This window comes from Geobacillus sp. BMUD, assembly GCF_013096845.1.
Taxonomy (GTDB): Bacteria; Bacillota; Bacilli; order Bacillales; family Anoxybacillaceae; genus Geobacillus; species Geobacillus vulcani.
This window is the reverse complement of sequence record NZ_SDLA01000008.1, coordinates 57,542-111,954: the sequence shown is the minus strand read 5'-3', so window position 1 is coordinate 111,954 and position 54,413 is coordinate 57,542. Positions and strand designations below refer to the sequence as shown.

The window sequence follows — 54,413 nt, the reverse complement described above, 5'->3', positions numbered from 1 at the left end:
CTGGGGCGGAAGCGGCCTACCGCCACGGCGGGCCGTGGTTGGATGCCTTGCTCGATTACTTGCGGCAAAACATTGACACGACAGTTGCCTATTTGGCGGAACACTTGCCGCTGCTTCGCCCGGTCCGGCCACAGGCGACGTATCTTGTCTGGATCGACTGCCGCGGCCTTGGCCTGCCCGAGGCGGAGCTGAAGAAGCGTCTTTTGGAAAAAGGAAAACTCGCCGTCGAGTTCGGCAGCAAATTCGGCCAGGAAGGAGCCGGCTTCATCCGCTTGAATATCGCCTGCCCGCGCCCGACGCTCGAGGAAGGACTGCGGCGGCTGGCGACGTCGCTGCGCTAACATCGAAGAGAGCCCTTGCACCAAAAAGCGCGGCCAAGCGGATGGTGAAAGAGAAAAGAAGCAGCGCCAGGCCCGTTGCTCCGTTTCGCCATCCGGATGAACGCAGGAAGCCCAACGATCATTCCGTGCCGTTTTCTGTTTCGCCGACCATGTGAAGCAGAAGCCGTGCATCCGCCGCTTTCCCCCTTCGTCACGTGAAGCGCTGCCCCAACAATGCGAAACAGGGGCCCGCACGCGAGCCCCTGTTTCATGACGGCTTGATTTCCCCGCAAGCGATCCGCCCGCCGGCGTCTCCCGCCGGCTGGGTCATGCCGTCGTCTTTCTTGGCGTGAATGACAATCGACGTTCCGTCTTTTGTGAGCAACGAGCCTTTCTCTCCTTCTTTCAGCGTCACGTGGGGCGCCATCAGCTCGACGTTGACCGTGCCGTCATCGTTCACAATAATATTCGGCAAATCGCCGGCATGCGCTCCTTCCGGGTGGAGAAGACCGTGCTTTTTCCCATCCGGATTGTAATGACCGCCGGCCGACTGAAAATCAGGCGGTTTGCAGCTGCCGTTTTCATGGATGTGAATGGCATGCTCCCCCGGTGGGAGGCCTTCTAGGTCAAGCTTCAGCCGCACCCCTTCCGCCTGTTCGGTCAACTCGATCGTGCCGATCGAATCGCCGTCCGCATTGATCATCTCCACCTTCCGGCTCGTCGCATCCTCTTGGCCGCAGCCGGACAGCACGAGCGCCGCCGCGAACACCACACCGTACGTTTTTCGCAATACGAACCCCCTCCAGCATCACTTGTTATCCGCCAGTATTGCCGGAGGGGGGCTTGTTTATACTTCGGGCGGCTCCTTCCGTTCCTCTCGTTTTCCAAGCAGCTGTTCTTCGAGCCGCTTCGCTTCCCTTTCCTGCCGCCGGGAGATGACGATGATGAGCCGCATCGTGAACACCGCCATCAAGAAAAAGACGGCAAACGAAATTGCCGCGGGGATGTATTCACGTTTGTCTTCCGGGAAGTATAAAAACAAATTCAACACCAATGGCCACATGGCGAAAACAACCTTTCTGCCGCAAAATTGTCCATTTCCATTATAGCACAAAAAAGCCGCTGCCAACGCAGCCGGCTATAGAGCGAATTTTTTCCGCAGCTGGGTGAAATCGACCCGTTCCCCGATTGTCGGCGGTTTCGTTTTCGCCAAATATTTTTTATCGTTTTCCACCAGGCGGAAAATCGTGTAGGCCGTAAACGCGTCATCGAGCGCACAATGGGCTTTTCCGACTCCTTCGTTTCCGTACTCCTGCACCGCCTTGCGCAGGGCGGTTTGATTTTTGTTGCCGAAAAACCGTTTGTATTCCATCGCCAAATCACGGTGCTCGCCCGTGAAGGGGAATTCCACTTGCGCCGATTGGCAGTTTTCCCGGAGCACTTTCATGTCCATGCCCCCCCACGTGATGACGGTCGTCGGGCGCTCGCGGTCATATTGCCGAAGCAAAGAAACCAACTCATAAAAACTCATGCCGCGGTCGATTTGTTCTTGGGTGATGTTGAGAAACGACTTGCACCGATCGGTGAGCTGCGGAAAGCGGAGCGGCTTCACATAGGAAGAAAATTGGCCGATGATCTGATCGTCCACGACCGCGACAAGGCCGACTTCAATGATTTCTGGGCAAAACCCGGCCGGGTTCGTTTTCGTTTCCGGCATCGTAAATTCGAAATCGAGGAACAAATATTGCGGACTGTCCATTTTTCTCCCTCCTTTCCGGATGCGGCTTCGATCCGTCCTTACTATTATTATATCATGCGGGAGCAGTTGTTTATTTCTTTTTTCAGAAAATGGCGAAAAAGAGGCGAATGACGGAGGAAGCGACGGGCGCTTTGCAGAAAGAGAAAGAGGCGTTCGGGAGCGGGCCGCCCTTGCTGTTTTTTTCTTTCCGCGTCTATGATATGATGAATGAAAGGGGGCTGAGGTGATGGAAAATGTCGTCATCCATCAAATTGTCACGTTGATTTTCACCGAAGACCAACTGCGGGCATACTGGCAAAAGCAGGAATCATCCGTTCCGTTTGAGGACTTGACGGACGCGCAATATATGAAACTGGCCGAAGACATGCTCGCCCACTCCTCGCACAGCCAGCTTGAGCAGCATTTGATCGGCCGCGGGTGGCGTACAAAAGAAGAGACCGAGGGGAAAGTGATCGCCGAAGATGAATCGCGCGAAACGATCCATGTGGAAATCATCGATACCGATGCACCGGCTGAACCGTCGCGGCCAATGCTGATGGATCGGATGCGTGAAATCGCCTGCCCGCATTGCTCCTTTGCCTTTTATGTGCACAACGCCACCAGCCAGCGCTGCGACTGGACATGCCCGGCGTGCGGGAGCCGTTTTCACAGCTTGACGCCGTAACTGGAAGGGAGGAGAGCCGATGGACCATTCTGCCGCACACGTGTCAAACGTTCCGTATTATTTTGCCATTGCCGTTTTCTTGGTTACATACGCCATCATTATCTCGGAAAAAATCCACCGCGCCGTCATCGCCCTGCTCGGCGCCGCGCTCATGGTCGTTTTTGGCATCGTCGATACGGAGAAGGCGTTCACCCATCACATTGAATGGGGGACGATCACGTTATTGATCGGGATGATGATCTTAGTCGGCATCACAAGCAAATCTGGTTTTTTTCAATACATGGCCATTAAAGCGGCCAAGCTTGCCAAAGGCAGCCCGGTCCGCATTTTAGTGATGCTTTCGCTGTTGACGGGACTGCTGTCGGCGTTTTTGGACAACGTCACCACCGTCCTGCTCGTCGTGCCGGTGACGTTTTCGATTACGCGGATGCTTCACGTCAACCCGGTGCCGTACTTAATCTCCGAAGTGCTGTTGTCGAACATCGGCGGCACGGCGACCTTGATCGGCGACCCGCCGAACATTATGATCGGTTCGGCGAACAAGCATCTCGATTTCAACGCCTTTTTGTTCAACCTAACACCGATCGTCGTGTTGATCGCCATCGTCACGGTCGCGCTGCTCGCGTTCGTTTACCGCAAGCAGCTGCAAACCGATCCAGCGTTGATTCAAAAGCTGATGGAACTTCGCGATGCCGACTACATTCAAGATGCGAAGCTGATGCGCAAATCGGTCGCCGTTCTCGGACTGACGATCCTTGGCTTTATCCTTCATTCCGCCATTCATGTCGATGCGGCGGTCATCGCCATGGCGGGAGCGGTCGTGCTCATGCTCATCGCCGTGCCGGAGCATGAAATCGAGGACGTTTTTCATTCCATCGAATGGGGGACGATTTTCTTTTTCGCCGGCCTGTTCGTCTTGGTCGGCGGGCTCGTGGACATCGGCCTCATTAAAGCGCTGGCGGAAAAAACGCTCGATGTCACCGGCGGCGATATTTCCACGGCCGCCTATTTCATCCTTTGGCTGTCCGGCATCGCTTCAGCGACGATCGATAATATTCCGTTTGTGGCGACGATGATCCCGCTCATTCAAGATATGGCTGTCGGCATGGGCTTATCCCCGGACTCCCCGCAGATCGACGTGCTTTGGTGGGCCTTGTCACTCGGCGCCTGCCTCGGCGGAAACGGAACGCTCATCGGCGCCTCAGCCAACGTCATTGTCGCCGGCATCGCTTCGCGCGAAGGGCATGGATTTACGTACATGGACTTTTTGAAAATCGGGGCGCCGCTCACGCTCATTGCCTTGCTTTTGTCGCACGGCTATTTGTGGCTGCGCTATTTATAACAAACGGAAGGAGCGAAATCGAAATGATGATTTCGCTCCTTTTTTGATGTTCGCACATATCGTAATATCGATTCCATTTTTGGAAAGGAGGCTCAAGCGGCCATGTTCGCTTATTTCCCGCGGATGCCGGCCGGCCCGTATCCACCGATCGACCCAGCGCTCTTTTCCCAGTCCGCCGCCACGGCGCAGACGCTGATGAACGATGCCGCCGCTGTTTTAAAAAAACTGGCCGAATCGCGCTCGTTTGCCGCCTCGGTCATGTCGGCCGCCCAAGAAGGAAAAACGGATGAAGTGAAGCGCCTGATCCGTTCGCTTGGCATCCGCTCGCAAACCGAGGTGTATTTCAATCCCGACGGCATCCGCCTGACGCTCTCGCCGCCGCCCGGCGCGTTCCCGTGCTGCCAGCTTGTTGTCGGCTTGCGCTGGAATGTGTTTCCGCCCTTTAGCGGGTAAACCTTCCCCCAATGAGTGGCAATGACTTCTTCACCAACACGGCGAGCGATGGCCATCTTTTTTCTCGCCATCGCCCGTCGTTCGTCCTCTCTTAGACACCCATACTTTCGTCCATCCGCGCTCCCGCCTTCACGCATTGCCGTTTTCATCCATGGGCTGCCGTTCGCCAATTTCGGCCGGAGTGCGCAAATCGTAGCCATCATCATTTTTGCTCGTATGGATGATGTCTTCGTTCGCTCCGATTTTGCTCGCCCGCTTCAGCTCCTCATCCGGCACAAACCGCTCCATCGCGATCCCCCTTTCGTTTCTTGCGTCCTTGTCGGCTTTGATTCGTTTTTCGCGACAGCTTAGAGGGGCAGTGATTTCGTACAACATACTGCTATTCCATCGGTTTCTCAGTTCGAGAAGCCTGGCGAAATCAGCGTTCTTTTTTTGGCGAAATGCCGCTGAGTTGCTCGTGGCAGCCGTTTTTCACCGGCCTTTTCGGGCAGCCCTTTTGCTTAGCATGCCCCGCCGCTCATCCCATCATTCCCGGAAAAAGAGGATTGACAGCCTAGCGGTTGTTCGGTACGATTTTGTTAACGAACAAAAAAAGGGGGTTTACATATGAGCGAACAACGCACTTTGCTTCGACCGATTGACATGACGCTCGCCGCCATGTTCGTCGCCTTGATGGCGATCGGGGCGAACATTACGTCATGGGCGCCGTTTCTTGTCGTTGGCGGTGTTCCCATTACACTGCAAACGTTTTTTTGTGTGCTCGCCGGTGCCGTATTAGGGCGGCGGCTCGGGGCGGTGGCGATGATCGTCTACATGCTCGTCGGCCTCGCGGGCGTTCCAGTGTTTGCGAAATTCAGCGGCGGATTGTCAATGATTTTCCAACCGACGTTTGGCTTCATTCTTTCGTTTATCGTTGCCGCTTATGCGACCGGATGGGTCATCAACCGCAGCCCGCAGCCGGCATCCGCCGCCCGCTTTGTCACCGCGGCGCTCATCGGCATGGTCATCAACTATGTCATCGGCACGAACTGGATGTACATGGCTTACAAACTATGGGCGGAAGCGCCGGCAGGACTTTCATACGGAATGGTGTGGAGTTGGATGCTCGCACCGTTGCCAAAAGACATTCTCCTGTCGATCGTCGCTGGCCTGATCGCTCCAAAGCTTTGCCGGGCGATTCAACGCTCCTCAGCAGCCGGCCGCCCGGCCGCCTAAATGCGAAAGCGCGCCTGTTGATCAAAACAGGCGCGCTTTTTGTTTGGAAACCCTCGATCATGGATTAGAAGAATAAACGAAGGATCTGGTACACAAACCCAGCAATCAACGCTGACACTGGCAAGGTGATGATCCATGTCAGCACAATGCGGCGAGCGACGCCCCATTTGACGCCTTTCACCCGTTGGGCGGCGCCGACCCCCATGATGGCCGAGGAAATGACGTGCGTCGTGCTGACCGGCAAGTGGAACATCGTCGCTGAAAGAATAACGAGTGCGGACGACAAATCAGCCGCCGCTCCGTTGATCGGACGAATTTTCATAATTTTTCCGCCGACCGTTTTAATGATCTTCCACCCACCAACAGCCGTTCCCAATCCCATGGCCAAGGCGGCAGAAATGCGCACCCATTCAGGAATGTCAGTCGTCGCGTGGTATCCGCCGGCGATTAACGCCATCGTAATGATCCCCATCGCTTTTTGAGCGTCGTTTGTTCCATGCGTATACGCCTGAAACGCCGCCGTCACAATTTGAAACATCCGAAAGCCCCTCGTCGTGCTGTATAAGTTGGCGTTTTTAAAGATAAAACGAAAAATGCTCATAATGATAAAGCCGACCCCTAACGCCAAAAAAGGGGAAAGAATGAGTGATTGTAAAATTTTCAAAAACCCGCCATAATTCAAAATCCCAACCCCAGCCGCGGAAATCGCCGCCCCGGCGACCGAACCGATGATCGCGTGCGAAGAGCTGCTCGGAATGCCGTAATACCACGTGATCAAGTTCCAGGCAATGGCTGATGTCAACGCCGCTAAAATAATGAGCGGCCCATTTTCTAGCGCAAATGGATCGACAATGTCTTTCGTAATCGTTTTCGCGACGCCGGTAAAGGTGAGCGCGCCGATAAAGTTCATCGTCGCCGCCAACACAATCGCTTGACGCGGCGTAAGCGCCCTTGTCGACACCGACGTGGCAATGGCGTTGGCCGTATCATGAAAACCGTTGATAAAGTCAAACGCCAATGCAAAAATGACGATGCATATCGTTAAAATCAGGATCGTATCCATAAAAACAACGTCCCCTTTTTATGCGTTGCGCATGATAATCGTCTCTAACGTATTGGCGACATCTTCACAACTGTCGGCAATCTCTTCCAACATTTCGTAAAGCTCTTTGTATTGAATAATTTTAATCGGGTCTTTTTGCGTCACAAATAAGTTTTTGATCGACGCGCGCAAAATTTCGTCGCACTTCGTTTCATAGTCCTTGATTTTAATGGCATGTTGGCGCATATCGAGCAATTTTTTGTTCGCAAGCAGTTCGAGGGCATGAACAATTTCGATCGTGCTTTGATAAATATAGTCAAAAAATTTCACCATATGTTCATCGATGTCCGTGAACGAAAACATTTCAAACCGTGCCGAACATTGCTCAAACCCATCAAGCACATCATCCATTTTCATCGCCAACTGGTGGATGTCTTCCCGCTCGATCGGCGTAATGAACGTTTTGTTCAATTGAACGACCAGTTCATGGATGAATGAATCGCCCTTTCGCTCATACTCTTTCATGACGCGGGCAAATTCTTTCAAGTCGCTTACGCTTTGAATTTTATACTCGACAAAATATTGGGCCGCTTCCTTCACATTTTCCGAAATCGTAAACAACATGTCGAAGAAAACGTCCTTTTTCGGTGAAAAAATCATATCGGACACCCTCCATTTGCGAAATCAAAATCACCGCTACTTATTGTAACAATTTAAAATCCATTTACAATACAAAAAGAGAAAATTTACAATACATTTACACGAACTTTACATTTTGTTCGCTTTTCCTGCTAATGTACTATATAGCGTGCCAAACAAAAGCGGACGCTATGCAACGTCCGCCCCGGCTCGTTCCGCGGCCGCCGCCCGGGCGGCGAACGGCGCGGTTCCTTTACTCGCCTTGGCCAAACCGTTCGATAAACGCCGTGAGCGTGCGCACCATCACTCCCGTCGCCCCAGCCGGACCGAGGTCGCCGTCTTTCTTCGTCGTCGCCGTGCCGGCGATATCCAAATGCACCCACGGCGTGTCTTCGGCAAATTCGCCGATGAACGCCCCGCCCATAATGGCGTGGCCTTCCCGCCCCGGGGAATTGTTCAAGTCGGCGATTTTGCTGCTTCGCACCCGCTCGCGGTCATGTTCGGTGATCGGCAGCCGCCAAATGAACTCCCCGGTTTCCATCGACGCTTCAAGCAATTGCTCAAACAGTTCCTCATTGTTCGTCATCGCCCCTGTTTTGTCCGTGCCTAGGGCGACGATCACCCCGCCCGTCAACGTGGCGACATCGATGATGTAATTCGCTCCGCATTGTTTCGCATACGTCACCGCATCGGCCAAAATGAGCCGCCCTTCGGCATCCGTGTTTCGGACTTCAATCGTTTTTCCGGACAGCGACGTAATGACATCGTCTGGCTTGAACGCCTCACCACTGATCATATTGTCGGTCGCCGGAATGACGGCGAGCACGTTTTGTTCCGGCCGCAGTTCGCCGATGGCTTCCATCGCTCCGAGCACCGCTGCCGCGCCGGCCATGTCCGTTTTCATGTCAACCATGCTGTCGCGCGGCTTCAAACAATAGCCGCCCGTATCGAACGTCACCCCTTTGCCGACGAGGGCGATCACGTCTTCCCATTGCTCTTTTCCTTGGTATTTTAAGACGATGAGTTTTGGCGGCTGTTTCGAGCCTTGGTTGACGGCGAGAAGCGCCCCCATGCCGAGCCGCTCCATGTCTTCTTTTTCCAAAATTTCATAATCAAAATCGTATCGGTTCGCGAGTTTCACAGCATAATCAGCCAAGTCCGACGCCGTCAACAAATTCCCCGGCGTATTGACGAGCGTGCGCGCCGAATTCGTCGCCTTCCCGTACACCGAGCCGACAAACAAGCTCGCCTCCATGTCCGCCGCTTCAGCTGCCGTGTAGACGATGAGCGATTCGAGCTGGTAGTCGGGTTCTGACTTTTTCTGCTTATACCCAGGGAATTCATACGTCGCCAACTCATATGCTTCCGCCAAGGCGTGCGCCGCTTCGTTTCCATCGACAGCCTCGGTCGTAAACGTGTCGAGCACGACCGCCGCTTTCGTCCGCTTCGCCTGCTTCAATGTACGAAACAGCTTGCCGAACACCTCACGCAACTGCACAAACGTCAACTCTTCTTTTTTGCCAAGGCCGACGAAGTAGAGCCGCTTCGCTCCCGTCGGCAAAAATGGATGAACGGCGGCGATGCGCCCCCGCTTAGCGGAAATATCCCCCTCTTTCTTCAGCTCGGACAACTTCCCACCAAGCCGAGCGTCGTATTCGCCGGCAAGACCGCTCCATGAATTTGCCCCTTCAAACAAACCGATGACAAGCGCTTCATCCCGTTCCTCCACCGACGGCAATGGTTTGACGGCAAACATCGTCTTATCCCTTTCCATGGTGATTCATTCCAACCTTCATTATAGCGAAACAAAGCCGTTTCTTCGACTATCTAAATTTCTCTCCTTGCGTTTACTCAAAAAACATTCATGAGCAAGCCTTGCTCCCCACCTTGGCATGAAAATGACGGATCAAGGCAGCGCATTTTCACAAAAAAGTCCCATGGGCAGCGTTTTGCCCTCCACCCGGGGATGAAAATGACCGCTTGCCGACGGGATTTTCACAAAAAAGGCCCATGGGCAACGGTTTGCCCTCCAGCCGGGGATGAAAACCACCGCTCGCCGGCGCGGGATTTTCACGAAAAAAATCAACGAAAACAGACAGGAAATCACGCGAGGCAAGGCGAATCCGTAATCATCACGATGATGGAGAAAGGACCGACGCTGATGAGAATCGTTTCCCTTTGTCCAAGCAACACCGAACTGCTCGCCTATCTCGGCCGCCTTGACGATGTCGTCGCCGTCGACGACTCGTCCGACTGGCCGCCGGAAGTGAAGCGGCTGCCGAAAGTCGGACCGGATTTGCGCATTGATATGGATCAAGTCGAGGCGCTCAAACCGGATCTCGTCGTCGCATCCCTGAGCGTGCCCGGCATGGAGCGCAACGTCGAGGAGCTCAAACGGCGCGGACTCCCGCATCTCGTGTTGGCACCGAATTCGCTCAATGACATTGCCAACGATCTTCTTCGGCTCGGCGAGGCGCTTGGCGAAACGAAAAAAGCGGCCGAACTCGTCCGCCGCTATGATGACGTGCTCGATTGGCACCGCGAGCGGGCCGCATCGGCCGAACCGGCCCGCCTCTATTGGGAATGGTGGCCGCGGCCGATCTTCACCCCGGGCGGCGCCAATTGGTTGAGCGAACTAAGCGAGCTCGCCGGTGGGCGCAACATTTTCGCTGACTATCCTCAAGCAAGCGTCCGACCGGAATGGGACGACGTTCTCACCCGCAATCCGTCGCACATCTTGCTCGTTTGGGTCGGCGTGCAGACAAAAAAAATGAGCCCGAAGGCCGTCATGGTGCGCCCGAACGCCCAACAGGCCGAGGCGGTCCGCACCGGGAACATTCACCTTCTCGAAGAAGCGCTCTATTGCCGTCCGTCTCCGCGCCTCTTGGTCGGGTTAAAAAAATTGGCGCCGCTTTTGCATCCGGCGCTGTTCCCTCCCGCTGACGACAGCGATCCGCTCCTTTGTGGCTGACGGGCGGGAGCCCTCTTTCAACTTTTCGATTCCAAATACTGTTGACGAAACACTTGCATCGTTTCATCTTCGTTCAGCCGCTTCAATTCTTCCTCTGACAATGTGCCATCGCCTTTTTGCACGATATAGACGTTGACTTTTCGTTTTCCCCAATATTTATATACATCTTCGACGGTTTCATAGTATAAGTCGATGCGATGGCCTTTGATCGCCCCGCCTTTGTCAGCAACGACGCCGAACCCGTATCCGGGGATGAACAAAATGGTGCCGATCGGAAATACGGACAAATCCGCGGCAATCGTCGAATACAGGTCGCGTTTGACGCGGACGCCGGAATACGTGATGCCGTACTCAGGATGATCGGGCGTTTTCCCGGTCGATTCAATGCCGGCCGTATAGCCGGTGGCGACCACTTCAACGGAGGGATATTTTGACCAGTCAAAATGATCCTCAAGCCGCGGAACAGATCGGCCTCCGTTTTTCGCGAGTTCTTTCATTCCCCAAATGGGCTGATGATCCATCGATAAAGCGCTCGGAAAGGGATGGAGAACCGTCCTGGCATCAACCCCGGAAATGGACTCGAATGTCGCAAAAAGCGCCGCCAAAAACAGCAGCGTCATCGCAGTTCGGCGCACGAATTGCCTAAACCCATTCAATGCTCTCAACTCCTCTCACACCTCTATTTATCTCCAGCCAAAATCGAAATATTCATTGCGAATAAGACAAAAAACGAAAAAACCGTCCACGAACAGCCTCATGACCAAACCCAATCACAAAGCTTGTGCATTTTGCCCCAAACATATGCGAACTAGCGTTGGAATCCGCCGCACAACTCATCAGCTCTGTTCATAAAAAACATTCATGAGCAAGCCTTGCTCCCCATTCTGGCATGAAAAGACTGATCAAGGCGGCACATTTTCACAGAAAGTTCCATGGGCAGCGATCTGCCCTCCACCCGGGGATGAAAATCATCGCTCGCCGGTGCTGGATTTTCACGAAAAAAAAACGCCCCTGCCCAAGGCAGAGACGCTCTAAAACATTTGATACCCTTTCGCCCGCAGCGTGCGAATCGCCCATCCGGCGCAAAGAGCGCCGACAAAGCCGCTTGACAAAATCAACAGATCGGCCGCCGCCAGCGAAGTGATTTTCCGCCCAAGCGCAGCGAACGCCTCGGACGGTGCGGTGAAATAACGCGTCAACGGCACATCATCAATAATGAAAACCGCAATCAACGGAAAACAGACCGCAAGAATCCATGTCATGCGCAAAATCATGTTCAGCAAAAACCCAATGCCGAAAAACAAGACGAAAAACAACACCATTGAAATCAACACGACTGGCAAACTCATCTGCATCCGCCCTTCACCTCCCGTACACCCGTTTTCAGTGTACTGAATGGGCGGACGACCGTCAATGTTCGCTTTTCTCTTGGTGATCGCCTGATTGGTTCCAAACGGTGTTTCATGTCCTCAGACGAACGTCAATGTTCGTCATCCTCTTCCTGTTCGCTGCCCGTTCCTTGGCAGCTGTAGCACGTTTCCGATCCGCCCAAGAGCAGCTGAACATATCCGTGCCCCTCACAGTACGGGCAGTCGTTCATTGTCAATGTTTTTGTCATCGATGTTCCCCTCCGTTTCTTTTTTGTTAATATATCAAAATTTTCTGTAAAAACAAACAGCGATTCTCCCCGATTTTCGCTTGTGTAAGCGGATACATCTTTCGATCGCTTTTGTTTTCTTGACTATTCTTTCAATTTCGATGATTCAAAGTAAAGGCGGTATTTTGTATAGCCAAACGGATCGCCGGGATTGAGTCCGTCATGCAGGGAAAGGGAAACAGGCGGCTCGAGCGCCAACAAATAGCGAAGCAAGCCTGATGTGTCCGGGTCATTCTGGAGCGCCGTTTTGCTTAAAAATGCGGCGGCATAGAGCTCATCCGTCTGCACGACGATATCGCGCGAAAGCGGGCGCAACAGGAAAATCGCCATATTGTCGCTGATCTCCCCAGCGATGACGCCGGTGCGCAAGCCAAGAAGCGCGACTGGTTCGGCATCGATCCCCGTTTCCTCCTTCACTTCCCGAACGGCCGCTTCATCAAGCATTTCCCCCGGCTGGACGAACCCGGCTGGCAGCGACCATTTGCCTTTTAGCCCGCTGTATTTTTTCTTGACGACAAGCCACTCGCCATGTTCATTGATGACCAGTCCCGCCGCCGCAATCCAAACGTTTCCTCGTTTGTTGTCCATCGTCCTCATCCTTTTCTCCCTAATCGTTATGCACTGTTTGTATTTCGACAATCGAGCGGGGGATCCCTGTTTCTTTGCCATACAAAAAGCTCCCGCCATCACGGGAGCTTTCTCGATCAATTAGAAAAATTTAAATTTTCCTTTTTTCATCACAAGCGACGAACCGCCGATCAAATACAGGGCGCGGTTGTCAATCACTTTTTTCATGAAGCTCGCTTTGGTGCCCCACAGCTTTTTACCGAACACGACACCGATGGCATCATCATGGCCGAGCGAGCAAACCGTTCCTTTAATATCCGGCTTAAACGGCTCCAGCTCCCCTTGCCCACGGATGAGCACCGCCAAGTTTTTCGCGCACAGCTGGCCTTCTTGCATAGCGATTTGCGCCGTCGGCGGATACGGGCGGTTCGTTTCTTCATCAATCACGAGTGAACAGTCGCCGACGACGAAAATGTCTTCATAACCCGGGACACGCAAGTACGGATCCACTTTAATGCGCGCCCGCGCCGCTTCAAATCCAGACTCCTCAATGACGCGGCTGCCGCGCACGCCAGCGGCCCAAATGACGGTGCCGGCTTTAATTTCCTCGACATCATCCCCTTTGGCGACAATGATGCCATTCGGCGTGCATTCCTTAATCGCCGTACCGATTCGAAACTCGACTCCTTTGCGCTCAAGCTGGCTGACCGCGTACTCGACGAGCTCCGGATCAAAGCCCGGCAACGCCGTCGGCGCCGCCTCCACACAAATGATGCGCACTTTGTGCGGGTCGATGTCATACTCCCGGCACAGCTCCGGCATCCGGTTGGCGAGCTCGCCTAAAAATTCAATGCCGGTAAACCCCGCCCCACCGACGACGATCGTCAGCCGCTCCTCTTTCTTTTCCTCTTCCGCACTGTATGTGGCAAATTGATACTCGATATGCTCGCGGATTTGCCGCGCTGCGTCGACGTTCGCGATCGAAAACGCGTATTCCTTCAACCCTTTGATGCCGAACGTCTCTGACTCAAACCCAAGGGCGATGACAAGGTAATCGTATGCCAGCTCGCCGTTTTCAAGCAGTACTTTCTTTTCGTTTGGAATGATTTTCGTCACCGTATCTTGGATGAACTTCACTTTGTTTCGGTCGATGACATCGCGGATCGGATAGCGGACGCGGTCATGGTGCAGCGTCCCGGCCGACGCCTCGTGAAGCCATGTCGTCTCATAATGGTAATCGTTCTTGTTTACAAGCGTAATGTTCGCTTCGTTCACGCCGATGAGCTTTTGCAGGCGGACAGTCGTCATCAACCCGCCATAGCCAGCGCCTAAAATAACAACATTTGGTTTTTTCACTTGAATCACTTCCACCCTTTTTCATTTTTTCTCGTTCATTTGTTATAGCTTTTGCGGCCGCCCCCGTTTTTATTGAGCGAAGTTTGTGAAATAATTCACGTTAATCGCCAAAAAAATGTTGAGGGACTGTCACAAAACATTAACAATCTCTCCACAAAACATATTAGTCCTTTTTCTTCCCCATTTCAAGCTTTTTTCGACCGATTCGGCTGAAAAATTCCCCATCATAACAGCGCCTGTTTATGGTAAAATAAACGTGTCATGCCATATTGTACGGGGAGGGATGTCGGTGAAAGAAGATCGCACCATGTATGATGTCACGATCATCGGCGGCGGGCCGACTGGGATGTTTGCCGCGTTTTACGGCGGCTTGCGGCAAATGAAAGTGAAAATAATCGAAAGCCTTCCGCAGCTTGGAGGACAGCTGGCCGCGTTATATCCGGAAAAATACATATATGATGTCGCCGGATTTCCAAAAGTGCGCGCCCAAGAGCTTGTCAATCAGCTGAAAGAGCAGATGGGCCTATTTTCGCCGACCGTCTGCCTGAACGAGTCGGTCGACGCGCTCGAAAAGCAGGAGGACGGAACGTTCAAGCTCGTCACGAACAAGCAAATCCATTATTCGAAAACGGTCATCATCACCGCCGGAAACGGCGCGTTTCAGCCACGGCGGCTCGAAATCGAAAGCGCTTCCCGCTATGAAGGAAAAAACTTGCATTACTTCATCAACGACTTGGAACAGTTTTCCGGAAAGCGCGTGCTCGTCTGCGGCGGCGGCGACTCGGCTGTTGACTGGTCACTCATGCTCGAACCGATCGCCGCGAGCGTCACGATCGTGCATCGCCGCGACAAATTCCGCGCTCACGAGCATAGCGTCGAGCAGCTCATGAAATCGCGCGTGCACGTGAAAACGCCGTTTGTCCCCGTTGAGCTCGTCGGCGATGAACAAGCCATCCGTCAAGTCGTCCTTGAGCATGTGAAAGAGGGAACGAAAGAAACGATCGACGTCGACGCCGTCATTGTCAATTACGGCTTTATTTCTTCGCTCGGCCCGATCAAAAACTGGGGGCTTGCCATCGACAAAAATGCGATCAAAGTCAACTCGCGAATGGAAACGAACATCCCCGGCGTGTATGCAGCGGGCGACATTTGCACGTACGACGGAAAAATCAAGCTGATCGCCTGCGGCTTTGGCGAGGCGCCGATCGCCATCAGCAGCGCGAAAACGTACATCGATCCGACGGCGCGGATGCAGCCGGCGCACTCAACATCGCTGTTTTAATGGCGCTCCGTCGGGGGAAGCAGGCGGAAGCGAAGGCGCGCACGGCATTTCGTCTTAGCGCCGCATGACTTTGGCCCGGGCGCCGCATCCCGCCTGATCGCAACCATTCGTTTGGCGCGCCTCGCCCACACCAGTTTTTCAAGCAAAAGGCGCCCCCGCTTTGTTGGGGCGCCATGCTCGTGTTTCATCCCTCTCTCTCCAGCGAAACCGCCTCGCCGTCATCATTCCCCACCTTGGTCTTCGCCCATTCCTCCCGCTCTCTCTCGAGCAGCTTCACCTGCCGGCGCAGGCTGAACAAACGCACCCAGCCGAGCATGCCAACGACAAGGCCGCCAAGGACGGCTGAACCGAAAATGACGATAATGAGCGGCAAGCGGGTTTCCCCGACTAAATAATGGATCGTCACCTGCTCGACATTCGCCACCGCCAGCAACGCAACAAGAAGCGCCAAGACAAGCGCCAAGATGACATTGATTTGTCCTTTCATCGTTTCTCCCCCTTTGGCGCTCCCGAAAAGGCCGATGTTGGAGTGCGGCCGTTTTCACCGATTTCACGGGGGGAACGCCCCCCTTCCCATTTCGTCGGTCGGTGCACCCCCGCGTTTTCAACCATCCTTGCGGCCAAATTCGGCCTTCTCAAGAGCCCGACGACCACGAAGGCTGTTTGCCTCTGCCGGGCGGATGGACGCCGACCCGCTGCCCGCTTAACATTGTTCCGGCGTGCCGGCGTTCGTCGCTGTGCGGAACGATGAGCCGCAGCCGCACGTCGCAATAGCGTTCGGATTGTTGATCGTAAACCCACCGCCAAGCAAAGACTGCTTGTAATCGATGATCGTGCCGCGTAAAATCGGCGCGCTGTCGCGGTCGACCAAAATTTTGATGCCGTGCTGCTCAAATTCGATGTCATCCTCGCGCCGCTCATGGTCAAAGCCCATGCCGTACGAAAGCCCGCTGCAACCGCCGCCATGGACGCCGACCCGCAAGTACGCCCCCTCTTCTTCCTGCTCTTTCATCATATCCTTGATTTGAAACGCTGCCGCTTCGGTCAGCGTAATGACTGCTTCCGCCATTCCTAATCCCTCCTTTAACGGTTGACACTGGCCAAACCACTTGGCCGTTTTTCGACAGGTTCGCCCGCTTTCACCCGACGACTCGGATGGCGCGAATCCCCTTGAATGGTTTCCGTCTTACTTCATAGTATACCGTCTTTGCCTTTCGATGCTCAACCGTTCCGCCCGCCTCGGTAGTAATAAACGCCGGTGCACACCGTCTCTGCCGGACCGGTCATGCGCACGCGCCCGTCATACTCCCATACAATTGTTAAATCTCCGCCGGCCAAATGAACGACCGTTTCCTCCCCGCGAGCCGTTTTGCCGTTTAGCACGGAGGCGACGACTGCCGCACACGCCCCGGTTCCGCACGCCTGCGTCACGCCGGAGCCGCGCTCCCAGACGCGAAAATGAAGCTCGCGCTCGTTCACCACTTCGACAAATTCGACGTTCACCCCTTCTGGAAAGCGCGGATCTTTTTCGACGAGCGGACCAAGCGTCGTCACCGGCGCTTTTTGGATGTCATCGACGTAAAAGATCACATGCGGGTTGCCCATGGACACCGCCGTAATTTCATATTCACCCCCAGCGATGGAAAACGGCTCGGCGACGACTCGCTCCGCTTTTGGTCCAACCATCGGAATGGCGCTGCGCTCAAGACGCGGCTCGCCCATATCGACCGTCACGCTTGTCACTTCGCCATCTGCCACTACAACATGGGCTTCGACCAGCCCGGAAAGCGTTTCAATCAAAAAGGTGCGGTCGCGAACGATGCCGTGCTCGTACGCGTATTTCGCCACGCAACGCAAGCCGTTGCCGCAGTTTTTCCCTTCCGAGCCGTCGCTATTAAAAATGCGCATTTTGACTGGCGCTTTCTCCGATGGGCAAATGAGAATCAAGCCGTCGGAGCCGATGCCCGTGTGAACGTCGGCGACGCTGCGGGCGATCGCCGGCAGCTCCTCCTCGGGCAATGTTTCCCGGAACAGATCAACGTATATGTAGTTATTACCCAATCCATGCATTTTCGTAAACGAAAACGAGCGCACATGACTCCCTCCTAACCATTTTTTGCGCTTCGTATGTATAATAGCGGCATCTCCTGGGCACAATGGGAATATCCCCCGTTTTTTCATAATACATTGAAGAGGATGCCGCATCGCGGACATCCTCCTTTTTTTCGCTAAAACATTGGATTTTCCTCGAGATGCCGGTAAATATTTTCCACAAGCTGCTCAGGCGTTTCCCCGCTGACAAACTCGCCGTTGACGAGCGCAAACGGCGTTTCCGCGCAGCGGGTGCAATAGCTTAAGCAGCTGTATTCGATAATGTCCAAGTTCGGGTCTTTTTCGAGCAGTTCCATCGCTTTGTGCGACCCGCTCGCTAAGTTGCTGATGCAAAATTCGATGATGGGCAATATCATGTGCGATTCACCTTCCTGCTTCCCATCGTAGCGGTTTTCGGGCGCGGCGTCAACGAACATGCTCGTTCGATCGAGGGAGCGGAAAAATGATTGTTCTTTTGTCACAATTTCGTTATACTTTTCTATGGTATTGTCGGCTTTAGAAATTCGACAAAAGGGGATTTTTCATGATGAGACAACTTGTATTGCTTGGCGGAGGATACGGCAATATGCGCATTTTGCAGCGCATCCTCCCGGACGGATTGCCAAACGACATTCATATTCTCCTCATCGACCGCGTTCCGTATCATTGTCTAAAAACGGAATATTACGCGTTGGCCGCGGGGACGGTCAGCGACCATCACATCCGCGTCCCGTTTCCGGAACATCCGCAGCTGACGTACCAATTCGGCGAAGTCGTCTCCATTGATCTCGACAAGCAGCTCGTCCATTTAAAGGATGGGAGCAACGTCCGCTACGACGACGTCGTGATCGGGCTGGGCTGCGAAGACAAATACCATGGGGTGCCTGGCGCCGAAGCGCATACGTACAGCATCCAGTCGATCGACAAAGCGCGGGCCGCTTACGAAGCGTTGAACAACTTGCCGCCGAAAGCGACGGTCGGCATCGTCGGCGCGGGATTGAGCGGCGTCGAACTGGCCAGCGAACTGGCCGAGAGCCGCCCGGACTTGCACATTAAACTCTTTGACCGCGGTGAGCGCATTTTGCCGATGTTTCCGAAACGGTTGAGCGATTATGTAGAAGGCTGGTTCGTTGAACACAAGGTGGAAATCGTCCGCAACTCCAACGTAACGAAAGTCGAATCTGGCGTCTTGTACAACCACGACGAACCGGTGGAATGCGATGTCATTGTCTGGACGGCCGGCATTCAACCCAACCGAGTCGTCCGCGAGCTGAATGTCGAAAAGGACAAGCAAGGCCGCGTCGTGCTGACGAAGCGACATCACATCCCCGGCTATGAAAACGCCTACGTCGTCGGCGACTGTGCAAGCCTGCCGCACTCGCCAAGCGCCCAACTTGCCGAAGCGCAAGCCGAGCAAATCGTCCAAGTGCTGCAAAAACGGTGGAACGGCGAAGAACCGCCGAGCGAATTCCCGCCGATCAAATTAAAAGGCATTCTCGGTTCGCTCGGCAAAAAGCACGGCTTCGGCCTGCTCGCCGACCGCCCACTCACCGGCCGGGTGCCGCGTTTGTTGAAATCAGGCATTTTGTGGATGTATAAGCACCACCATGGGTACTGACAGCACGACTGGCCTTTATTCAGCGAAAAAGGCGGAGTTCATTCCGCCTTTTTCCCTTCCGGCGCCGACGGTTGATACCCGAATTTTTCCATTTCTGCACAAATCGCCTTGAGCCGCGGGTTGCCTTCGGCGACGACATTGCCTTCGATCACCACGACCGGATACACCCAATCTTCTTCGACAATCGTCTGCGCGAGCTCCCGCTTCTCCTCGTCATCGGCCGGCGGCGCAAAAATGTCGACGTACGTCATCACAAACGGCTGACCGGGATACTTGCGGCGCAGCGCGGCCTCGAGCCACTCGTACGTTTCTTTCGACGACGGCAACTGCACGCATGCCGGGCAAATGACGTCGGCCCCGTACACACAAATTTCAACCGGCTTGAATGTCATCGTTGTCACCCTTTGCAAAAGCAAAATTTATCATTAGATTTTTTTTGTCACCATGATTATAATAAAAACTAAGGAAAGGAGTCGATGGAAATGACGGATCAAGAAATCAAAGAACAAGTGCAAGAAGTTTTAGATAAACTGCGTCCATTCCTGCTTCGCGACGGCGGCGACTGCGAACTCGTCGATGTCGAAGACGGCGTAGTCAAACTTCGCCTCCTCGGCGCGTGCGGCAGCTGCCCGAGCTCGACGATTACGCTCAAAGCCGGAATTGAGCGCGCTTTGTTTGAAGAAGTGCCGGGCGTCGTCGAAGTGGAACAAGTGTTTTAATTATGAAAAATCCGAACAGCGGCCGCTGTTCGGATTTTTTTATCGCCAGCGGGGCGGCGAGCCGACGGGAAGGCTGGTGATGGGCAGCCACAACCCGCCTTGATCGGGCGCTTCTCCGTTTTTGTTTCTTTGCTAAGTTGTGCAAGGAAAACCGTCATATCTTTCACCCGCTCCCAAGCGCGGCGGCGAAACGGCCAAGCCGCTGAACGGACTTCTGTTCGCGCCGGCGCCCCAACAAGGTTCAAGCTTCAAGCGCCAGTTTGTAGACGCGGCTGCCGCGCGGCTCGACGGAAAGACGCGCGATTTCGCACGCCGGAAAATGCGGGTGCAGCCGGCGCGCGAGCCGCTCTCCTTGGCCTGGTTCGGCAAAGACGAGCACCGTCGGCCCCGCTCCGCTCAGCGCCGCGCCGATCGCCCCGTATTCCTCAGCGAGCGCCTCGGCCCGCTCGAGTTCTGGAACGAGCGGTTTTCGGTACGGCTGGTGGAACAAATCAGCCGCCATCATCCGGCCGGCCAGCTTCCAGTTTTTTGTAAGCAACGCGGCGACAAGAACGTTGCTGACGGCGCTCGCCTCGACAGCGCGCTCTCTCGGCCATTGCTCCGGCAGCTGTCCGCGCGCCTTTTTCGTTTCTAGTTCATACTCCGGAATAATAGCGACAAGCTCCACATCCAATTGTGGAATATGGACGACATCGACGCCCGAACCGCGGCAGCAGCCGATGACCAGCCCCCCGTACAACGAGGCGCCGACATTGTCCGGGTGGCCTTCATAGCGAGCGGCCAGCTCCATCTTTTGTTCGCGCGACAACTGAAGCCCAAGCAGCGCGTCGGCGAGCTCAATGCCGGCGACGACCGCCGCCGCGCTGCTCCCGAGCCCGCGCGTAAACGGAATGTCGCTGGACACTTCCACCGAGCAGCTCGGCAGCCGGCGGCCGTAAACATCCGCCGTCTCCGCCGCCACTTGATACACCAAATTGTCCGTCCCGCGCGGAATGCCGCTCACTTCCGCCGTTTTCGGCGCAAACGACCATGCATCCGCCAAGCGGACGTCAAGCGTCAAATAGCGATTGATCGCGAGCCCGATCGAGTCAAACCCAGGCCCTAAGTTCGCCGTGCTTCCCGGGACGACGATCTTCAACATCTCGTCTTCTTTCATGCCCGGACAACCCCTTGCAAATGCTCCAAGACAACTTGTTCATCGTTCGGCAGCACGATCGGTTCGATCGCCGCGGTCTCCAAGGCGATGGCCGGGTCTTTCAATCCGTTGCCAGTGAGAACCGCGACGACGAGGCTGCCGCGTTCGATTTCGTTCCGCTCGCGCTGTTTGATGACCCCGGCGATCGCCGCGCATGACGCCGGCTCGGCGAACACGCCTTCCGTCCGGGCGAGCCGCTTGTAGGCGGCCAAAATGTCCGCATCGCTCACTTCATCGATTTTCCCGCGCGACTCGTTCGCCGCTTCGACCGCTTTTTCCCAGCTCGCCGGGTTGCCGATGCGAATCGCCGTCGCCACCGTCTCCGGCTGTTCAATCACTTGATTGCGGACGATCGCCGCCGCTCCTTCCGCTTCAAAGCCGCGCATTTGCGGCAAGCCCGTCCCTTTCGCTTCATGGTACTCCTTAAACCCTTTCCAATAAGCGGTGATGTTGCCGGCGTTGCCGACCGGAATCGCGAGCACGTCCGGGGCGCGCCCAAGCTGATCGCATACTTCAAACGCCGCCGTTTTTTGCCCTTCGATCCGGTACGGGTTGACCGAGTTGACGAGCGTAATCGGCGCCGTTTCGCTCAGCCGGCGCACCATGTTGAGCGCCTCATCAAAGTTGCCGTCAATGGCAAAAATGTCTGCGCCATACATCGCCGCTTGCGCCAACTTGCCGAGGGCGATCTTTCCGTTCGGCACGACGACGAGGCAACGCATGCCGGCGCGCGCCGCATAGGCGGCCGCTGAAGCGGACGTGTTGCCGGTGGAGGCGCAAATGATCGTATGGCTTCCTTCCTCTTTCGCCTTCGCCACCGCCATCACCATGCCGCGGTCTTTAAACGAACCAGTCGGGTTCGCCCCTTCGACCTTGACGTAAAGCGTAATCCCAAGCTCTTCCGACAGCCGCGGCAGCGGGATGAGCGGCGTATTCCCTTCGCAAAGCGACAGCCTCGGCGTCGCCGCCGTGAGCGGCAAAAAATCGCCGTAGGCGTCAAGCAGCCCTTTCCATGTCATGGCCGTTTCTCCCCTTCCACCCGATACGAGCTTTGCACCCGTTCGACGATCTCCAAATCGCCGAGCTGCTGCAAAATGTCTTGGTAGTCTTGCTGCGAGGCATCATGCGTGACGATGACGATTTCCGCCAAGCCGTCTTCTTTCAGCGGCAGCTGCAAAATTTTCTCAAAGCTCACCCCGCGCTCGGAAAACAGCGTCGTAATTTTGGCAAACGCGCCGACCTGGTCTTTGACGTGAATACGCAAAAAGTATTTCGAGAAAATCTCCGCCGGCGTCTTCAACTGTTTTTCATATTGCGGCGCGACAGCATAGCGGCCGTTGACGCCAAGGCGCATGTTTTTCATCACCGCGACCAAGTCGGAGACAACCGCCGTCGCCGTCGGCAAGCTGCCGGCGCCCGGCCCATAAAACATCGTCTCCCCGACCGCTTCGCCGTATACATACACCGCATTGTATTCGTTGTGCACGGACGCCAACGGATGCGAATCCGGCAAAAACGTCGGCTGAACGCTCACCTCGACCTTCTGCCCGTCGCGCTGGGCGATGCCGATCAATTTCATCGTGTAGCCGAGCCGCTTCCCATAGTTTAAATCTTCTTCCGTCACGTGGGTGATGCCTTTCACTTGCACATCGTCCAAGTCGATGTCCATGGAAAAGCCAAGGCGGGCCAAAATCGCCATTTTCCGCGCCGCATCCAGCCCTTCGACGTCTGACGTCGGATCGGCTTCCGCGAACCCGAGCGCCTGCGCTTCCGCGAGCGCCGCTTCATAGGAGGCGCCGTTTTGCGCCATGTTCGTCAAAATGTAGTTCGTCGTCCCGTTCACAATGCCCATGAGCTTCGTAATCCGGTCCGACGCCAAACCATCGACCAAGCTGCGCAAAATCGGAATGCCGCCGGCGACGCTCGCTTCATAAAACAAATCGCATTGATGCTCCGCCGCCACCCGAAGCAACTCTGAACCGTAGACCGCCATGACGTCTTTGTTCGCGGTCACGACATGCTTTCCTTGGCGCAGCGCCCGCAGCAGCAGCTCTTTTGTCTCCTCAATGCCGCCCATCACTTCGATGATGACATCAACATCCGGATCGTCGATCACCTCGGCGGCGCTCGTTGTCAGCAGCGCCGGATCGACCTGGACATCGCGCGGTTTCTGTACATCCCGGACAAGAATTTTTTTCACCTTCACTGGGCACCCGACTTGATGCATCAATTTTTCTTGGTGATTTTCAATAATTTTGACCACGCCGCTTCCAACGGTTCCTAATCCTAACAAGCCAACCAAAATCGGTTTTTCCATCTTCCCCGCCCCTTCTGTTTACACACAGTAGACATTTGTATTTTTATAGTAGACATTATAAAAGACGATCGGCCATTTGGCAACGAAAACTTTTGCACCGAACGATGTGCCCGCGCCCACCGCCGCCGCGGAAAACCTTACGCCGGCCGATTCACCGGCGTCAACGGCGGCCTTCCTTCAAGCACGGCAAGGATGTTGTCGCGCGCCAACGTCATCATCGCCCGCCGCGTTTCGTACGTGGCGCTGCCGATATGCGGCAAGGCGACGACATTCGGCAGCGCCACGAGCGGGTGATCGGCCGCAACCGGCTCGTGTTCAAACACATCCAATCCCGCCGCGGCGATCTCCCCTTGAACGAGCGCCTCATACAGCGCCTGTTCATCGACGACCGCGCCGCGCGCCGCGTTAATGAAAATCGCCGACTTCTTCATTTGCCGAAACGCCTCGCGGTTGAACAAATGGTGCGTCTCGGGCGTGAGCGGCGTCAAACAGACGACAAAATCGCTCTCCGAAAGCAAATCAGCAAACGGCCGATAGACGGCGCCAAGCTTCTCTTCCGCCTCCGGACGTCGGGAGCGGTTGTAATACAAAATGTTCATGTCAAACCCTTTCGCCCGCTTCGCCACCGCCTGGCCGATGTTTCCCATGCCGACGATGCCGATCGTTTTATGATGGACATCGGCGCCGGCGAGCAAAAACGGGCTCCAGCTTTTCCATTTCCCTTCCTTCAAAAATTCAGCCGCTTCCACGAGGCGGCGGGCGGTGGCCAATAAAAGCGCAAACGTCAAATCGGCCGTCGTATCGGTCAACACGCCCGGCGTGTTGCACACGACAATGCCGCGCTTCGTCGCCACCGGAACATCGATGTTGTCATACCCCACTCCCATGTTGGCAACGATTTTGAGCGCCGAACCAGCGGACAAGACGGCTTCATCAATCGGATCGGACACCATCGGCAAGATGGCCGTCGCCCGCTTGGCCTTTTCCACAAGCACATCGTGCGGCACGGCCACGTCCTCATGCGGCCACATGTCGACCTCGGCGGTGGACAAAAGCGGCTCGACCACGTCCTCGGGCAATTTCCGCGTAATGAATATGTACGGCTTCGTCATGATGCAGCCCCTCACTTTTTTTTTCTAAATCTTATCACAACTTTAGACGAAAAAAAACGGAAAGTTGTCCGTGGATGTCATCGACAGGGAAGCGGGCGTTTGTTCGTTTTGGCCAAAAAAAGCGGGAAGTTGTCTTCCCTTACGTTACGCCGGCGGCAGCCACTCGACTGCCGGCAGGCGAATGTGGCTCGAGATGCCAGCGATCTTGGCAAACGCGGCCAAAAATCGTTCATATTCATGCGATCGATCGAGCAGGCGCCGCAGCTCTCCCTCCCGCCTTGACCGTTCGCTCTCGTCCGCAGCGATATAGTACGCCTCGACACATTCAAAATATGAAAGTGGAAACAACAACCTTCCGTAAACGAGCCGCCAAGCAAACGGCGACAGCCGCGCCGCATGTTCATACTCTTGAAAAAACTGACGCACCGCCCGCTGGCAACCAAGTCCGCTCTTTTCGTATAAATGGCGCACCCATTCTGCCAAATCCCGGGCGCAATGGTCATACACCCAATCGGTCGGCAGCTTCGCTTCGATCCCCCCAACCCACTCCGCCTTGGGGAGACGCTCATGGCAAAACGCCGCGTAATCGATGCGTCCCGGTTCTTCGTCAATCTCCGTATCCGCCACGTATTGCACCGCGTTTTCCGCCAAGCCTAAATAATACGGGAACGATTCGATAAACAGACAATCAAACGGCGACGACGGCCCGGAAGCGAGCTTGCTCGACCAAAACGCCTCCATTTGGTCGATCCGCTTCGCCCACAGCTCCCGCCACTGGCCGATGCGCCGGCAGGCGATGATCGGCCATGGACATGTTCTCCCGCATTCATGCATCACCGCCAGTTCCCTTCCGAGCGAACGAAAGCGAGCCGCCGGAAGCGGAGCGCGAACGAGCACCAACGGCTGTCCATGATAGGGGGCGATATACGTTCCGGACGTCGTTTTGACCAGCTCTCCGACTCCGTCCACTCCTTTTGCCCGCAAATAGCGGCTCATTTGCTGGCGTTCTTCCATCTCGGCTTCGTTCCGTCCATCAGCGGGAACGAGCAAAAAACGCCCTTCTTTATGCCAAAACGCTGTATGCCTCCCTCTTCGCTCCACCCGCTCGACGCGCATGCCGTACTGTTCACGCACCCATTCTTCCATCGCTAAGCCTCCTTATGTGCCGAAACGATCCATCCCGCCCATTCCGCTCCGTCGTCTCCCCCATCGATGCCCCCGATTCCGCCCCAGCGCGAAACAGGGCCGTGCGGGGCCGGCAACCATACAGCCGCGGAAAAAGGGGCTATTTTTTATATATGCGCGCAGGCGCCAAAAAAGCCGGTGAGCATTTTTCTTTATATGACGGACTGATTTATGAGATGATACATATATATAGAAAACGACTTTCTAAAAAGAAACAGGTGAAACCCATGAGCATGAACAATCTCGAACAAACCGCCCGCCGTTGGCTGGAAGAACGCGGAGTGACCGTGGAAAAAATCGCAGAGCTCGTTTATTATTTGCAATCAAAATATCATCCCGATTTAACGATGGACGAGTGCATCGAAAACGTCAACCGCGTCATTTCCAAGCGTGAAGTGCAAAACGCAATTTTAACCGGCATCCAATTGGATAAACTGGCGGAAGACGGCCGGCTCGATGAGCCGCTGCAGTCGATCATCCGCCGTGATGAAGGGCTGTATGGCGTCGACGAAATTTTGGCGCTGTCGATCGTCAACGTATACGGGTCGATCGGGTTTACGAACTATGGATACATCGATAAGCAAAAACCGGGCATTTTACAATATTTAAATGATAAATCGACCGGCAAATGCAACACGTTTTTGGACGACATCGTCGGCGCCATCGCCGCGGCGGCGTCAAGCCGCCTGGCGCATCGGGCCGCCAACGCGGAATAACGCCGACGCCGCCTATGCGCGCTCTCCGTCCGCACAGACAACATGAAACGCCGCCTTGCCTTTTTTGGCAAAGCGGCGTTGTTTATAAGCGTTCAAGCCATTCCAAAAGCGAATCGGCCGTATACGTCGGCTGCCGTTCATAGCGGGCGAGCATGTCTTTTGTCGTAACGCCCGTATGGACTAAAAGCGTATCGATGCCGGCATTCATGCCGGCTAAAATATCCGTTTCATAATAGTCGCCGATCATCAGCACCTCCTCCTTCGGGACGCCGAGCACTTTAAGCGCCTGCTCCATAATGATTTTTTCCGGCTTGCCGATAAACGTCGGCTGCACCTGCGTCGATACGGCGACAACCGACGTCAGCGCCCCGTTGCCCGGAAGCAATCCGCGCTCCGTCGGCAAGGCGATGTCGCCGTTGGTGGAGATGAACATCGCTCCATTTCGAACCGCAAGACAAGCGACAGCGAACTTTTCATATGTAATTTGCCGGTCAATGCCGATGACAACAACATCCGCCTCTTCCCCGGCAAAGCGGAATCCTTTCGCCGCCAAGGCGGTTTGGAGCCCTTCTTCACCGATCATATACACAGAAGCATCCGGTTTTTTTTCAAAAATATAATTCGCCGTCGCTTGGCTTGTCGTAAACACATGCTTCTCCTCGGCCGGCACGCCGAACGAACGCAGTTTTTCCGCCACTTGCGCCGGTGTGCGCGACGAATTGTTCGTGACAAACAAATACGGAATGCCGCGGCGGTGCAGCTCGTTGACAAACGTCCGCGCCTCAGCGATGCATTCCGCGCCGCGGTACATCGTTCCGTCCAAATCGATGAGGTAGCCGTTGTATCGTTTCAATGCATTCGCTCCCCTTTCCCGCCATCAATTGCGAAACGCCGACACCGGGCCAAGCTCGCTTTCAAGGTAAGCGCGCACCGCCTTCGGATACGCTTCAAGCGCCGGCAAATGTTCGTTCAGATCAGCGAGCAATTTCGCATGATCGACGCGTGCATATTCGTGCACAAGCATTTTCCGATGGGCGATGAACGCTTTCAATCGGTCGGCATCCGCAGTTGAAATCACTCGTTCATCCGCCAAAATGTCGATGATGTCGTTGTAGCTTCCCGGGTCGCGCATAATGAACCCGTCGATCATGGCGTTGCCGACGTCCAACACCGCCTCGATGACGACATGAGCGATCCGCTCGAGCGCCAATTGCCGGAGCGGTTCGTCCCAACGTTCTTCCGCCTTGTAGAGAGCCATCATTTGTTCCATGTAGCTGAGCGTTTCTTCCAGCTTTTTGCGATCAACAAAATACATCCGTCATCCTCCTCGTTCCTTTGTGCGATTTGCCTTCTCCCGTTTTCACCGACCATCTGTTATGATGAACGTAGACGGACGAATAAGGGGGCTTGAAGATGAGTGAACGGTTCTACTTATACGATGACACCGTCGAAGCGGCCGTCCGCTTCGTCAGCTTTGTCGGCGAGCGGCAGCGGTTTGATTTGGCGCTCATCGAAACGGATCGTTTTTACGGAAAGTGGCTTGTGCTCGACTTGCAAGGCAACCGCTTTGCCATTCTCGGGCGCGACGATTTAGAGGAGCCAGGCTATATCGAGCACGCTTATCAGCTTCATGAACAAGATGCCAACGATTTGCGCGCTTTTTTAGAGGAATATCTCTCATAACCTTCCTCGGTTTCGGGCATCTTATGAAACAACCCACGAGCGAAGGAAGGTGAGACGAATGGCGGAACGGGAAACATACGCCGATTTTTCCGCCGTTGAGAAACAGCGCCATTTCTTGACCGCTGAAGAGTTCCCAGAAGGGCCGTACGGCTCGCCGCGCCGCGATGACGCGCCGGTCGAAAACAAAAGCACGCCTTGGCAAGAAGGACAGCGGTATTACAGCGCCTTCAACTACGAGTTCAAATCGTTCCACCAAAACATTCCAAGGCGCGACCCAGCCGCCCACCCGCCGCACGATGATCCGCGCAGCAGCGAACAGTTTCCGTACAATGAAACGGAAGAGCAGCCTTGACATTCAGCAGGGCAGCGAAAGAAACCGAGCAGCCGCCCAGCCTATGGCGGCTGCCGTGTTTGCCGTCTCGCCATGCGGCAGCGATGAGGAATGTCGCGCCGTCTTTTGTCTGTCCGCGAGTCATCTTCCCGCCTTGCGAGCCCTTCGCCGCACAGCGGTTTCTTGCTCCCGCCTCTTCTCCCGCGCCGCCGCGGTCCGCTGGCGCGGTTATCGTTTCACCTTGCGCAACACAAAGTACGCGCAGCCGAAATTGCAATATTCATACAAATATTCCGACAACGTGCTGATTTTCGTATCGTACGTCGCTTTTTGGTTATGGTCATCAAAAAAACCGCGCAGGCGGAGCTGGTTGTACCCCCAGTCCCCAACGATGTAGTCGTACTTCGCCAAAATGTCCGCGTATCGGGCGCGAAAGGCTTCTTCATTAAAGGCGTTTTTCACATTTTCCACCAGCTCGTAACAATGATTGTTAATGCAAATCACTGTTCTCACCTCGCCTTTCCACTTCCATCATAAACGATGCATCGCACCCAATCAATTACTGTCATCAAACGAACCTCCCGGTGCCACCCTAAAAGCGAAGGGGGTGCTGACGATGAGACAACCATGGCTGGCCGTTGCGTTCGGGACGGCCCTCGCCCTCGCCGGCTGCGCGCAGACGGCTCAGGACGAAAACACCGACATTTACAAGCGGAGCGGCAACACGATCAATGTCACCGACCGCAACGAGCTGTACAATGAAAACGGGGTGCCCAACGGCGATGACACGCCGATGAATAACTTCGGCTACGTTCGCCATCAAAAAAGCCCGATCCTCGGCGATGCAAACGGCTATAACGACATGCCGTCCTTCAACCGCGAGAAAGCAGCGGATTTGATCAGCAAATTGTGCACCCAGCTGCCGGGCGTGAAAGACGTCGCCACACTCGTCACGGATGAGGAAGTGCTCGTCGTGTATGACGCGGACACGAGCAACCGGCAGCAAACGGCCGATCAAGTGAAAAAAACGGCGCTTTCCGTCGTTCCCCGCTACTACCATGTGTATGTCGCCGACAATCCACAGCTGATGAAGGACATCGAGCGCTTCGGGCGCCTTGATTCGAACACGCGCAACATCGATCAAATTCTCGATGCCACGATTCAGCGGATGTTGAAATATCCACAAGGAAAAAAACTGAGCGACGGGGAAAATGAAAACGGCGAAATGATCAACGAAACCAACGATGAACTGGACCGCGATTTCCGCGACGGCACGCCGCGGGCGACAAAAGCGGAACGCTGAGGAAAAGAAACGGTCTGCCTTCGTTATGAAAGGCATGACCGTTTCTTCGCGTTCATCTGGCCGGAATGATGCTTTCAGCCGCTGAAACAACGCTTGCTTTTGCGCCGTTCGTTGGATGTTACGCTTTCAACTGCCGCGCTTTCGCCGCTTCATTCACCTGCTCGTCAGCATGGTACGAGGAGCGGACGAGCGGACCGGCTTCACAATGGCTGAACCCTTTGCTTAACGCGATTTCTTTCAGCTCTTGAAACTCGTCCGGGTGGTAATATTTCATGACCTTCAAATGTTTTTTCGTCGGCTGCAAATACTGGCCGATCGTCAAAATATCGACATGGTTGGCGCGCAAGTCATCCATCGCTTCAATGATTTCCTCTTTCGTTTCCCCAAGGCCGACCATGATGCTCGACTTCGTCGGAATGTCCGGCTGCAGTTCTTTCGCGCGCCGCAAAAACTCAAGCGAGCGCTCGTACGTCGCCCGCGCGCGCACTCTTGGCGTCAGGCGGCGCACCGTTTCAATGTTATGGTTCAAAATATCCGGGCGGGCGTCCATCAAAATTTTTAAGTTTTCATACACCCCGCCCATATCCGACGGCAGCACCTCGATCGTCGTGAACGGATTTTTCCGGCGGATGGCGCGCACCGTTTCGGCGAATACGGCCGCTCCGCCGTCTTTCAAGTCATCGCGGGCGACAGCGGTGACGACGACGTGCTTTAAGTTCATGATGCGAACCGATTCCGCGACGCGTTCCGGCTCCTGCCAATCGAGCTCCGTCGGCAGCCCGGTTTTGACGGCGCAAAAGCGGCACGCGCGCGTGCAGACGTTGCCTAAAATCATAAACGTCGCCGTCCGCCGAACCGCCCAGCATTCGTGAATGTTCGGACACTTCGCCTCTTCGCACACGGTATGTAAACGGTTTTCCCGCATGAGCTTCTTCAACCCGACATAATGCTCATTCGTATTCAGCTTAATTTTCAACCAGTCCGGCTTGCGGACATGTTCTTCTTTTGTCGCCATCGTTCTCACTCCACTTGTCGAGGATTGTTCATTTTTCATTATAAATGAAAAGCGCGGAAAAACAAAAAGAAATCGCCCAGCCAAGCGAGTTTCCTCCTTTTTACATTTATGAAACGGGCGTTTCTCTCCAAACTAAACAGTAGGAAACGGGCGGAAAGGGGGAATACGCGTGCATCGATGGCTTGCCGCCATATCAGCGGCAGCGGTGCTGTGGATCGCCGCTGGAGCGGCTTCCGCGGCAGAACAGGAAGAGGCGGTGTATGAAAAGCGAATGGAGCTGTACAAAAAAGCGGAAGCCGTCTCCTTGATTCCATGGTACTACTTCGCCGCCATTGACCAGTATGAGCGAAATATCCGGCACGTGCGCCGCGATTTGCCCAAACCGACCGGCGTTCTCGGCATTTACATCAGGCCGGACATATGGGCTGGGCCGCTGAACAAAAACCCGCACGATACGAATCCGTTCACCATCTCCCAGTTCGGCGGCCTTGGCGTGGACGGTGACGGCGACGGCCATGCGCGGGCGGATGATGATGACGACGTCATCATGGCCATAGCCCGCTATTTGCAGACGTACGGCATCGACCATCGCCAGATCAAAATCGCGCTTTGGAACTATTACCAACGCGCCAAGACGGTCGACCTGATTTTAGGAAAAGTAAAAATTTATAAAAAGTATCAGACATTGAAATTGGACAACCATGTGTTTCCACTTCCGTTGCGGGCGAATTACAGCTACCGCGATACGTGGGGGGATGCGCGCGGCTGGGGCGGGCGGCGCATTCATGAAGGAACCGACATTTTCGCCGGCTACGGGGTTCCGGTCCGCTCGACGTGCTACGGCATCGTCGAATTGAAAGGCTGGAACAAATACGGCGGCTGGCGCGTCGGCATTCGCGACATCAACAACACGTACCATTACTTCGCCCATTTGAACGGCTTCGCCGCCGATCTTCGCGAGGGACAAATCGTCGAACCGGGAACGATCATCGGCTCGGTCGGCAGCTCCGGCTACGGCCCGCCCGGCACGGCGGGGAAATTTCCGCCCCACCTTCACTACGGCATGTACAAAGACAACGGCTACACCGAATGGGCGTTTGACCCGTATCCGCACCTAAAAGCGTGGGAGCGGGCGGAGCGGCAACAACAACGGCGCCGCTAGAAAAGCCAAGTGAGCTGTTTTCCGTCAGGCGGCGAGGAGCGATTGAACGAGTTTGGGGATCGGCTCAACCCGAAAAACGGTTCAACGCCGCATATCATTTCACGCGTCTATGCCGCCATAAGAAAAGGGGCTGATCCAAAACGCGAGTGCGTTTTGGATCAGCCTTAAGACCGAACAACCGCCTGCTTCACAGACCCGTATATGGGCCTGGAAGCGGCGTGGTTCGGTCGCCCGACAGTCGATCAAATACTCGGTAAAAACTCCAAATGGCATCTATACAGCCGCTGCAAATACAGGGCTCCTTCTTCCTCTGCCCACTGATTTCAAAGCATTCGGACCGCCTTGCATACATCCCCGTCTTCCTCTGCGGGCCGCTCTCAATGCCCGCCCAAATACGCCTGCTTCACTTGTTCACTCGCCTGCAGCTCAGCCGCCGTTCCCGACAAGACGACGCGGCCCGATTCGAGGACATAGGCGCGATCGGCGATCGAGAGGGCCATATGGGCGTTTTGCTCGACAAGCAAAATCGTCGTCCCTGACTCATTGATTTCCTGAATGATGCGAAAAATCGTCTTGACAAGCAGCGGTGCGAGCCCCATCGACGGTTCGTCAAGCAAAAGCAGCTTTGGACGAGCCATGAGCGCGCGGCCGATGGCAAGCATTTGCTGCTCGCCGCCCGAGAGCGTGCCGGCCAATTGCTTGCGCCGCTCCTCAAGGCGGGGAAACAGCTGAAAGACTTTGGCAAAATCTTGTTGAATGCCGTCTTTGTCTTTGCGCAAAAACGCACCGAGCTCCAAGTTTTCCTCGACCGTCATGTTGGCAAACACCCGCCGCCCTTCCGGCACATGGGAAATGCCTTGCTTCACGATCCACTGCGCCGCCTTGCCGGCGATCGAGGCCCCTTCGTAGACGATGTCGCCGTTTTTCGGCTTCAACAGCCCGGAGATGGTTTTCAGCAGCGTCGTTTTGCCGGCGCCGTTTGCGCCGATCAGCGTGACGATTTCACCTTTGTTCACCTCAAGCGACACACCTTTTAAGGCATGAATGTTGCCGTAAAACACATCGATTCCATCTACTTTCAACACGTCACGACACCTCCTCGCCAAGGTAAGCCTCGATCACTTTCGGGTTGCTGCGCACTTGTTCCGGCGTGCCTTCGGCGATCAGCTGGCCGTGATCCAACACGTAAATGCGCTCGCATATGCCCATCACAAGCGACATGTCATGCTCAATCAACAAAATCGTCAAGGCAAACCGTTCGCGAATGAACGCGATCAACTTCATCAATTCTTTCGTCTCTTGCGGGTTCATGCCAGCGGCCGGCTCGTCAAGCAAAAGCACCTTCGGCTGCGCCGCCAGCGCCCGGGCGATCTCGAGCCGCCGCTGCTGGCCGTACGGCAAGTTTTTCGCCTTCTCATGCATGACGCCGTCAAGCTGGAAAATTTTTAAGAACTCGACCGCCTTCTCTTCCATTTCCTGTTCGCCGCGGAAATGGGAGGGGAGACGGAGAATGGAGCTCAGCATCGAATGGCGGGCGTGCGCATGGTAAGCGACTTTCACGTTATCCAAAACCGACAGCTCGCCAAACAGGCGAATGTTTTGAAACGTGCGGCTGATCCCTTGGCGTGTAATTTTATACGGCGGCAGGCCGTTCAACGTCTCGCCGTCAAGCAGAATCCGCCCTTCCGTCGGCACATACACGCCCGTCAACAAGTTAAACAGCGTCGTTTTTCCTGCGCCGTTCGGGCCGATGAGCCCGATGAGCTCCCCTTGATACAGCTCCATCGTTACACCAGAGAGCGCCTTCAGCCCGCCAAACTGGATGCCGACGTTTTCCGCCTTAAGCAACGGTGTTTTTGCCGCCATGGTTCATTCCTCCCTGCGCTGCCTTCCGCCATTTGAAGAGCGAAGATAGTTCTTTCGTCCCCATCAGCCCGGTTGGACGGTACAGCATCACCAAAATCAGCACGATGCTGTAAATGATCATCCGTGTTTCCGGATAGTTTTGCAAGAACGTCGAAACGATCGTCAGCAACACCGCCGCGACCACGGCTCCGGATAGGCTGCCGAGCCCGCCGAGCACGACGAAAATCAAAATGTCAAACGATTTTAAAAAGCCGAAGTTCGACGGCTGGATGATGTAAAAGTGATGCGCGTACAGCGCCCCGGCGATGCCGGCGAAAAACGAACCGATCGCGAACGCCGCCACTTTGTAATACGTCGTGTTGATCCCCATGGCATCGGCGGCGATTTCATCCTCGCGAATCGAGATGCACGCCCGTCCGTGCGTCGAGTTCGTGAAGTTGGCGATCACCAAAATCGTGACAAACAGGCAGGCGAACACCCACGGCCATGTCGTCATATGCGTCACCGTCATGCCGCTCGCCCCGCCGACGTAATCGATGTTCAAGAGCGCGATGCGGACAATTTCGCCAAACCCAAGCGTGGCGATCGCCAAGTAGTCCCCTTTTAAGCGCAAGCTCGGCACGCCGATGATGAGTCCGGCGAGCATCGCCGCCACCCCGGCGGTCAAGACGCCGACCGCAAACGGCAGCTGCAACTTCATCGTCATGACGGCTGAAGCGTAAGCGCCGACGGCGAAAAAGCCGGCATGTCCAATCGAAAACTGCCCGGTGATGCCGATGATCAAGTGAAGGCTCGCGGCCAGCATGACATTGATCGCCATGAAAAAGAGGGTGTTCACATAAAACACATTGAGCGTCCCGCTTGCAATCAACCACTCGACAACAGCGAAAAAGGCGAAGGCCAGTATGACGGAAACCCAAAATCCACGAGTCCGCTTCCAAGTTGCCATTGTCCCCTACCATCCTTTACACTTTTTCTCGTACGTTCTTGCCAAACAATCCGGCCGGCCGGAAAATGAGAATGAGAATTAAAATGACAAACGCCACTCCGTCGCGCCAGAGCGAGTAGCCGAGCCCGCTGACGAGCGATTCAATGACGCCAAGCAACAGCCCTCCGACCATCGCCCCGGGAATGATGCCGATTCCGCCCAACACTGCGGCGACAAACGCTTTCAAACCGGGAAGAATGCCCATCAATGGCTCGATTTTTGTATAATAAATGCCAAAAATGACGCCGGCCGCCCCCGCGAGCGCCGAACCAATGGCGAACGTGGCCGAAATCGTGTTGTCGACGTTGATTCCCATCAACCGGGCCGCTTCCGCATCATGGGAAACAGCGCGCATCGCTTTCCCGATTTTTGTCCGGTGAACGATGAACTGAAGAAGGATCATCAAAACGAGGGACGTGCCGAGGATGAACAGCGACTGGCTGCTGATGACAACCCCAAACAACTCCAAATTCCGGTCCGGCAGCAGCGTGCTCGGATACGCTTCCGGCTGAGCCCCGCGCAAATAAATCGTGACGTACTCAATGAGCAGCGAAACGCCGATCGCTGTAATGAGCACCGCAATGCGCGCCGCATGGCGCAATGGCTTGTACGCAATCCGCTCGATGATCATCCCAAGCACGGCGCAAGATGCCATCGCCAGCAAAAGCGCCGGAAAGAAGCCAACGCCAAGCATCGTCACGGCATAAAATCCGACGAATGAACCGACCATAAAGACGTCGCCATGGGCGAAATTGATGAGCCGAACGATGCCGTACACCATCGTATAGCCAAGAGCGATGAGCGCATAAATGCTGCCTAGAGAAATGCCGTTCACGAGCTGTTGAATGAGTTCCATGATTGCACGCTCCTTAACGCAAACTCGTTTCTTGCCCAAAAGAAAGGCCGGACAGGGGGGCGTCCCCTAGGGTGCGCCCCCTCCCCGCCCCGATAGGCTCATTACGGATTGACTTTTGTTTTAAACTGTTGTTGACCGTCTTTGTATTCCAAAATGGCCGCCGATTTGACCGGGTCATGGTTTTCGTTGAGCGTCAGCGTGCCGGAGACGAGCTGCAAATCTTTCGTTTTCGCCAACGCGTCTTTAATTTTCACTGGATCGGCGCTGCCGGCCCGTTTGATCGCATCCGCCAGGAAGTAGGCCGTATCATAACCAAGCGCGTTGAACGCATCCGGCGCTTTGTTGTATTTCGCTTTGAAGGCTTTTACAAACTCTTGGATTTTCGGATCCGGGTCGCCCGACGAATAATGGTTCGTGATGTACGTGTTGTTCAAGGCATCTTTGCCTGCGATCTCGACCAGCTTCGGCGAATCCCAGCCGTCGCCGCCCATGATCGGCACGTTCAAGCCAAGCTCGCGCGCCTGCTTGACGATGAGGCCGACTTCTTCATAATAGCCCGGCAAGAAAATGAATTCCGGATTCGCCGATTTAATGCGCGTCAGCGTCGCACGGAAATCAGTGTCTTTCGCGACATACGCTTCCTCCGCAACGATTTTGCCGCCGCCTTGGGTGAACGCGTCTTTAAACGAAGCGGCCAGCCCTTTCGAATAGTCGCTCGAGCTGTCGATCAACACCGCCGCGTTTTTCACTTTCAGTTCGTTCAACGCAAATTTGGCCGCCACCGTTCCTTGGAACGGGTCGATGAAGCACGTCCGGAAAACGAACTCATTTACTTTGCCGTCTTTGTTCGTGATCGTTGGGTTCGTGCCCGTCGGCGTAATGAGCGGCACTTTATTGTCGTTGGCGACTTGCACTTGGGCAAGCGTGTTCGTGCTCGTCGCCGAGCCGATGATGGCGACGACTTTATCTTGGCTGATCAACTTGATCGCGCCGTTCGTCGCTTCGGCCGCTTCCGATTTGTTGTCGACTTTCACCAACTCCAGCTTTTTGCCGTTGATTCCTTCTTTGTTGATTTCCTCAAGCGCCAAGTCAAGCCCTTCAGCGATCGACTGGCCGTACGAAGCGACCCCGCCCGACAGCTCGAGGTTGGCGCCGATTTTAATCACATCGCCGCCCCCGCCTCCACCGCCATTCCCGCCTGAAGAACTGCCGCCTTGCTGGTTGCCGCCGCAGCCGGCCATGAGACCTGCCGTCAGCATCAATGAGAAAAAGACACCTGCTACTCTTTTTTTCTTCATTTCTTGTTCCCCCCATTGTTCGAAATGTTCTGTCACACCAGAGCGCACGCCTTTCTCGGCAGGCCATATCGGCAAAGTGCGCCTGCCGCCTTATGCGCTCATCCGCTGCGCCGGACAGCGCAGCGAAAGGGATCCCATGCCTTTCTTCCGATGCCGAACCAACCATTCCCCCTCTCAAACTGCTATGTAAATAATAAAACTATTTTCAATTTAATATAATATTACAAAATTTGCGGAGGCCCGTCTAGTTCTTTTCTATTTGAAAAACAAAAAAGCTGTTTCCTCTTGACAAACGTCAGAGAAACAGCCAAAGCCCTTCACCGGACAGAACGCTTTTTTTGCATAACATTTCCATGTTTCTGTCAAAACCATTCCCGACGGCTAACGCGGGCATCCGTCAACCTAACAGAACTATATATGCAACGAAGAAGGTGAACAGATCCTTGACGGAAAAGCGGTTTGTCCATTTTCGACTGTCGAAGGCAAGCCGCAGGCTTGCCTCCGTCACGCCAAGGCGTGACGGAAGGCCGAACAACCGCCTGCTTCACAGACCCGTATATGGGCCTGGAAGCAGCTTGGTTCGGTCGCCTGACAGTCGATCCAATCCTCAGTAAAAACTCCAAATGGAAACGCTTCAAATGGCATCGATATAGACAACGAGAGGAGGAAAGGGTATTCTTCCCCCACTTACTCATTGGGCTTCGCCCTTCCCATTCGTTGAAGTGGGGGTCTCCTGCGCTAATCATGATGAAAAATGAGGCTCAATTTGAAAAACCTTATAAACTCCGCTCTTCTCTCGAATCAAGAACGATCGATTTAGGAAAATGACGGCCGCCGGATTTCTAGAGGCACGCATGGACAGCCTTTCCCGCTACCTCTTCGGAAGCTGGATGGACGGGCCGACTTGACCGCCGTTTTTGTTGTAAAATTGCGGCACTTCTCCCGGAATAAAGCGCATCACAACGGGAATATCCGTTGTTACATTGGAAATTTTCGAGGCAAAAGGAATGACGACTTGGATGTCGACTGATACATGAATGTCAATTTCAATAAAAAAACTGTTAATATCATAGGCTCGAATTTCTTTCGTGACTTCCGAGTTGACGTTGCCGACGATCTGAAACTGCACCGGAATGCGCGGGCCGAGGTTGGCCAAGAGTACATTATCCGTGATTTGTCCAAGCGGAATGTAATAAATGATGCCACGGCTGTTTCCCGTTCCGGATTCGACTTCGGGAAGAACCATCCGTTCAATCCGTCCTTCTGTCGCCGCCTTTAAGCTTTCCATCACATGATCATCCGTCTCCGATAAGATGCGGTTGATCACCGCGGTGTCAAAATCAACTGACACAATTTTGCCGCTTTCGTCCTTCTGAACCGTGACCAGCTGTCGAAATTCAGGGTTGTCTTTTTGAAACTGCTGCTCAATGGCGTTATTGATCACCAAGTTGGCAATCCGCTTTGTTTCTGTTTCGGCAATTTCCATGAGCACCGGCTTGATGCCCTTATTGACAATCCAAAGGCTTACCGCCGTCGAGAACATAAAAAAAACGAACGTCAATAAAAACACATAGCGGAACGGGAGCGGCCCTCTCCGCACGAATCGGGGGCGCAACAAAATGAAAATCCCTCCTTTACAAGCTATATGTATGCTTGCAAGGAGGGAGAATTTCACCGCATTTTCAACAGCGCGTCTTTTCCTTTCATTCCCTGTTCAATGCCGAGCTCCAAAGCGGCGACTGTCACCGATTCCAGCGGCGCCTCGAGCAACTGTTCAATCGTGCGCACCCCGACCGCCCGCCCGGCGATAATGCCGCGGTCGCGCAATTTTTCATTCAACAGCGCCACATCGAGCGCCCCGCACATAATGTACCCTTTTTCACTCGCCACCGCCAACAAATTCGTTTTCGGCAGCTGGACGGACACCGCAATAAACGGATGCCCATCAATGATGATCGGCTTGACTTCCACCATCGCCGCAGTCACACTCCTTTCCATACTCCAATGTATGAAGCATGGAAAAAGAAGTGCCTGCCTACCGGGCCAATTTCCAGGCAAGAAGATCGCGCAAAAACTCCGGCATGTAATACGTTTTCTCCGCCGCCCGCCGAATTTGCGGATAAAAATGGCCGATCGCAAACATATCGGTCGTCGCCACCTCATACGTACGCTCCGGATCAAGCGGTTCACCGTTGATCCTAATGCCGCGGATATGCCATTGGCCGTCCTCCTCGAGTTCGGTCTCGATGTCCACGCCGTCGTACACCATTTCCCCCATCACTTCGCCGCGAAAGCCGAACCCTTTAAACCGCAAATGCTTCATCCGCTCCGTATTCGCCTCGATCATAATTTCTTTGAGCTCCGCCCCGCGCAGCTTCACTTTGCACGGGTTAAGCGGATGCGGGCAAATACGGTGCAAATCTTTTTTTGTCACCGGCCCTTTCGACAGCGGCTCAAGCAGCACGCCGGCGTTGACCATGCCGATGTCCGCCTGGCACCATTCCCGCAAGGCGGAAGCAAGCACATGCGCGAGCGGCGACGGAGCAAACCAGTTGATCGGCAAATCCTCTTCGAGTTCGGCGACCCGTTCCGCCTCAAGCTGCGCCAAGCTTTCCTGCTCGAGGCGGCGAAGACGGCGCTCCACCTCTTCCGAGCGCGGCAGCGCCGCGACATCGACGACCGCCGCCGACGTCCGCGCCAAGCGCCCATCTTCAACCTCGAGCTTGACGACGCCGACGTACTGTCCATATTTTCCAGCCGCGCAAAGGAGCGCCCCGTTGACTTGTTTCCCTTCCGGAAACAGATGATGGGTGTGGGCGCCTAAAATGACATTGATGCCCGGAATCTCAGCGGCCATTTTTTCATCATCATGCACGCCGAGATGGGACAAGACAACGACGCAGTCCGCCTGCGGCTTCACCTCCGCCACCGCCGCCCGCAGCGTCTCAAACGGCGAAGCAACGGTCCAGCCGAGCGACTCGTAAAAATGCCGAAACGGAGCGGTCGCGCCGACGACCCCGATGCGAAACGTCTCTGTCGCCGGGATGACGGCATACGGCAGCGCCCACGGCGGCCGCGCGCCGTCGCGGCGAAACAAATTGGCGACGACAACCGGAAACCGCGCCCGCTCGTAGAGCGAATCGAGTTCGCTGTAATCCAAGGTGATCCCTTCGTTGTTGCCGATCGTCACCGCATCATAGCCAAGATCGTTCAACAAGTCCACATTCGCCTTCCCCCGCGTCGCTTCGGTAATCGGGTGCACGCGGTCGAGAAAATCGCCGACATCAAACAAAAGCATCGCCTCGTTGCGCGCGCGATGCTCCCTTCTGCGTTCCGACAAAAAGCGGGCGATTTGCGGCCAATGTTCAAAATGGCTGTGGACGTCGTTGGTGTGATAAAGATAGACGATTTGCTTCAATGCTCCCCCTCCTCCACTACGCCAGACTTTCCCATACAAGCCGAACCCCAAGCAGCACGAGCACGACCCGAAGCACGACGACAAGCGTTCGGCTCGGCATCCGCTTGTTGATCCATGCCCCCGTCTTCGCGCCGATCCACACGCCGGGGATGAGGGTGAGGACAAACGTCCATTTCACATTGCCCATCGTCACATGCGTCAGCGAACCGACGAGTGAAGACAAAAAAATCATCAACATCGATGTGGCGACCGCCACATGGGGCGGAAAACGAAAGAGCACGATCATCGCTGGAACCATCAACGAGCCGCCGCCAATGCCAAACAGCCCGCCGAAAAAGCCGACGACAAAGGCGATGGCAACCGCCGCCAGCGGTTGGTAGCGGTAAACAGAAACGTCCCCGTTCCGGTCGGTGTACGTGCGGACGACTTTCCGCCGCCACCATGGCGCCGGCTGCGCCTGTTCCACCGCTGTTCGTTCGGCCCCATGTTCTTTCGCCGCCGCCGTCTCTGCCGCCGAGCGTTTTGTTTTCTTTTGGCTCAGCGACAAAAAGAGCGACATGGCGATTAAAAACAGCCCAAAGTACAACGAAAAATGCGCCACGCTCAGCGTATTGTTCACCCAGGCGCCGACGACCGCCCCCGGGACGCTGCCGAGACTAAACAGCAGCCCGCTTCGATAATCGACCATTTGGTCTTTCATGTACGACAACGTGGACGATAGCCCGTTGAAAATAATGACGACCAACGACGTGCCGACCGCGACTTGCGGCGTCACCGCCGACAGCCAGCCGAGCGCGCCGAAAAACAAAAGCGCCGGCACGATGATCACCCCGCCGCCAAGGCCGGCCAAACTGCCGACCGTTCCGGCCATAAAGCCAATCAATGCAAGCAACGCATAAGACATCTCCCCGTCTCCCCCATCTCATCGCTTCAAAATAAATCGAGCTGCCGCGGCGCAAGGCCTGCATATTCAATACCGAGCAGGTCGATCAGCTGCTTCGCATTATCGGCGGCATCGCCGCCGGAGTTGTTGTTAAACAGCACATAAATGTTGTCCGTCTTCGCCTCGAGCGCCCGGATGCGATCTGCCCATTCGCGCAGCTCGCGCTCATTGTAGCGGTATAAATAACGGACGGCCCGCCAGTTCTCGCCGGCCGTCGCCTTGTTCCAGCCGTGCACGTTGCGGCCGTGCAGGCGGATCAGCGTCTTTTCGCGATTAGTCGGATGCAAAACGGTCGGCACCGACCCTTCCCCCGCCTGCGGCTCGTCGCAAATGCTGTGAATCCACCCTTCCTCTTCCATAAAGCGAAGCGTCTTTTCGCGAAAGCGCGGCGAAAACCATGATTGGTGCCGAAATTCAAGCGCCGCCGGCACTTCCCCCATCCGCGCCTTCACCCAGCGCAAGTACGCGACATGCTCGCGCCGGCAGTCAAACCACGGCGGAAACTGAAACAGCACCATCGCCAATTTTCCCGCTTCTTGAAACGGCGCGATCGATTCCAAAAACGCGGCAACCATCTCTTCCTTGTTTTCATATGGAATCGGGCCGCGCTCATGTCCGGTCATCCCTTGATAGGCCTTCACGATAAACTGAAACGACGGCGGCGTCTCGCGAATCCATTTTTCCACGTTCGCACGCGGCTGAATGGCGTAAAAATACGAATCGACCTCCACCGTCGGAAAATGCGCCGCATATTCCGGCAATTTATCTTTCGCCGCCAAACCGGGCGGATAGAGGCTGTCATGATCGCCCCAGCCGGTCAGTCCGATGTAAATCATGGCCATCACCAATTCACTCCATTTCCAACTATCTTCACTATACCACAAGTGCGACTGCCTTAAAATCAAAACGCCTGCTGTCCATGCGGCCGACACTGGCGGGCGAGGCGTTGGAGTTTGTCCAGCCGTGCCAAGAGAAAAACCATGATTGAAATGAGTCCAAAACTGCTCTACAATGGTATTCGCAAAAAATTCTAACAATATCATAACTGGAAAGGCGGCGATCCCCATTGATCCATCTCTATTCATTCATGATGTTGTCTATTTTTTTGATTGTGCTGCCGGGGCCCGATACGGCGATTGTTACAAAAAACACTATTTCGGTCGGGAAAATCGGCGGATTGAAAACCGCTTTTGGAGTTTGTTGCGCCCTTTTTATCCATACCGCTGCGGCGGCTTTAGGGCTTTCAGCCGTCATTATGCAATCTGCCCTGCTGTTTTCGATCCTGAAGTATGTGGGTGCTGTGTACTTAACGTATTTAGGTGTTAAGGCATTATATGGAGTCATGAAAAAAGGGGAAGCCCTAGGTGTAGAAACGGACATCAAAGGCGGAGGACAACATACTGCCTGCTTCAAGCAAGGGTTTCTGACCGATTTCTTAAATCCGAAAGTGGCGGCCTTTTTCTTAACCTTTTTGCCGCAATTCGTAGCACCGGGCTCGCACTCCTTTGTTCCGTTTCTCATGATGGGGGCGGCTTATACGGCGATGACCGCTATATGGTTTTTGTTTTACATTTCCTTCGTCCATTGTATTAGCGATTTCATGAAGCGGCCGAAAACGAAGAAATGGATCGAAGGAATCACGGGCGCGGTGATGATCGGGTTTGGCATCAAATTGGCGCTTGAAAAAGTCCAGCGCTAAACAGGAAGACGGAGCGCGGCGGAACAGAGCTGCTTGGCATGTGAAATCAATGACAGGGGAGCGCCCAAAAAAGAGCGCTCCCCTAAAGACATGAATCCCCCTTGAAGGAGTGAAGTGGCCGGCAACACGGCAGCAACTTATTAGAGGGGCGGCCTTAACGTTTCCGGATATGCCATTCATCCAATTATTGAAAAGAATAAGCACGGCCGCTCCCCATTTTGTCATAATTGTGGATGTTTTGTGGGTGAAGCGCCCGCAAACGAACGCTCCATCCTTGATTCATCAAGCTTACCCAATGCTTCCTTCCATTTCGAACTTGATCAAGCGGTTCATCTCGACGGCGTATTCCATCGGCAGCTCGCGAGTGAACGGCTCGATGAAGCCCATGACGATCATTTCTGTCGCTTCCTGCTCGGAAATGCCGCGGCTCATCAAGTAGAACAGCTGCTCTTCCGACACTTTCGACACTTTCGCTTCGTGCTCAAGCGAGATGTTGTCATTTAAAATTTCGTTGTACGGAATCGTATCCGATGTCGACTGGTTGTCAAGAATGAGCGTGTCGCATTCGATGTTCGAGCGCGAACCGGACGCTTTGCGGCCGAAATGGACCATGCCGCGGTACGTGACTTTTCCGCCTTGTTTCGAGATCGACTTCGAGACGATCGTCGAAGACGTATTCGGCGCCAAGTGGATCATTTTCGCCCCGGCGTCTTGGTGCTGCCCTTTGCCGGCGATGGCGATCGACAGCGTCAAGCCGCGCGCCCCTTCGCCTTTTAAAATGACGGCCGGGTATTTCATCGTCAGCTTTGAGCCGATGTTGCCGTCGATCCATTCCATCGTCGCGTTTTCTTCGCAGACGGCGCGCTTCGTCACCAAGTTGAAAACGTTGTTCGCCCAGTTTTGGATCGTCGTGTAGCGGCAGTACGCGCCTTTTTTGACGATGATTTCCACGACCGCGCTATGGAGCGAGTTCGTCGTGTAAATCGGCGCGGTGCAGCCTTCGACGTAATGGACGTGCGCCCCTTCATCGACGATGATGAGCGTCCGCTCAAACTGCCCCATGTTTTCCGAATTGATGCGGAAGTACGCCTGCAACGGCGTATCGACTTTGACGCCTTTCGGAACGTAAATGAACGAACCGCCCGACCAGACGGCCGAGTTCAAAGCGGCAAATTTGTTATCGGTCGGCGGCACGACTTTGGCGAAATACTCACGGAACAAGTCTTCGTTTTCTTTCAGCGCCGAGTCGGTGTCTTTAAAGATGACGCCGAGTTTTTCCAAATCCTCTTTCATGTTATGGTAGACGACTTCTGATTCGTATTGTGCGGAAACGCCGGCCAAATATTTTTGTTCCGCCTCTGGAATACCGAGCTTATCGAACGTCGCTTTGATCTCCGCCGGCACTTCATCCCATGAACGGCCCGATTTTTCCGTCGGCTTGACGTAGTAGGTGATTTCGTCAAAATCCAAGCTCGACAGGTCGCCGCCCCATTGCGGCATCGGTTTGCTGTAGAAGATGTCGAGCGCTTTTAAGCGGAACTCGAGCATCCATTGCGGCTCGTTTTTCATCCGCGAAATTTCTTCGACGACTTCGCGCGTCAGGCCGCGCTGGGCGCGGAAGACGGAGACGTCCTTGTCGACGAAGCCGTACTTGTATTCACCGATTTCCGGGGCTTTTTTCGCCATCTCGGTTCACCTTCCTTCATGTTCATGATTGTGCAGCCCTTTTTCGAGCGCTTTCCACGCCAACGTCGCGCATTTGATGCGGGCGGGAAATTTGGAAACGCCTTGGAGCGCCTCGATGTCGCCAAGGTCAACGGAATCGTCGTACTCTTTGCCTTGGATCATGTCGGAGAAAATGTGGGCGAGCCGAAGCGCCTCCTCCACCGTTTTTCCTTTGATCGCCTGCGTCATCATCGACGCCGACGACATCGAAATCGAACAGCCTTCCCCTTCAAACTTGACGTCGGCGACTCTTCCGTCTTCCACTTTCATTGTCAAGTGGATGCGGTCGCCGCACGTCGGGTTGTTCATGTTGACATCGACGTTCGTGCCCTCAAGCACCCCGCGGTTGCGCGGGTTTTTATAATGATCCATAATGACTTGGCGGTAAAGCTGGTCCAACGGATGGTTAGAAGACATGGCTGAAGTACTCCTTCGCTTTCTGTAATGCGGCGATGAACCGGTCGATTTCCTCTTTGGTGTTGTACAGATAGAAGCTCGCCCGGGCGGTCGCCGTCACGTCAAGCCACTTCATGAGCGGCTGGGCGCAATGGTGGCCAGCGCGGATGGCGATGCCTTCGGCGTCCAAAACGGTCGCCACATCGTGCGGATGCACACCGTCGATGTTAAACGTCACCAGCCCCGCCCGCTCCTTCGGTCCGTAGACGGTGACGCCTTCGATATCCGCCATTCGTTCAAGCGCGTATTGCGCCAGTTCATGCTCATGGGCGGCAATCGCGTCCAAGCCGACTTGCTCGAGGAAATCGATCGCCGCGCCAAGGCCGATGGCGCCGGCGATGATCGGCGTGCCGCCTTCAAATTTCCACGGCAGCTCTTTCCACGTCGAGTCGTACAGCTCGACAAAATCGATCATTTCACCGCCGAATTCCACCGGTTCCATCTGCTCAAGCCATTTCTTTTTGCCATATAATACGCCGATGCCCGTCGGCCCGCACATTTTATGGCCGGAAAACGCCAAAAAGTCGCAATCGAGTTCTTGGACGTCGATCTTCATATGCGGAGCGCTTTGCGCTGCGTCGACGACGACGATCGCCCCGCGTTCATGGGCGATGCGGGCGATCTCGCGAATGGGGTTGATCGTGCCGAGCACGTTCGACACATGGACGATGGCGACGATTTTCACAGCGGGCGTCACCGTGGCCTCCACATCGCGCAAATCGATCGTGCCGTCTTCCTGCAGCGGAATGTATTTCAGCGTCGCGCCCGTTTGCTTCGCCAGCTGCTGCCATGGGATCAAGTTGCTGTGATGTTCCATGTACGTGATGACAATCTCATCGCCTTCTTTGACATGGGCGCGCCCGTAGCTTGAGGCGACCAAGTTGAGCGACGCCGTCGTGCCGCGCGTAAAGATGATTTCCTGAGCCGATTGCGCGTTTAAAAAACGCCGAACTTTTTCGCGCGCGCCTTCGTACGCGTCGGTCGCCTTCGTCCCAAGCGTATGAACGCCGCGGTGGACGTTCGAGTTGTACTCGCGGTAGTAGCGGTCAAGCGCTTCAATCACCGGCAACGGCTTTTGCGATGTCGCCGCGCTGTCAAAATAGACGAGCGGATGACCGTTGACATTCTGATGCAAAATCGGAAACAACGCGCGAATTTCGTTCACATTCATGATTGAACTTTCCTTTCAATCACTTCAATTAATTGATTTTTCACGCCTTCAATCGGAATCGCCTCGACAACCGGCGCCAAAAAGCCGTGGATGATGAGCCGTTCTGCGTCGCGCCTCGGAATGCCGCGGCTCATCAAGTAATACAATTGAATGGGGTCGATGCGGCCGACCGACGCCGCGTGGCCCGCCATGACGTCGTCTTCATCGATCAACAAAATCGGGTTCGCATCGCCGCGCGCTTTTTCGCTCAGCATCAGCACGCGCGACTCCTGCTCAGCGTTTGATTTCGACGCACCGTGCTCGATTTTGCCGATGCCGTTGAAAATCGAGGTGGCGCTGTCGCGGACGACGCCGTGCTTTAAAATCGTTCCTTCCGTATGCTTGCCGTAATGGATGACGCTCGTCGTCACGTTTTGCACTTGCTCGCCGCGGCTGACCGCGACCGTTTTCGCATCGCCGATCGAACCATCGCCGACGAGGCGGGTGATGTTCTCGGAAACGGTATTCCCGTCATTCATCAACCCGAGCGCCCATTCGATCCGCCCGTCGCGCCCAGCGATGCCGCGCCGGTTGACGTACGTCGTCGTGCCTTTCGCCAAGTGGTCGACCGCCGCGAAAAAGACGCTTGCGTTCGCTTCGGCAAACACTTCAGCGACAACGTTGACGACCGCTTTTCCTTCCCCGCTTGCCGATACATAGTTTTCAACAAACACGACGCGGCTGTTGTCTTCCGCGACAATGATCACGTGGTTAAACAAGGCGATGTCGTCTTCATCTTGAATATAGACCGCCTGAAGCGGCGTTTCGATTTCGACGTTTTTCGGGACATAGACGAACACGCCGCCGTTAAACAGCGCAGCATGGAGAGCGGCGAGGCGGTGCTCATCCGGCTTGACCGCCGTCATCCAATAGCGCTTCAGCAAATCGCCATGCTCGCGCGCCGCCGTGAACATATCGGTGAAAATGACGCCTTTTTCTTTTAATTCAGCCGAAAGCGACACATACGCCGGCGTATGGTTGCGCTGCACGTACAAGTTTTTCGTCCCTTCGCCCGCCTCGATGAGCGCCTTGACCGCTTCCGGCAAGCCGTTCAAGTCCGCATACGGCGCGCTGTCGACCGCATGGCGGGCGAACTCGGTGAAATTCCATTTATCAATTTTCGTCTTCTCCGGTTTCGGAAGCGGCAGCCGCTCCGCCAGCGCAAGCGCCTCAAGCCGCCGCGCCGTCAGCCAGTCCGGCTCACCATGCCCGCTTGAGAACGTGCGGACGTACTGTTGGTCGAATGGAATTTTCGTTTCTGTCGCCATAGTCCTCCTCCTAACGCTTACGCTTCTTGTCCGACCGTTTCGTCTTCGATGCCAAGCTCTTTTTTGATCCAATCGTACCCTTCCGCCTCAAGCCGCTGTGCCAGTTCCGGGCCGCCGGACTTGACGATGCGCCCTTGCATCATGACGTGCACGTAATCCGGCGTGATGTAATTGAGCAGCCGCTGATAGTGGGTGATGATCAAACAGCCGAACTCGCTGCTGCGCATTTCGTTGACGCCTTTGGCGACAATTTTCAGCGCGTCAATATCCAACCCGGAGTCAATCTCGTCCAAAATCGCAATTTTGGGCTCCAACATCATCAATTGCAAAATTTCGTTCCGCTTTTTCTCCCCGCCTGAGAATCCTTCGTTCAAATAACGGTGCGCCATATCCGGATTCATTTCCAAAAACGCCATTTTTTCATCAAGCTTGCGGATGAATTTCATGAGCGAAATTTCGTTGCCTTCGCCAAGCCGGGCGTTAATGGCGGCCCGCAAAAAGTCGGCGTTCGTCACCCCACTGATTTCGCTCGGATATTGCATGGCCAAAAACAGGCCGGCACGCGCCCGCTCGTCGACTTCCATCTCGAGGACGTTTTGGCCGTCAAGCGTCACCGATCCTTCTGTCACTTCATATTTCGGATGGCCCATAATGGCCGATGCCAGCGTCGATTTCCCCGTCCCGTTCGGACCCATGATGGCGTGGATTTCCCCGCCTTTGACTTCCAAGTCCACTCCTTTTAAAATCTCTTTTCCCTCCACGGCGACGTGGAGATTACGAATCGTCAAGACTGCCATGCAGCATACCTCCAATTCCCGATTGAGAGTCAGTTCGCTCGCTTGTCTTCTAGCGATCGCTCATTCTCATTTTATTCTCATTACAATTTTATAACAAATGAAAACTGCCTGCAACTTCCCTGCTCTGTTTTTCACGATGGCCGTGTGAAAAACCGCATCTTTTATTTATTTTACACGAAAACCGTAAGCTTGTACGAGTTTTTGCAAAAAAAAGACCCCGTTTTTTTCCGGAGTCTAGTGAGTCGTCCGCAGCTCGCGGAGGCATTCTTGCACGAGCGTCACCGCCTGGCTCATCGCCGCCCCGCCGCCAAAAGCGGCCGCCACCGCGCACGCTTCCAAGATTTCTTGTTCCGATGCCCCTTCATCAACGCATCCTTTCGTGTGATAAATCGTGCAATACTCATCTTGCGTCGCCAAGCTGATGCCAAGAGCGATCAGCTGCTTTTCCTTTTTCGACAGCGCCCCCTCGGCAAAGCAAGCTTCCGTAAAGGCGTTAAATCGCTCCGCTACGTTCGGAAGCTTTTGGGTGAACGCCCCAAGCCCTTCTTTGTAGTGGCGAAGCGCCGATTCGACCGATGACTGTGTGCCGTTGTTCATCTTCGTTTTCCTCCTTTGTCCGTTTCTGCTGTTAGTATGCATGCAGGAACCACAAATTAAACGGCGAATAACATCGGAAAAAGGAGGAGATCAACATGGCCCGTTGGATCGTGTTTTTCGTGACGGCCGCCGCCGGTTCGTTCATCGTCTGGATGGCGATGAGCGCTGCCCTTGGCGAAAGCGGAGAGGGCTCATTCAGCTTAACCGCCGTTGTCGCGCTTCAAAATTGCCTCATCATTTTGCTGCTCGTTGCCATTTTAGAGCGGCTGGCGAAAAAGAAATAACGGGAGCGAAACACTCCCGTTATTGATTGTTTTCCGCTGCCGGAATGACGGCACCATGGTATTTTTCTTTGATGAAATCTTGAATTTCTTTCGATTGCAGCACTTCGACCAATGTTTTGATTTCCTTCCGGTTTTCATCGCCTTTGCGCACGGCGACAATGTTCACATACGGATTGTTTTTCGGCGACTCAACGGCGATCGGGTCTTTCGCCGGATCCAAGCCGGCGTCCAACGCATAGTTGGCATTGATCAGCACCGCATCGCCTTCGCCGTTTTTGTAAATTTGCGGCAGCAGCCCAGCGTCGACATCGGCTTTAAATTTCAAATGTTTCGGATTTTCAATGATATCATTGACCGTCGCTTTCGTTTTATCGACGCCCGGTTTCAGCTTAATGAGCCCTTTTTCTTGCAGCATCGACAAAATGCGGCCGTGGTCGGCGACCGAGTTGCTCATGATGATGGTCGCACCGTCGGGCAATTCTTCAATGCTTTTGTATTTTTTCGAATACAGGCCGATCGGCTCGATATGAATGCCGCCGGCGTTGACGAAATCATAGCCGTATTCTTTCTTTTGCGATTCTAAATACGGAATGTGTTGGAAATAGTTTGCGTCGATTTGCTTCTCAGCCAATGCTTTGTTCGGCAAGATGTAATCTTGGAACGTGATGATCTCCAAGTCGATGCCTTTTTTCTTCAAAATCGGTTTCGCTTTTTCCAAAATTTCCGCATGCGGCACGTTCGACGCGCCGACTTTCAGCTTTACCAATTTGCCGCCTTCCGCGTTGTCGTTCTTGTTGCCGCCGCATGCCGCCAAAGCGAACACAAGCATCGCAGCGAACAAAACACCCAGCCATTTTTTCATCCGTTGTTCCTCCTTTATCGTTTATCGATTTTTGCAGTGACAAAGTCACCGATGGCCTGAATGACAAATACAATGACGAGCACCAATACGGTCGCGACAAACGTCACATCGTTATGGTTGCGCTGGAACCCTTCCAAATACGCCAAGTTCCCAAGCCCGCCAGCGCCGATGACCCCGGCCATCGCCGTATAGCTGACGAGCGACACCGCCGTCACCGTAATGCCGGAGACAAGCGCCGGCAGCGATTCGGGCAAGAGCACTTTCCAAATGATCGTCCACGTCGAGGCGCCCATCGCCTGCGCCGCTTCGATGACGCCTTTATCAATTTCACGAAGCGCGATTTCGACCATGCGGGCATAAAACGGCGCGGCCCCGATAATGAGCGCCGGCAGCGCCGCATTGGCGCCAAGCATCGTCCCGACGAGCCATTTCGTAAACGGAATGAGCAAAATAATTAAAATAATGAACGGAATGGAGCGGAAAATATTCACAAACGCGGCGATGACCGCATTGATCCATCGGTTTTCCCATAGATTGCCCTTTGCCGTCAAAAATAACAGCAAGCCAAGAACGATCCCAAGGACGAAGGTGGCCGCCACCGCCATCCCGGTCATGTACAGCGTCTCGACCGTCGCCGCCCACATCGTCTCCCATTGCACGTTCGGCAGGAGGTTAGCGAGCATCGTGAATCACCTCCACCGCCACTTGCTGGCGTTGAATATAGTCAAGCGCCCGGCCGATTTCATCCGCCGCCCCGTCGAGGTGAACGAACAGCACCCCATAGGCGCCTTGATGGGTTTGCGAAATTTTCCCTTGCAAAATGTTGACATCGACGGCAAACTGGCGCACCACTTCGGTGATGAGCGGCTTCCCGGCGGCCGCGCCGACGAACGTCAGCTGCGCGATCACCCCGTTCGGGTATTGGCCAAACAAATGGGAAATCGCCTCTTCCGTCTCCTCGGGCTCGATCAATTGTTGGACGAACCGTTTCGTAATCGGCTGCTGCGGGTTCCGGAACACATGCAGCACGTCGCCTTGCTCGACGATTTTGCCGCTTTCCATCACCGCGACGCGGTCGCAAATTTTACGGATGACGTGCATTTCATGGGTGATGAGCACAATCGTCAGCCCGAGCCGCTTGTTGATGTCAACGAGCAAGTCCAAAATCGCATCGGTCGTCTGCGGATCCAACGCCGACGTCGCCTCATCGCAAAGCAAAACTTTCGGATTGTTGGCGAGCGCGCGGGCGATGCCGACCCGCTGCTTTTGTCCGCCGCTCAGCTGCGCCGGGTAGGCGTCCTCGCGCCCGGAAAGGCCGACGAGTTCGATCAGCTCATCCACCCGCTTGTTCCGCTCCTCTTTCGGAACGCCGGCAATTTCAAGCGGAAAAGCGATGTTTTCCCTGACGGTGCGCGACCAAAGCAAGTTGAAATGCTGAAAAATCATCCCAATTTCTTGGCGCGCCTTGCGCAGCTCCCGACCTTTCACGCGCGTCATATCGCGGCCGGCGACGATCACCCGGCCGCTCGTCGGCTTCTCAAGTCCATTCAGCAGCCGGATGAGCGTGCTTTTCCCCGCGCCGCTGTAGCCGATGATGCCGAAAATTTCCCCTTCGCGAATGTCAATCGACACGTTGTCGACGGCCGTGACCGAGCCGTTGGCCGCTTGATAAATTTTTGTCACCTGCTCGAGTGCAATCATTGTTTCACCTTCCTTCCCCTCAAGACGGCAAAGCGCAAAAAGAAAACCTTTCTGCCCGCAAAGAGAACAGAAAGGTATTGTGCACCATTCCGTCTCTTATCTCTCAAAGCAGGCCGCTTTGTGTGAATTGGCACCATTTCAGCGCATGCGCTGACGGTTGCCGGGCTTCATTGGGCACATCCCTCCACCTCTCTTGATAAGAGCGCAACAATCACCTATTCAATTGGTTACGATTGTGATTGTATCATCGCCTGTCGAATGCTGTCAATCATTTTTTACCCAACATGCCGATACGGCTTGGCCAAATGGAGGAGCGACTCGAGAAGCAATAGATGGCGGAAGCTTCCTGACACGTGCACTTCTTGCAACCGAACGAGCTGCTGCAACTTCAGTTCACCGTTCAACAGCGATGCGAGCGATGCTTTGGAACCTCTAATCGTCAATGTTTTCCGTTCATCGTGTTCCATCTCCGCCGCAGACGACTCCTTGCCAACCACCAACAGCACGGTTTCATCCCCGCTTTCAAACCGAACGCACAGCTGTTCATCCGGCAAAATCGGCAACAAATGGCGCAACACTTGCATCCGTTCCACGAACTTCCCGATCAATTCACGCATTTCCATGGATATCTCCCTCCCCCATTTCCTTATGTTTCTTTCATTTCCATCTGGAAGAGGGAAATCCTTTACAAAAATCTCGACAACGATGTTGGCGAAACAACGCCGTTTTTGTCATTTCCCAAGAAATGTGTCAAATGGCGTCAAAAAAAGGCGGATCACTGGGGCGGCAAACAAGTTTGAATCACTTCATACAAATACGGAACGGAATGAAAGGCATACCACTTGCCCGCGATCGTTCCGTTCACAAAAAGAAGCAGGCAAGGAACGCTTTCGATTTTCCACGCAACCGCCTGCTCAGGGATATAGTTGATGTCCGTTTCGTAAAACGGCAGCGCCGGAAACAACTGCTCCACCACCGTGAGCATCCGCCGCGCCAGCTGGCACGTGCCGCACAGCGGGGTATACAAGTAAAGGACGAGAAGCGGCTCGCTTTCCACCACTCGCTTGACATCGTTTCGGTCGATCGCTTTCACTCCCCTCCCCCTCTCATGAGCAATTCGATGCGGACGTCGAAATCGGCGCGCAACAGCACTTGCGCCAAGTGCCAAATCGGGGCGGCCGCCACTTCACGGTACGCCCGGTCAATGTAAATATGCTCTGCCTCTGGAAACATGCGGCGAAACTGGCGGCGCAATTTTTCCCCCGCTTCATCGGCATCCGCCAATAAGTACACATCATATCCTTCCAGCTCATCAGCCCATTCTTCCAAACGCGCGTCGCTGATCGTGCCGTTCGTGCAAAGAATGACGACAGGCTCATTCAGGACGGCCGCCACCTTTTGCTTGTCCGATCGCCCTTCCACAATGATCACTTTTTCCACGCGTCGCATGTCCGACCCACCTACTTCAAAAGGAGATACGATATTGTATGCCCCGCGCCGGCGAAAGGTGGAAAAAGAAAAGCAACGGCATCGCACCGTTGCCTTTCAACACCAGCCCGCTTCCCCGTCGCAGTCAACATATTTTTGGTCCGGTTCAACGGTAGCGGTCACCTGTTTGAAAATTCTCCCGTTTTGTTCGATATATCCATTTTTCAACGGGACGGCCGCTGGAAGCGGAAGGCGCCCGATGAGCTCTCCTTCCTCGTACAATTCCAGCGAGCGGCCGTTCAGTTTGCCGATGATCCGTTCCGTGACATCCATGTGCTTCGTTTGCAACACCATCGCGAGCACCCCTTTTTCAATCACATTCCGGTATGTATAGAGTGCCCGAATCGAAGCGAAGATTGCAGGAACGTTTATCCTTCGTTGATCATCGCTTCGTATTGCTCGGCCGTCAACAAGTTGTCAATTTCGCTCAAATCGTTCGGTTTGACGACGATCATCCACGCTTTTTCATACGGCGATTCATTCACATATTCTGGATTATCGTTTAACGCTTCGTTCACTTCAACGACCGTGCCGCTGATCGGTGCATACAGTTCCGAGACGGTTTTCACCGATTCAACGCTGCCGAACGGCTCGTTGGCCGTAATTTCGGTTCCGACTTCCGGCAGCTCGACAAAGACGATGTCGCCAAGCTCCGATTGGGCGTAATCCGTAATGCCGACGCGCACGTTCTCTCCTTCCACGCGCACCCATTCATGCTCTTTTGTGTAACGAAGTTCTTTTGGCGTGTTCATCCAATCCCTCCATCGCGACAAAATGTATCCTTTTTCATCATAACCGATTTTCCGCAAAAACTCACTGAATTCACCCGATTTTGCAAAAATTTTTATGCCTTCTCCGCGAAAAACGCCTCGTATTCTTGTTCGCGAAAGCCCACGACGACCCGCTCGCCGTCTGTTAAAATCGGCCGTTTGACCAACATCCCGTCCGAGGCGAGCCAATCGAGCATCTCGTCTTCCGAGGCGCCATCGAGCCGGTCCTTCAAGCCAAGCTCACGGTATTTCATGCCGCTTGTATTGAAAAATTTTTTGAGCGGCAGCCCGCTTTTCCGGTGCAGGTCGGCGAGCTGCTCTTTCGTCAGCGGCTCGTCGACCAAATGCACCGTTTGCACCTCAATGCCGTGTTCATCCAACCATTTTTTCGCCTTCCGGCACGTTCCGCATTTTGGATACCAATAGAGCGTGAGCGCCATCTTCACTCCCCCTTTCATTTCCGCTGTTTGGAC

The 54,413-nt window shown here is 54.6% G+C and carries 68 protein-coding genes and 1 riboswitch (1 of these 69 cut by a window edge); of the genes, 16 read left to right on the top strand and 52 right to left on the bottom strand.

Translation table 11 applies throughout. The features are described from left to right. A protein-coding gene (locus ETC05_RS11050; protein WP_171660998.1) for a MalY/PatB family protein crosses the window boundary here: on the top strand, positions 1-341 show its 3' end. Its footprint begins 820 nt before the window's first position; 341 of the gene's 1,161 nt are visible here — the last part of the coding sequence; the start codon falls outside the window, past its left edge; the stop codon is at positions 339-341. A 247-nt stretch (positions 342-588) separates the two neighbouring features. On the opposite strand, the gene ETC05_RS11045 is transcribed toward ETC05_RS11050, so the two are convergent. The 3 genes from ETC05_RS11045 to kapD all read right to left on the bottom strand — a co-directional run bounded on the left by ETC05_RS11045 (position 589) and on the right by kapD (position 2,079). Beyond that, positions 589-1,110, bottom strand: a complete 522-nt coding sequence (locus tag ETC05_RS11045) for a superoxide dismutase family protein (protein WP_031407425.1) — start codon at positions 1,108-1,110, stop codon at positions 589-591. Between the two features lie 57 nt (positions 1,111-1,167). After that, a complete protein-coding gene (locus tag ETC05_RS11040; protein ID WP_031407423.1) occupies positions 1,168-1,383 on the bottom strand; it encodes a hypothetical protein in 216 nt (71 codons plus the stop codon). A gap of 75 nt (positions 1,384-1,458) precedes the next feature. Continuing rightward, a complete protein-coding gene (kapD, locus tag ETC05_RS11035) occupies positions 1,459-2,079 on the bottom strand; it encodes a 3'-5' exonuclease KapD (RefSeq protein WP_031407421.1) in 621 nt (206 codons plus the stop codon). 226 nt (positions 2,080-2,305) lie between these two features. On the opposite strand from kapD, the gene ETC05_RS11030 reads away from it, so the two are divergent. From ETC05_RS11030 to ETC05_RS11020, 3 genes are all read left to right on the top strand, one after another. Continuing rightward, the gene (locus tag ETC05_RS11030) at positions 2,306-2,743 is read left to right on the top strand and encodes a hypothetical protein (RefSeq protein WP_171660997.1); all 438 of its coding nucleotides are present in this window, start codon (positions 2,306-2,308) and stop codon (positions 2,741-2,743) included. Between the two features lie 19 nt (positions 2,744-2,762). Continuing rightward, positions 2,763-4,085, top strand: coding sequence for an ArsB/NhaD family transporter (locus ETC05_RS11025; protein WP_171660995.1), 1,323 nt, complete (start codon positions 2,763-2,765; stop codon positions 4,083-4,085). Positions 4,086-4,187: 102 nt separating this feature from the next. Further along, a complete protein-coding gene (locus ETC05_RS11020) occupies positions 4,188-4,538 on the top strand; it encodes a YuzC family spore coat inner layer protein (RefSeq protein WP_031407415.1) in 351 nt (116 codons plus the stop codon). 129 nt (positions 4,539-4,667) lie between these two features. Here ETC05_RS11020 and ETC05_RS11015 read toward each other — a convergent pair whose 3' ends face one another. Further along, complete coding sequence (locus tag ETC05_RS11015) at positions 4,668-4,826, bottom strand: hypothetical protein (protein WP_167332996.1); 159 nt, start codon at positions 4,824-4,826, stop codon at positions 4,668-4,670. Positions 4,827-5,144: 318 nt separating this feature from the next. Between ETC05_RS11015 and ETC05_RS11010 the strand changes: the two genes are divergently transcribed. Further along, positions 5,145-5,753 carry a biotin transporter BioY gene (locus tag ETC05_RS11010; RefSeq protein WP_171660994.1) on the top strand — a complete coding sequence of 203 codons (609 nt, stop codon included), beginning with the start codon at positions 5,145-5,147 and terminating at the stop codon, positions 5,751-5,753. A gap of 64 nt (positions 5,754-5,817) precedes the next feature. Here ETC05_RS11010 and ETC05_RS11005 read toward each other — a convergent pair whose 3' ends face one another. The 3 genes from ETC05_RS11005 to ETC05_RS10995 all read right to left on the bottom strand — a co-directional run bounded on the left by ETC05_RS11005 (position 5,818) and on the right by ETC05_RS10995 (position 9,190). After that, positions 5,818-6,816, bottom strand: coding sequence for an inorganic phosphate transporter (locus tag ETC05_RS11005; protein WP_031407410.1), 999 nt, complete (start codon positions 6,814-6,816; stop codon positions 5,818-5,820). Between the two features lie 18 nt (positions 6,817-6,834). Further along, positions 6,835-7,455 (bottom strand): DUF47 domain-containing protein, encoded by a 621-nt coding sequence (locus tag ETC05_RS11000; RefSeq protein ID WP_011232416.1) that lies wholly within the window; start codon positions 7,453-7,455, stop codon positions 6,835-6,837. 232 nt (positions 7,456-7,687) lie between these two features. Further along, on the bottom strand, positions 7,688-9,190 hold the full coding sequence (locus ETC05_RS10995) for a leucyl aminopeptidase (RefSeq protein WP_031407406.1): 1,503 nt from the start codon (positions 9,188-9,190) through the stop codon (positions 7,688-7,690). A 405-nt stretch (positions 9,191-9,595) separates the two neighbouring features. On the opposite strand from ETC05_RS10995, the gene ETC05_RS10990 reads away from it, so the two are divergent. Continuing rightward, a complete protein-coding gene (locus ETC05_RS10990; RefSeq protein ID WP_031407404.1) occupies positions 9,596-10,405 on the top strand; it encodes a cobalamin-binding protein in 810 nt (269 codons plus the stop codon). A 17-nt stretch (positions 10,406-10,422) separates the two neighbouring features. Here ETC05_RS10990 and ETC05_RS10985 read toward each other — a convergent pair whose 3' ends face one another. The 5 genes from ETC05_RS10985 to ETC05_RS10965 form a co-directional block, all read right to left on the bottom strand. Next, entirely contained in the window at positions 10,423-11,061 is a 639-nt protein-coding gene (locus tag ETC05_RS10985) for a 3D domain-containing protein (RefSeq protein WP_031407402.1), read from the bottom strand. 375 nt (positions 11,062-11,436) lie between these two features. Beyond that, positions 11,437-11,760 (bottom strand): YuiB family protein, encoded by a 324-nt coding sequence (locus ETC05_RS10980; protein ID WP_031407400.1) that lies wholly within the window; start codon positions 11,758-11,760, stop codon positions 11,437-11,439. A gap of 125 nt (positions 11,761-11,885) precedes the next feature. Beyond that, positions 11,886-12,023, bottom strand: a complete 138-nt coding sequence (locus ETC05_RS10975) for a YuiA family protein (RefSeq protein ID WP_162176097.1) — start codon at positions 12,021-12,023, stop codon at positions 11,886-11,888. Between the two features lie 123 nt (positions 12,024-12,146). After that, positions 12,147-12,650, bottom strand: coding sequence for an NUDIX domain-containing protein (locus tag ETC05_RS10970; protein ID WP_031407398.1), 504 nt, complete (start codon positions 12,648-12,650; stop codon positions 12,147-12,149). Positions 12,651-12,770: 120 nt separating this feature from the next. Continuing rightward, positions 12,771-13,994 carry an NAD(P)/FAD-dependent oxidoreductase gene (locus ETC05_RS10965; RefSeq protein WP_171661010.1) on the bottom strand — a complete coding sequence of 408 codons (1,224 nt, stop codon included), beginning with the start codon at positions 13,992-13,994 and terminating at the stop codon, positions 12,771-12,773. Between the two features lie 274 nt (positions 13,995-14,268). Here ETC05_RS10965 and ETC05_RS10960 point away from each other — a divergent pair, with 274 nt between their 5' ends. Beyond that, positions 14,269-15,267 carry an NAD(P)/FAD-dependent oxidoreductase gene (locus tag ETC05_RS10960; protein WP_031407393.1) on the top strand — a complete coding sequence of 333 codons (999 nt, stop codon included), beginning with the start codon at positions 14,269-14,271 and terminating at the stop codon, positions 15,265-15,267. Here ETC05_RS10960 and ETC05_RS10955 read toward each other — a convergent pair. From ETC05_RS10955 to ETC05_RS10935, 5 genes are all read right to left on the bottom strand, one after another. Beyond that, the gene (locus ETC05_RS10955) at positions 15,264-15,455 is read right to left on the bottom strand and encodes a hypothetical protein (RefSeq protein ID WP_171660992.1); all 192 of its coding nucleotides are present in this window, start codon (positions 15,453-15,455) and stop codon (positions 15,264-15,266) included. The two genes, ETC05_RS10960 and ETC05_RS10955, sit on opposite strands and share 4 nt — an antisense overlap. Next, entirely contained in the window at positions 15,452-15,754 is a 303-nt protein-coding gene (locus ETC05_RS10950) for a LapA family protein (protein ID WP_171660991.1), read from the bottom strand. Before ETC05_RS10950 ends, ETC05_RS10955 begins: the two co-directional genes overlap by 4 nt. A 216-nt stretch (positions 15,755-15,970) precedes the next feature. Beyond that, positions 15,971-16,336: a HesB/IscA family protein gene (locus tag ETC05_RS10945; protein ID WP_031407349.1), complete on the bottom strand. Its 366-nt coding sequence runs from the start codon at positions 16,334-16,336 to the stop codon at positions 15,971-15,973. Positions 16,337-16,488: 152 nt separating this feature from the next. Further along, on the bottom strand, positions 16,489-17,361 hold the full coding sequence (gene dapF, locus ETC05_RS10940) for a diaminopimelate epimerase (RefSeq protein WP_031407348.1): 873 nt from the start codon (positions 17,359-17,361) through the stop codon (positions 16,489-16,491). 134 nt (positions 17,362-17,495) lie between these two features. Next, positions 17,496-17,732: a YuzB family protein gene (locus tag ETC05_RS10935; protein WP_455350579.1), complete on the bottom strand. Its 237-nt coding sequence runs from the start codon at positions 17,730-17,732 to the stop codon at positions 17,496-17,498. A 173-nt stretch (positions 17,733-17,905) separates the two neighbouring features. On the opposite strand from ETC05_RS10935, the gene ETC05_RS10930 reads away from it, so the two are divergent. Continuing rightward, entirely contained in the window at positions 17,906-18,976 is a 1,071-nt protein-coding gene (locus ETC05_RS10930) for an NAD(P)/FAD-dependent oxidoreductase (RefSeq protein WP_171661009.1), read from the top strand. Positions 18,977-19,014: 38 nt separating this feature from the next. Here the strand turns inward: ETC05_RS10930 and ETC05_RS10925 are convergent, their stop codons facing one another. Beyond that, the gene (locus ETC05_RS10925; protein WP_031407342.1) at positions 19,015-19,368 is read right to left on the bottom strand and encodes a YuzD family protein; all 354 of its coding nucleotides are present in this window, start codon (positions 19,366-19,368) and stop codon (positions 19,015-19,017) included. 84 nt (positions 19,369-19,452) lie between these two features. Here ETC05_RS10925 and ETC05_RS10920 point away from each other — a divergent pair, with 84 nt between their 5' ends. After that, complete coding sequence (locus ETC05_RS10920) at positions 19,453-19,695, top strand: NifU family protein (RefSeq protein ID WP_011232431.1); 243 nt, start codon at positions 19,453-19,455, stop codon at positions 19,693-19,695. 241 nt (positions 19,696-19,936) lie between these two features. On the opposite strand, the gene thrB is transcribed toward ETC05_RS10920, so the two are convergent. From thrB to yutH, 5 genes are all read right to left on the bottom strand, one after another. Continuing rightward, positions 19,937-20,851 (bottom strand): homoserine kinase, encoded by a 915-nt coding sequence (thrB, locus tag ETC05_RS10915; protein ID WP_171660990.1) that lies wholly within the window; start codon positions 20,849-20,851, stop codon positions 19,937-19,939. Beyond that, positions 20,848-21,909, bottom strand: coding sequence for a threonine synthase (gene thrC, locus ETC05_RS10910; protein WP_171660989.1), 1,062 nt, complete (start codon positions 21,907-21,909; stop codon positions 20,848-20,850). The genes thrB and thrC overlap by 4 nt, the downstream gene beginning before the upstream one ends. Beyond that, positions 21,906-23,207, bottom strand: coding sequence for a homoserine dehydrogenase (locus ETC05_RS10905; RefSeq protein WP_171660988.1), 1,302 nt, complete (start codon positions 23,205-23,207; stop codon positions 21,906-21,908). Before ETC05_RS10905 ends, thrC begins: the two co-directional genes overlap by 4 nt. Positions 23,208-23,344: 137 nt before the next feature. Then, positions 23,345-24,319 carry a 2-hydroxyacid dehydrogenase gene (locus ETC05_RS10900; RefSeq protein WP_171660987.1) on the bottom strand — a complete coding sequence of 325 codons (975 nt, stop codon included), beginning with the start codon at positions 24,317-24,319 and terminating at the stop codon, positions 23,345-23,347. 144 nt (positions 24,320-24,463) lie between these two features. Next, complete coding sequence (gene yutH, locus ETC05_RS10895; protein WP_031407331.1) at positions 24,464-25,465, bottom strand: spore coat putative kinase YutH; 1,002 nt, start codon at positions 25,463-25,465, stop codon at positions 24,464-24,466. Positions 25,466-25,737: 272 nt separating this feature from the next. On the opposite strand from yutH, the gene ETC05_RS10890 reads away from it, so the two are divergent. Further along, positions 25,738-26,220 (top strand): phosphatidylglycerophosphatase A family protein, encoded by a 483-nt coding sequence (locus ETC05_RS10890; RefSeq protein WP_031407329.1) that lies wholly within the window; start codon positions 25,738-25,740, stop codon positions 26,218-26,220. Between the two features lie 82 nt (positions 26,221-26,302). On the opposite strand, the gene ETC05_RS10885 is transcribed toward ETC05_RS10890, so the two are convergent. Further along, positions 26,303-27,073: a TIGR01457 family HAD-type hydrolase gene (locus tag ETC05_RS10885; protein ID WP_171660986.1), complete on the bottom strand. Its 771-nt coding sequence runs from the start codon at positions 27,071-27,073 to the stop codon at positions 26,303-26,305. Between the two features lie 24 nt (positions 27,074-27,097). Continuing rightward, on the bottom strand, positions 27,098-27,535 hold the full coding sequence (hepT, locus tag ETC05_RS10880; RefSeq protein ID WP_031407325.1) for a type VII toxin-antitoxin system HepT family RNase toxin: 438 nt from the start codon (positions 27,533-27,535) through the stop codon (positions 27,098-27,100). Positions 27,536-27,633: 98 nt separating this feature from the next. On the opposite strand from hepT, the gene ETC05_RS10875 reads away from it, so the two are divergent. Beyond that, positions 27,634-27,903, top strand: coding sequence for a DUF3055 domain-containing protein (locus ETC05_RS10875; RefSeq protein ID WP_031407323.1), 270 nt, complete (start codon positions 27,634-27,636; stop codon positions 27,901-27,903). A gap of 58 nt (positions 27,904-27,961) precedes the next feature. After that, complete coding sequence (locus tag ETC05_RS10870; RefSeq protein WP_171660985.1) at positions 27,962-28,255, top strand: cytosolic protein; 294 nt, start codon at positions 27,962-27,964, stop codon at positions 28,253-28,255. Positions 28,256-28,462: 207 nt separating this feature from the next. On the opposite strand, the gene ETC05_RS10865 is transcribed toward ETC05_RS10870, so the two are convergent. Further along, positions 28,463-28,738, bottom strand: a complete 276-nt coding sequence (locus ETC05_RS10865) for a YutD family protein (protein ID WP_013144326.1) — start codon at positions 28,736-28,738, stop codon at positions 28,463-28,465. A gap of 112 nt (positions 28,739-28,850) precedes the next feature. Here ETC05_RS10865 and ETC05_RS10860 point away from each other — a divergent pair, with 112 nt between their 5' ends. Then, positions 28,851-29,537, top strand: coding sequence for a YhcN/YlaJ family sporulation lipoprotein (locus tag ETC05_RS10860; RefSeq protein ID WP_031407317.1), 687 nt, complete (start codon positions 28,851-28,853; stop codon positions 29,535-29,537). A gap of 118 nt (positions 29,538-29,655) precedes the next feature. Here ETC05_RS10860 and lipA read toward each other — a convergent pair whose 3' ends face one another. Continuing rightward, positions 29,656-30,552, bottom strand: a complete 897-nt coding sequence (lipA, locus tag ETC05_RS10855; protein WP_171660983.1) for a lipoyl synthase — start codon at positions 30,550-30,552, stop codon at positions 29,656-29,658. Between the two features lie 169 nt (positions 30,553-30,721). Between lipA and ETC05_RS10850 the strand changes: the two genes are divergently transcribed. After that, positions 30,722-31,714, top strand: coding sequence for a M23 family metallopeptidase (locus ETC05_RS10850; protein WP_171660981.1), 993 nt, complete (start codon positions 30,722-30,724; stop codon positions 31,712-31,714). Positions 31,715-32,091: 377 nt separating this feature from the next. Here the strand turns inward: ETC05_RS10850 and ETC05_RS10845 are convergent, their stop codons facing one another. From ETC05_RS10845 to ETC05_RS10800, 10 genes are all read right to left on the bottom strand, one after another. Then, on the bottom strand, positions 32,092-32,799 hold the full coding sequence (locus ETC05_RS10845; protein ID WP_031407311.1) for an ABC transporter ATP-binding protein: 708 nt from the start codon (positions 32,797-32,799) through the stop codon (positions 32,092-32,094). Position 32,800: 1 nt separating this feature from the next. After that, positions 32,801-33,580: an ABC transporter ATP-binding protein gene (locus ETC05_RS10840; RefSeq protein WP_031407309.1), complete on the bottom strand. Its 780-nt coding sequence runs from the start codon at positions 33,578-33,580 to the stop codon at positions 32,801-32,803. Continuing rightward, positions 33,555-34,529 carry a branched-chain amino acid ABC transporter permease gene (locus ETC05_RS10835; protein ID WP_031407307.1) on the bottom strand — a complete coding sequence of 325 codons (975 nt, stop codon included), beginning with the start codon at positions 34,527-34,529 and terminating at the stop codon, positions 33,555-33,557. Before ETC05_RS10835 ends, ETC05_RS10840 begins: the two co-directional genes overlap by 26 nt. A 16-nt stretch (positions 34,530-34,545) precedes the next feature. After that, entirely contained in the window at positions 34,546-35,424 is an 879-nt protein-coding gene (locus tag ETC05_RS10830) for a branched-chain amino acid ABC transporter permease (RefSeq protein ID WP_031407305.1), read from the bottom strand. A 101-nt stretch (positions 35,425-35,525) separates the two neighbouring features. Then, the gene (locus ETC05_RS10825; protein WP_031407303.1) at positions 35,526-36,722 is read right to left on the bottom strand and encodes an ABC transporter substrate-binding protein; all 1,197 of its coding nucleotides are present in this window, start codon (positions 36,720-36,722) and stop codon (positions 35,526-35,528) included. A gap of 871 nt (positions 36,723-37,593) precedes the next feature. Next, entirely contained in the window at positions 37,594-38,340 is a 747-nt protein-coding gene (yunB, locus tag ETC05_RS10820) for a sporulation protein YunB (RefSeq protein WP_031407301.1), read from the bottom strand. A gap of 53 nt (positions 38,341-38,393) precedes the next feature. Next, positions 38,394-38,696 (bottom strand): YunC family protein, encoded by a 303-nt coding sequence (locus ETC05_RS10815; protein ID WP_031407299.1) that lies wholly within the window; start codon positions 38,694-38,696, stop codon positions 38,394-38,396. Positions 38,697-38,757: 61 nt separating this feature from the next. Beyond that, positions 38,758-40,140 (bottom strand): bifunctional metallophosphatase/5'-nucleotidase, encoded by a 1,383-nt coding sequence (locus ETC05_RS10810; RefSeq protein WP_171660980.1) that lies wholly within the window; start codon positions 40,138-40,140, stop codon positions 38,758-38,760. Between the two features lie 16 nt (positions 40,141-40,156). Next, complete coding sequence (locus ETC05_RS10805; RefSeq protein ID WP_171660979.1) at positions 40,157-41,044, bottom strand: sulfite exporter TauE/SafE family protein; 888 nt, start codon at positions 41,042-41,044, stop codon at positions 40,157-40,159. Positions 41,045-41,070: 26 nt separating this feature from the next. Continuing rightward, positions 41,071-41,919 (bottom strand): DUF72 domain-containing protein, encoded by an 849-nt coding sequence (locus ETC05_RS10800; protein WP_171661008.1) that lies wholly within the window; start codon positions 41,917-41,919, stop codon positions 41,071-41,073. A gap of 251 nt (positions 41,920-42,170) precedes the next feature. Here ETC05_RS10800 and ETC05_RS10795 point away from each other — a divergent pair, with 251 nt between their 5' ends. Further along, positions 42,171-42,782 (top strand): LysE family translocator, encoded by a 612-nt coding sequence (locus tag ETC05_RS10795; protein ID WP_407059692.1) that lies wholly within the window; start codon positions 42,171-42,173, stop codon positions 42,780-42,782. A 288-nt stretch (positions 42,783-43,070) separates the two neighbouring features. Here ETC05_RS10795 and sufB read toward each other — a convergent pair whose 3' ends face one another. The 6 genes from sufB to ETC05_RS10765 form a co-directional block, all read right to left on the bottom strand. Beyond that, entirely contained in the window at positions 43,071-44,468 is a 1,398-nt protein-coding gene (gene sufB / locus ETC05_RS10790; protein ID WP_015375743.1) for a Fe-S cluster assembly protein SufB, read from the bottom strand. Between the two features lie 6 nt (positions 44,469-44,474). Then, positions 44,475-44,924, bottom strand: coding sequence for a Fe-S cluster assembly sulfur transfer protein SufU (gene sufU / locus ETC05_RS10785; RefSeq protein ID WP_031407288.1), 450 nt, complete (start codon positions 44,922-44,924; stop codon positions 44,475-44,477). Next, positions 44,914-46,134 (bottom strand): cysteine desulfurase, encoded by a 1,221-nt coding sequence (locus tag ETC05_RS10780; RefSeq protein ID WP_031407286.1) that lies wholly within the window; start codon positions 46,132-46,134, stop codon positions 44,914-44,916. The genes sufU and ETC05_RS10780 overlap by 11 nt, the downstream gene beginning before the upstream one ends. Next, positions 46,131-47,441, bottom strand: a complete 1,311-nt coding sequence (sufD, locus tag ETC05_RS10775) for a Fe-S cluster assembly protein SufD (protein ID WP_031407284.1) — start codon at positions 47,439-47,441, stop codon at positions 46,131-46,133. The genes ETC05_RS10780 and sufD overlap by 4 nt, the downstream gene beginning before the upstream one ends. Before the next feature lie 17 nt (positions 47,442-47,458). Next, positions 47,459-48,238: a Fe-S cluster assembly ATPase SufC gene (gene sufC, locus ETC05_RS10770; RefSeq protein ID WP_031407282.1), complete on the bottom strand. Its 780-nt coding sequence runs from the start codon at positions 48,236-48,238 to the stop codon at positions 47,459-47,461. Between the two features lie 234 nt (positions 48,239-48,472). Then, positions 48,473-48,835 (bottom strand): carboxymuconolactone decarboxylase family protein, encoded by a 363-nt coding sequence (locus tag ETC05_RS10765; protein WP_031407280.1) that lies wholly within the window; start codon positions 48,833-48,835, stop codon positions 48,473-48,475. A 95-nt stretch (positions 48,836-48,930) separates the two neighbouring features. Here ETC05_RS10765 and ETC05_RS10760 point away from each other — a divergent pair, with 95 nt between their 5' ends. Beyond that, positions 48,931-49,119 (top strand): hypothetical protein, encoded by a 189-nt coding sequence (locus ETC05_RS10760; RefSeq protein WP_216366435.1) that lies wholly within the window; start codon positions 48,931-48,933, stop codon positions 49,117-49,119. 19 nt (positions 49,120-49,138) lie between these two features. Here ETC05_RS10760 and ETC05_RS10755 read toward each other — a convergent pair whose 3' ends face one another. The 9 genes from ETC05_RS10755 to ETC05_RS10715 form a co-directional block, all read right to left on the bottom strand. After that, a complete protein-coding gene (locus ETC05_RS10755; protein ID WP_031407276.1) occupies positions 49,139-49,981 on the bottom strand; it encodes a MetQ/NlpA family ABC transporter substrate-binding protein in 843 nt (280 codons plus the stop codon). 14 nt (positions 49,982-49,995) lie between these two features. Continuing rightward, entirely contained in the window at positions 49,996-50,664 is a 669-nt protein-coding gene (locus ETC05_RS10750; RefSeq protein WP_171660978.1) for a methionine ABC transporter permease, read from the bottom strand. After that, a complete protein-coding gene (locus ETC05_RS10745) occupies positions 50,654-51,682 on the bottom strand; it encodes a methionine ABC transporter ATP-binding protein (protein ID WP_031407272.1) in 1,029 nt (342 codons plus the stop codon). The genes ETC05_RS10750 and ETC05_RS10745 overlap by 11 nt, the downstream gene beginning before the upstream one ends. 93 nt (positions 51,683-51,775) lie before the next feature. Next, positions 51,776-51,885, bottom strand: a riboswitch (SAM riboswitch). Between the two features lie 72 nt (positions 51,886-51,957). After that, entirely contained in the window at positions 51,958-52,305 is a 348-nt protein-coding gene (locus ETC05_RS10740; RefSeq protein ID WP_171660977.1) for a sterol-binding protein, read from the bottom strand. Between the two features lie 152 nt (positions 52,306-52,457). Next, complete coding sequence (locus ETC05_RS10735) at positions 52,458-52,775, bottom strand: thioredoxin family protein (RefSeq protein ID WP_031407268.1); 318 nt, start codon at positions 52,773-52,775, stop codon at positions 52,458-52,460. Beyond that, the gene (locus ETC05_RS10730) at positions 52,772-53,131 is read right to left on the bottom strand and encodes a toprim domain-containing protein (RefSeq protein ID WP_031407267.1); all 360 of its coding nucleotides are present in this window, start codon (positions 53,129-53,131) and stop codon (positions 52,772-52,774) included. The genes ETC05_RS10735 and ETC05_RS10730 overlap by 4 nt, the downstream gene beginning before the upstream one ends. A 96-nt stretch (positions 53,132-53,227) precedes the next feature. After that, a complete protein-coding gene (locus ETC05_RS10725) occupies positions 53,228-53,464 on the bottom strand; it encodes a YusG family protein (RefSeq protein ID WP_031407265.1) in 237 nt (78 codons plus the stop codon). 74 nt (positions 53,465-53,538) lie between these two features. Further along, positions 53,539-53,922: a glycine cleavage system protein GcvH gene (gcvH, locus tag ETC05_RS10720; RefSeq protein WP_171660976.1), complete on the bottom strand. Its 384-nt coding sequence runs from the start codon at positions 53,920-53,922 to the stop codon at positions 53,539-53,541. A 92-nt stretch (positions 53,923-54,014) separates the two neighbouring features. Further along, positions 54,015-54,380 carry an arsenate reductase family protein gene (locus ETC05_RS10715; RefSeq protein WP_031407261.1) on the bottom strand — a complete coding sequence of 122 codons (366 nt, stop codon included), beginning with the start codon at positions 54,378-54,380 and terminating at the stop codon, positions 54,015-54,017. Positions 54,381-54,413: the final 33 nt, after the last annotated feature.

Bases quoted from the DNA above. Each gene is read 5' to 3' on its own strand.
- ETC05_RS11040 (WP_031407423.1), bottom strand. From the start codon at position 1,383: ATGTGGCCATTGGTGTTGAATTTGTTTTTATACTTCCCGGAAGACAAA.
- kapD (WP_031407421.1), bottom strand. From the start codon at position 2,079: ATGGACAGTCCGCAATATTTGTTCCTCGATTTCGAATTTACGATGCCG.
- ETC05_RS11030 (WP_171660997.1), top strand. From the start codon at position 2,306: ATGGAAAATGTCGTCATCCATCAAATTGTCACGTTGATTTTCACCGAA.
- ETC05_RS11025 (WP_171660995.1), top strand. From the start codon at position 2,763: ATGGACCATTCTGCCGCACACGTGTCAAACGTTCCGTATTATTTTGCC.
- ETC05_RS11020 (WP_031407415.1), top strand. From the start codon at position 4,188: ATGTTCGCTTATTTCCCGCGGATGCCGGCCGGCCCGTATCCACCGATC.
- ETC05_RS11015 (WP_167332996.1), bottom strand. From the start codon at position 4,826: ATGGAGCGGTTTGTGCCGGATGAGGAGCTGAAGCGGGCGAGCAAAATC.
- ETC05_RS11010 (WP_171660994.1), top strand. From the start codon at position 5,145: ATGAGCGAACAACGCACTTTGCTTCGACCGATTGACATGACGCTCGCC.
- ETC05_RS11005 (WP_031407410.1), bottom strand. From the start codon at position 6,816: ATGGATACGATCCTGATTTTAACGATATGCATCGTCATTTTTGCATTG.
- ETC05_RS11000 (WP_011232416.1), bottom strand. From the start codon at position 7,455: ATGATTTTTTCACCGAAAAAGGACGTTTTCTTCGACATGTTGTTTACG.
- ETC05_RS10995 (WP_031407406.1), bottom strand. From the start codon at position 9,190: ATGTTTGCCGTCAAACCATTGCCGTCGGTGGAGGAACGGGATGAAGCG.
- ETC05_RS10990 (WP_031407404.1), top strand. From the start codon at position 9,596: ATGAGAATCGTTTCCCTTTGTCCAAGCAACACCGAACTGCTCGCCTAT.
- ETC05_RS10980 (WP_031407400.1), bottom strand. From the start codon at position 11,760: ATGCAGATGAGTTTGCCAGTCGTGTTGATTTCAATGGTGTTGTTTTTC.
- ETC05_RS10975 (WP_162176097.1), bottom strand. From the start codon at position 12,023: ATGACAAAAACATTGACAATGAACGACTGCCCGTACTGTGAGGGGCAC.
- ETC05_RS10970 (WP_031407398.1), bottom strand. From the start codon at position 12,650: ATGGACAACAAACGAGGAAACGTTTGGATTGCGGCGGCGGGACTGGTC.
- ETC05_RS10960 (WP_031407393.1), top strand. From the start codon at position 14,269: ATGTCGGTGAAAGAAGATCGCACCATGTATGATGTCACGATCATCGGC.
- ETC05_RS10955 (WP_171660992.1), bottom strand. From the start codon at position 15,455: ATGAAACACGAGCATGGCGCCCCAACAAAGCGGGGGCGCCTTTTGCTT.
- ETC05_RS10950 (WP_171660991.1), bottom strand. From the start codon at position 15,754: ATGAAAGGACAAATCAATGTCATCTTGGCGCTTGTCTTGGCGCTTCTT.
- ETC05_RS10945 (WP_031407349.1), bottom strand. From the start codon at position 16,336: ATGGCGGAAGCAGTCATTACGCTGACCGAAGCGGCAGCGTTTCAAATC.
- ETC05_RS10930 (WP_171661009.1), top strand. From the start codon at position 17,906: ATGAGACAACTTGTATTGCTTGGCGGAGGATACGGCAATATGCGCATT.
- ETC05_RS10925 (WP_031407342.1), bottom strand. From the start codon at position 19,368: ATGACATTCAAGCCGGTTGAAATTTGTGTGTACGGGGCCGACGTCATT.
- ETC05_RS10920 (WP_011232431.1), top strand. From the start codon at position 19,453: ATGGAAATGACGGATCAAGAAATCAAAGAACAAGTGCAAGAAGTTTTA.
- thrB (WP_171660990.1), bottom strand. From the start codon at position 20,851: ATGAAAGAAGACGAGATGTTGAAGATCGTCGTCCCGGGAAGCACGGCG.
- thrC (WP_171660989.1), bottom strand. From the start codon at position 21,909: ATGACATGGAAAGGGCTGCTTGACGCCTACGGCGATTTTTTGCCGCTC.
- ETC05_RS10905 (WP_171660988.1), bottom strand. From the start codon at position 23,207: ATGGAAAAACCGATTTTGGTTGGCTTGTTAGGATTAGGAACCGTTGGA.
- ETC05_RS10900 (WP_171660987.1), bottom strand. From the start codon at position 24,319: ATGACGAAGCCGTACATATTCATTACGCGGAAATTGCCCGAGGACGTG.
- yutH (WP_031407331.1), bottom strand. From the start codon at position 25,465: ATGGAAGAATGGGTGCGTGAACAGTACGGCATGCGCGTCGAGCGGGTG.
- ETC05_RS10890 (WP_031407329.1), top strand. From the start codon at position 25,738: ATGAACAATCTCGAACAAACCGCCCGCCGTTGGCTGGAAGAACGCGGA.
- hepT (WP_031407325.1), bottom strand. From the start codon at position 27,535: ATGTATTTTGTTGATCGCAAAAAGCTGGAAGAAACGCTCAGCTACATG.
- ETC05_RS10875 (WP_031407323.1), top strand. From the start codon at position 27,634: ATGAGTGAACGGTTCTACTTATACGATGACACCGTCGAAGCGGCCGTC.
- ETC05_RS10870 (WP_171660985.1), top strand. From the start codon at position 27,962: ATGGCGGAACGGGAAACATACGCCGATTTTTCCGCCGTTGAGAAACAG.
- ETC05_RS10860 (WP_031407317.1), top strand. From the start codon at position 28,851: ATGAGACAACCATGGCTGGCCGTTGCGTTCGGGACGGCCCTCGCCCTC.
- lipA (WP_171660983.1), bottom strand. From the start codon at position 30,552: ATGGCGACAAAAGAAGAACATGTCCGCAAGCCGGACTGGTTGAAAATT.
- ETC05_RS10840 (WP_031407309.1), bottom strand. From the start codon at position 33,580: ATGGCGGCAAAAACACCGTTGCTTAAGGCGGAAAACGTCGGCATCCAG.
- ETC05_RS10835 (WP_031407307.1), bottom strand. From the start codon at position 34,529: ATGGCAACTTGGAAGCGGACTCGTGGATTTTGGGTTTCCGTCATACTG.
- ETC05_RS10830 (WP_031407305.1), bottom strand. From the start codon at position 35,424: ATGGAACTCATTCAACAGCTCGTGAACGGCATTTCTCTAGGCAGCATT.
- ETC05_RS10825 (WP_031407303.1), bottom strand. From the start codon at position 36,722: ATGAAGAAAAAAAGAGTAGCAGGTGTCTTTTTCTCATTGATGCTGACG.
- ETC05_RS10815 (WP_031407299.1), bottom strand. From the start codon at position 38,696: ATGGTGGAAGTCAAGCCGATCATCATTGATGGGCATCCGTTTATTGCG.
- ETC05_RS10805 (WP_171660979.1), bottom strand. From the start codon at position 41,044: ATGTCTTATGCGTTGCTTGCATTGATTGGCTTTATGGCCGGAACGGTC.
- ETC05_RS10800 (WP_171661008.1), bottom strand. From the start codon at position 41,919: ATGATTTACATCGGACTGACCGGCTGGGGCGATCATGACAGCCTCTAT.
- ETC05_RS10795 (WP_407059692.1), top strand. From the start codon at position 42,171: ATGATGTTGTCTATTTTTTTGATTGTGCTGCCGGGGCCCGATACGGCG.
- sufB (WP_015375743.1), bottom strand. From the start codon at position 44,468: ATGGCGAAAAAAGCCCCGGAAATCGGTGAATACAAGTACGGCTTCGTC.
- sufU (WP_031407288.1), bottom strand. From the start codon at position 44,924: ATGTCTTCTAACCATCCGTTGGACCAGCTTTACCGCCAAGTCATTATG.
- ETC05_RS10780 (WP_031407286.1), bottom strand. From the start codon at position 46,134: ATGAATGTGAACGAAATTCGCGCGTTGTTTCCGATTTTGCATCAGAAT.
- sufD (WP_031407284.1), bottom strand. From the start codon at position 47,441: ATGGCGACAGAAACGAAAATTCCATTCGACCAACAGTACGTCCGCACG.
- sufC (WP_031407282.1), bottom strand. From the start codon at position 48,238: ATGGCAGTCTTGACGATTCGTAATCTCCACGTCGCCGTGGAGGGAAAA.
- ETC05_RS10765 (WP_031407280.1), bottom strand. From the start codon at position 48,835: ATGAACAACGGCACACAGTCATCGGTCGAATCGGCGCTTCGCCACTAC.
- ETC05_RS10760 (WP_216366435.1), top strand. From the start codon at position 48,931: ATGGCCCGTTGGATCGTGTTTTTCGTGACGGCCGCCGCCGGTTCGTTC.
- ETC05_RS10755 (WP_031407276.1), bottom strand. From the start codon at position 49,981: ATGAAAAAATGGCTGGGTGTTTTGTTCGCTGCGATGCTTGTGTTCGCT.
- ETC05_RS10750 (WP_171660978.1), bottom strand. From the start codon at position 50,664: ATGCTCGCTAACCTCCTGCCGAACGTGCAATGGGAGACGATGTGGGCG.
- ETC05_RS10745 (WP_031407272.1), bottom strand. From the start codon at position 51,682: ATGATTGCACTCGAGCAGGTGACAAAAATTTATCAAGCGGCCAACGGC.
- ETC05_RS10740 (WP_171660977.1), bottom strand. From the start codon at position 52,305: ATGGAAATGCGTGAATTGATCGGGAAGTTCGTGGAACGGATGCAAGTG.
- ETC05_RS10730 (WP_031407267.1), bottom strand. From the start codon at position 53,131: ATGCGACGCGTGGAAAAAGTGATCATTGTGGAAGGGCGATCGGACAAG.
- ETC05_RS10725 (WP_031407265.1), bottom strand. From the start codon at position 53,464: ATGGTGTTGCAAACGAAGCACATGGATGTCACGGAACGGATCATCGGC.
- gcvH (WP_171660976.1), bottom strand. From the start codon at position 53,922: ATGAACACGCCAAAAGAACTTCGTTACACAAAAGAGCATGAATGGGTG.
- ETC05_RS10715 (WP_031407261.1), bottom strand. From the start codon at position 54,380: ATGGCGCTCACGCTCTATTGGTATCCAAAATGCGGAACGTGCCGGAAG.